The following is a 57,146-nucleotide window of genomic DNA, read 5'->3' on the forward strand; positions in this document are numbered from 1 at the left end:
GAGCCTTTTGCAAAACTCCCCTAGGAATTAGTGTTTTCAGGGTCCATCAAGCCTTTTATGGCAATTTTATAGGTCAAAATAATCAGTCAGTCAAATTTTGTGGGTTTAGCTCACAATTTTTCTGTTTCTAGGCGCGACTATCCTGTTGATCGTTTCTTCGTTTGTGTTTGTAGCTGATCAGTTTACTAATTTGATCAACTGGTCCGCAAAGATCGCAATCACACCAAACATTAAATGAGCTTTTACCTTCAAGGCTCCTCGAACCATAATGTTGTTTGCTCCGAACTCTTCCTTTAAACGACTATTGAACCGCTCCGCCGCTGTTCTTTCTTTATATCTGGCAGCCTCATGAGGAGCCATGAATATCCTTGCCACGAGAGTTCTTGTCTATTATGGGCACATGGCCGAGACTCCTGCTAAGTTCATAAATGAGCCCAGCGTCATAGGCCGAATCCATGACATCATAGAGATATGTTACCCTGGAACTGCTCGTCTTCATGAGCGGTATGGCTACCTGACTGTCGTGTAATGATGCGGAGGTCATAGCGACACTCACTGGCAGACCGTAGTCATTGACATCCGCATGAAACTTATAGCCAATCCAACTTACTTTGTATCCCTTGGAGTTCTTCTTGGTTCCGACATCGCAGGCAACCGGCAATTCCTTTAACGCCTGTTCCGCTGATTGATGAATCTGACGCTCCAATCGTTTTACTTCCTTGGGTTCTGAGTGTTCCCTTTTGGTTCTACGACCTCTTTTTTTCGGAGAAGGTTTTTCCTTCGGTGTTTTCTTTACTGGTTTCTCACGGCCTTCTATGGCCGTATAGTCTCTGGATATATGCCCTATCAGTTCCGTTTTCAAAGATCGTTCAACCAAAGCCTCATGGACCTTATCACCAAGACCACTATCAGCAAACTCGGCAAAAGCCCGGGAGAAAGTGGACTCCGAGGTAATGTCTGAAGCCTTGTCAAAACCACAGATCTTACGCAGACTCGGCGTAGTCTTAAGCGCCTCAATCAACGACCTTGTGAAAGGATATCCATAAACAGACTTAGCGACAAAGGACCGTGCTATCGATTCACGATAGCGAAGTTTTCTTCCGAACGACTGAGTAAAAGAGCTTTTTGGAACAAAAGTCTCAACTTGGATCAACTCCAAGATCGACACAAGTTGCTTCTCTTTTTCGGTTAGAGGATCGCTCCATGACTCCTGCAATTTCGGAAACAGACTGCGTTGCAGTGTCCCCATCAACCATGATATTCTCTTCCTAAGCTTCACTGGCGCCTCCCGTGAAAAAGCGTCTTTTTTGCAAAAACACTATACCACGGGCCTGCCCGTGAAGCTCATTTATTACACATGCTTAAACACCCAAAAAACACTTTTGCAAGTGGCTCATAAGTTAGCTCAAATTTCATTGACTCCATTTGAAGTTCAGGGGTTACCTCGAACGTTCACTAATTATAACCCCTTGAAAATAATATTCTTTGGAAATGTAGCCATAACCGTTAGCCTCAAAACTTCGTTGACAATCTTTGGCCGTTTCGATATACTTACCCCATCACCGTGGCCTTAATTTGTGACTTAACTTATTTTAATGTTTACAACGTGTTGAGAGTCGTCCTTAAAGCTAAGCTTGACAGGACTTAGGGTATGGAAATCACGTGATATCTTCTGCCACGAGGAAAGCTGAAAAAAGTTCCGCAACTAGGTCGTTGGGTCTGGCTGTTCTGAGGATCGGGACCAGGCTCGTTTTGCGCAGCGCCGCCTTGTGTACGTTTCTCAGCTTTTTCACCATTCTTGGAGCATCCGGCGTTTCAGCTCAAACGCAGATCAAACCGGAATCGTACGGGTATTTTGACTTCCCAACGTGCGTGCGTTACGCTTTGGTTCATTCTGACGCTCTGACTCAAAACAGAATTGATATCCAATTAAAATCAATAGACCTTAAAGACGCTCACTCTGAAATTCTACCCACGGTTCAATTAGTTACCCGGTATTATCTAGTCAGAACCGACGACGTCTATTCCAACGGGTCCTCCGGGAGTAGATGGCAAGTTCAATTCAACATGGCAAATTGGAATCCGTATTTGGCTCTTTTGAAGATCAAGAGTCAGGGCATCATGGTAGATATTGCGAAGATTTCCCACTTTGACAAAATTTCAGATACTACGGCTAACATCGCCAGAATCTTCTACAGCATCCATTGTCTTGAAAAATCAATCAGAGGATCCAAGCAAATTCTTGCGCTCGTCCAGGACAAACTCAACTTCGCCAAAAGCAAAAACGATCAGGGCAAGATTGATCCCCTCGAATTTCAGACTATGCAAAACGATAATCGCGCTCAACAAATCAAGGTTAAGTCGCTTGAAAATGATCTTCAGGACAAGACTGGTCAACTTAAGGCACTCATCGGCTATCATCCGGATTATTTTTTGCCTTTGGATACTCGGGACGCGACAAACCAGATTTTGAATGGCTTTAAACCTAACTGGATTACCTTCGCCGACATACAGGGGGGTAACTTACAGTTGAAGATCGCCGCAAAAAAGGAACAAATGCAATCCAACTCTGTGACGGGGGCGTATGTTGCTTTAGCTCCTCAACCGGCTTTTGTATTTCAGGATAACAGCAATACTCCGAATGCCGCGTCGGGCCTCAATCTTGCCTTAGGGTTGGACTATTTTCTATGGGACGGGTTTCGTCGAGTGCGCGACGTAAAGCGCCAAAAACTGTTGGCTCAAAAATATAACCTTGATCGTGAGCAACTTTCCCAGCAGCTATACATGAAGTTCAAAAAGCTTAGAAATGGTATGGGACTTTCTGGCGAACGAGAAAGCCTTTCTCGTGAAAAGGCGAAGTTGGCTGATTTAGCCGAAGAAAAGGCTTTCACTAACTACAAATCCGGACGTATAGAATATAACGATTACATGGATCAGAGGATAAAGAAAACTCAGGCTCACCTGGAAGCAGCGGAAAGTCTTCAGCCGCGGGTTAACGATCTAATTGAATTGGCTACGATTTCTGGAGGTTTGAACAAGTACAATGCCGCAATTCGATATTAAAAGGCTCAGGCCCCGCCTTAGGGTCTTGGGCGTTACACTGGCGAGCTTTGTGGCCTTGGTTTCTTTAGCGCTTTTGGTCGTGACCCATGAACCTAAGAAAGCCGAGTCGAGTCCCCCGCCGGTTAAGGCCGCTATTGTGCCTCAAATTGCAGACGCCAAGTCTGAGGCTGAAATCATTTTTAGGGGCAAGAGTTTTTCTGTATTCCAGAGAAAAATTGTTCTGCCTTACGGTGGAGAGATCGTCTCAATTGACGTTAAAGAAGGACAGCTTATTAGTGAAAATGACACACTGGTTAAATATAAACTTGACCGCCAGTCTATGATCCAGGTTACGGGGACATTGTATCCAGCCAGAGTTCTGGATTTGAAAAAGGCTGTTTATGATCAGAAAATAACCCTTGATAAGCTACGAAACGTTTCTCTCAGGTTAAAAAATATTGATCTGGAGAAATCCAAAAATGACCTGACCGACATTCGTCAGTTGCATGTTAAGAATCTAGCGGAGCTTGAAGCGGTAAAAGACGCCGAGAGAAAATACGAAACAGCGGAAAAGCAGCTTCTAGAAACCAAGGAATCTATTAAACAGGCGCAAGAAGGTTTGGTCCGAGCCCAAGAAGACTTGAAGTTTTTTGAAGATAAGCAACGACGCGACATGGACTTGCTTGAGTACCAAACTAGACGCTCTTATGCGGATTCAAGTATTCCTCAAGATATAGCGTTTCTGAAGGCTCCCATAACAGGTCAGATCTTGTGGCTTTCTCCAGAGCTCCGAGTCGACGCTGAGCAGCCCGCAGGATTTCCAGCCATAACGATAGCCCCGACAAACCCAATGGTGGTTAGATGCAAGGTTCATGAACTCGATTTGGTTAAACTTAAAACCGGAGATAGAGGCGCTGTGATATTTGACGCCATCCCCGACAAGAAATATCCCTGTAGAGTTAGTCGTATCCCTTGGGTAAGCCGCAATCCCGCTCTTGAAGTTCCAGCCGATTACGAAATAGAATGCCTTCTTGAAAATGGCGATGGAAAGATTAAGGATGGCCTTACGTGTAATGTTAGAGTGAGTGTCACTCAATAGGTTTATCTAGACTTATGCGCTGGTCTTCGATTTCTTCATTTACTATGAGGTTTTGGCCTTTATTTATTCTGAATTTTTAACAAGACTTTTCTCCTTTGGCTCCCATTTCGGGCTTTTTTGCCTACCTATCGTGTTTTCGTTAGTTTCGGCTTCGTTGTTGCTTTGGATCGGCATAAGCCGGATAACGAAGGCTCGATCGTCCAGTAGACTTGTCGACTCACAACTTCCTACCCCCCTTATTCAAATACTGGTACCACTAAAAGGGATTACTTCTCATTCAAAAAAAATACTGTCATCACTCCTGACCCAAGATTATCCAAACTATAGAGTAATCTTCATTTTGGAGGATCAACTGGACCCCGTGATTGAACTAGTGAGGAATTTCTGCTCCTCATATCCACATGTTGGAATTTTTTTTAGTGGAAAGAGCTATCACTGCGGCCAGAAGAATTTTGGACTGGCAAGAGCAATATCAGAGTTAGATCCTGATGTAGAAATTTTGGTATTCTGCGATAGCTCAAACTCCGCCGATCCCGGATGGCTGACCAGAATAAGTGAGCCTGTAAGATCGGCCAAATTCGAGGTCTGCACAACATTTCGCTCATTCTCTCCTCAAGACATCAATGTTCCTGGAGTTTGCCAGGCTATTTACGCTACTACAGTCTTTGCCCTTCTCACTGTGACGCCAAAACCATGGGGCGGCGGCACTGTGATCAGAAGAAAAACCTTCGAAAGACTGCAAGTAGTCGACGCTTGGTCAGAGACGGTGGTTGATGATCTGGTTCTGGGAAATATTTTGACAAAAGCGAAGATACAGGTGCATGTCTCGCCCGAAAATTTTCTTTCTACACCTGTAAAAAAGCAGAAATTTAGTGGCCTCCTGGCCTTTCTGGACAGGCAGATTCTTTTCCCAAAATTTACCAACCCCGTGATCTGGGGTTTTACAGTAATTTGGCATATTTCTATTTGCGTGTCCTTGATCATGTCTACATGTGGTTTATTTTTGTACTCTTTAGGATATATTGGACCTGAATACGCTGTCCTTGGCCTAATCTTCTGGATTGGGGTTTTCGCTTTGGTATTAGCGTTACGTTATCTTAACCACCCCAGACTTCCCATTCTCAAGTGGATTTACTCCTTTCCCATTCTCATAATGGTAGCCACTTTTGTGTGTTTTAGATCCATTTTTCTCAAGCATATTGATTGGGCCGGCAAGAGGTATTATTGTGGCCGCGGAGGCCTGGTTACCAAAGTTAAGGATTTGAAGATGTCCTAGATGAGAGATTCCTTACGCCCCTGGGCCTTCTCTGGAAGCATTTCATGACCTGGAAGCAGGAATTCTATAGGTCTAAGGTCTAAAAAGATTTACAGGACAAGTATTTAAATCGTTTCAATGGTCGATGCTCTAGTATTAGCTGCAGGATTATCTACAAGGATGGGCTGTGATAAGATGGCCCTCAAAATTTCTGGGGAAACCATTTTGTCTAGAGTCATTTCTCAGGCTCTTCGTTCGCGATTAAACACCATCGTTGCAGTGACTCGCCATCCTCTGAAAGATGATGAACTCAGCGGGAAGTATCAATTTTGTTATTCCAGATTGGTAAATGTGATTAACGATTCCCCTGAATTGGGAATGTCATATTCCATCAGTCTTGGTTTGGATGTAGTCATACAGAAATCCGTCGCCGTAATGATTATTCTGGCTGATCAGGTTTACCTCAATTTTTCAGTGATCAACACTCTGATTTCAATTAGCTTAGATAATACAAACAAGATTATCGCTCCTGTTGTGAGGGGTAGAAGAACAAATCCCGTAATATTCCCGGCGGAATTTTTTCCGGCATTAAAGGAGATAACAGGAGATATAGGAGGAAGAGAGATCCTTCGTTTGCATAGAACAAGAATCAAAACCGTTGAATTTGGAAAAGAATATGATGACTATGATGTGGACACTGAGGCGGACTACTACAAAGTGTCTCCTCAAGGGGACAAGCTAATTAGGGATTCATGAAAATTAGAATCGCAAAAACCGCCGGATTTTGTATGGGTGTTAGAAGAGCAGTCGATCTCGCTCTTGATTTGAATCGGCAAGAATTACCATTGCCTATAATGACGTATGGCCCGCTGATCCATAATCCCCAGACGTTAAGCCTGCTGGAGACCAGAGGCATAAACAAAACTAATTCAATAGAAAACATAGAAACCGGCACAGTAATAATTAGAGCTCATGGAATTTCACCGGACGAATATAACATTTTGAAATCAAAAGGGGTTAACATTGTTGACGCTACATGTCCACGTGTTACCAGAGTTCAGGCGTTAATTACAAAGCACTCCAAAATAGGGGATTTCTGCGTGATCGTAGGGGACGAAGATCATCCGGAGGTTCGAGGTCTGGTCGGATTCGCCCGTGCTGGAGCCCTCGCAATTTCAGGCCCGGAAATGATAGATAGAGTAGCTTCTATCCCACCGGGCAGATCCTTGCTCGTTGTAGCCCAAACAACTCAAGAGCCTGACAAGTTTGACAAAGTTGTCGAAATATTGAGGAACAAGGGCTTTAAATCAAATATCTACAATACCATTTGCGACTCTACAAGAAAACGGCAGGCCGAGACCAGAGAGCTAGCTAGGGAAGCAGACATGGTAATTGTTGTTGGTGGAAAGGGGTCAGGGAATACCGGAAGACTTGCAAAAGTCGCAGCAGAGAACGGAATCAAGGTACTTCATGTTGAGACTGCCGATGAAATATCCGTCACTGATCTCGAAGGAAGCCACCTGATCGGAGTAACAGCCGGCGCCAGCACTCCAAACTGGCAGATTAGGTCAGTGATCGAAAAGTTGAAGCAAATAGACCTTGATTCGAGGTCCGGAATTTGGCCGAGACTAAGACGCCTTCTGGATATTACGATTATGACTTACATTTGGGCAGCGCTGGGGGGAGCGGGCCTTACCATGGCATGCGCTACGATGCAAGGGGCCCCTATTACTGTTTCTTCTATTGTAGTTTCGGCCATGTTTGTATTCTCTATGCATCTTTCAAATCGCGTTCAGGAACGTTCCGGCGCGCTCCGATTCAACACGCCTGAAATCGCTTCATTTTACTCCAGACATGGCGTTTTATTGGCGGGGTTGGCAGGAATATCGGCTCTTATAGCAATCATAGCCGCTCATTCGATTGGGTTAATTTCCACTTTCCTTCTAGTAGGAATGCTTGTTACAGGGATTCTATACCCTGCTCCAATCTTAGGGCGCCTTAAAATACCCAATCTGAAATGGAAGTCACTCAAAGATATTCCTGGTTCAAAAACTCCCTTGGTAGCTTTGGGCTGGGCCATGGCGGCCGTCATTATTCCCTTTTTTTCCAAAAACGCTACACACGAAGTCTCAGGGCTTATTGTAGCATTTATGACCGCCGCGTTAATGGTATTTTGGAGGACGGCGCTTTCGGATCTTATAGATGTTCAGGGTGATCGGATTGGAGGGCGTGACACAATTCCGATACTTTTCGGCGGCCGGGTTACCGAACAAATTCTTAATATCCTGCTTATTCTCTTGTGTTTTTTACTGTTCATTTCTAGCATGTGGAATTGGACAACGCCTTTTGGATTTGTGTTGCTCATCAATGTATTAGTGTTCAAGGTGTTGTTTGATTTTTACAAGAAAGGTCATCTTGTTGACCGACTTATTTATGAAGGCCTAATTGACGGGAACTTTGTTTTTGCAGGAGTTGTCAGTTTGATTTATCGGGTAGTCGCGTGAAAATACCGACTTTTTTCTTGACACAGGTATTCAATTGGGGTAAAAAAGTTGTTTTTATAGAGGACCCGTTTGCTGGCGTAGCTCAACCGGTAGAGCAGCTGATTTGTAATCAGCAGGTTGCGGGTTCGAGTCCCATCGCCAGCTCCAGTCGTGGAGGGGTTCCCGAGTGGCTAAAGGGGGCAGACTGTAAATCTGTTGGCGACGCCTTCGGAGGTTCGAATCCTCCCCCCTCCACCATCCAATTGCGCGGTCCGTTTTATTGGCGCGGCGGGAATAGCTCAGTTGGTAGAGCGTCAGCCTTCCAAGCTGAACGTCGCGGGTTCGAGTCCCGTTTCCCGCTCCACATTTCTTGAGGCGTTTTAACAATTGGATGTGACGCCTTATTGTAAAATACGTAGGCACGTAGAAATTGAACCTACGAACTTTAATTTTGCCCACGTAGCTCAGTCGGTAGAGCACTTCCTTGGTAAGGAAGAGGTTCACCGGTTCGATCCCGGTCGTGGGCTCCATCAGATTTTGACTCGTAGTGACTACGACCTTTTGCGGAGATTTTGAAGTTATATCTTTTTAAAAATGAATAGAGACTTTACGGTTATTTTCTTTCCGAATATTTAAGGAGGAGCCCATGGGCAAGGCGAAGTTTGAGCGTACGAAGCCACACGTGAACGTAGGGACGATAGGTCACATCGATCACGGCAAGACGACGTTGACAGCGGCAATAACGCGGACGTTGGCTAAGCGGGGATTGGCCTCGTATGTGCCTTTCGAGGAGATCGACAAGGCGCCCGAGGAGAAAGAGCGCGGCATTACGATAGCTACGGCTCACGTGGAGTATCAGACGGACAAAAGGCATTACGCTCATGTGGATTGTCCGGGACACGCCGATTATATCAAGAACATGATCACCGGCGCGGCCCAGATGGATGGAGCTATCCTTGTTGTGGGAGCCAATGATGGTCCTATGCCTCAGACAAGAGAGCATATACTGTTGGCTCGTCAGGTTGGTGTTCCCTATGTAGTGGTTTTTTTGAACAAAGTCGACATGGTTGACGATCCGGAACTCATAGAGTTGGTTGAGTTGGAATTGAGAGAGCTATTGAGTTCTTATGATTTTCCGGGAGACGATATACCGATTATCAGGGGCAGCGCGTTAAAGGCTTTGGAGGCTGGTGATCCCAAGCATCCCGACTGCAAGTGCATACTTGAGTTGATGGAGGCTATAGACACCTATATACCTGTGCCTCAAAGAGACGTAGACAAGCCCTTCCTGATGCCGATAGAGGATGTGTTCAGCATTTCCGGACGAGGCACGGTTGTTACCGGTAGGGTCGAGCGTGGTCAGATCAAGGTTGGGGAAGAAGTTGAGATAGTAGGGATCAAGGACACCCGCAAGACGGTTTGCACTGGTGTTGAGATGTTCCGCAAGGTATTGGATTCCGGTCAGGCCGGAGACAATGTTGGTCTTCTTCTTCGAGGCATCAAGCGAGAAGATGTTGAGAGGGGCCAGGTAGTGGCGTTGCCCGGGTCGATCACTCCCCATACCAAGTTCAAGGCCGAGACATACATTCTGGGTAAAGAGGAAGGTGGACGTCATACTCCATTTTTCAACGGATACAGGCCTCAGTTTTACTTCAGGACTACCGACGTGACAGGCATTATAACGCTTCCTGAGGGAGTCGAGATGGTGATGCCCGGTGATAATGTGGCTCTTGAAGCGCATCTTATCACCCCTATCGCCATGGAAAAAGAACTCCGCTTCGCTATCAGGGAAGGCGGAAGAACCGTTGGCGCCGGCGTCGTCTCTGAAGTTATTGAATAGATTTCAGGTCGGTTTTTGACTCTCTCCGGTTTGCTCCATTCGGGACTTAAACCGGTGGAGGAGGACATAGATGAGAGACATCATTACTTTGGCGTGCGGTGAGTGTAAGCGGAAGAACTACACCACCACGAAAAACAAAAAGACAACCCCCGACAAATTGCAGTTTAAAAAATACTGTCAATTTTGCCGAACTCATACGCTTCACAAGGAAACGAAGTAGCGTGAAGAGCTAAAATCAGTAGGCCAGTAGCTCAACGGCTAGAGCACCGGTCTCCAAAACCGGGGGTTGGGGGTTCGAATCCCTTCTGGCCTGCCACTCCGCATGAAGCTTCAGCGCTTGGGGATTGTTCGGGCAATGGAAAGCATTATGGAAAAAGTAAAAGAGTTTTTCCAAAAGAGCGTCGAATTCTTTAGAGAAGTTAAAATTGAACTTCTGAAGGTCACTTTCCCGACGAGACAGGAAACCCTCGGATCCACTCTTGTAGTGCTCGTACTGACCACCTTGGTGGGCATATATTTAGGATTTAGCGATTGGGCTTTGGCCAGAATCATGAAAGCTCTTCTACAGGTCTGATTTGGTTAGGATTTTGTCTCATTATCGTTTTTCCAGATAGCAGGAGGCCTCTTCGTGGCTTTGCGATGGTACGTTGTACACACATATTCCGGCTATGAAAACAAGGTCAAGACCGCCTTGGAAGAAAAAATAAAGACTTTGGGGTTAGAGGATCGGATTACCGATGTTCTTATACCGTCGGAGTCTGTAGTGGAATTAGTTAAAGGAGAGCGAAAAACCTCCAATCGGAAGTTCTTTCCCGGATACATTCTTGTTCGTATGGAGCTTGATGATACCACGTGGCATCATGTTAAAAGCACCCCTAAAGTCACGGGGTTCATAGGTTCAAGGACGGAACCCGCTATTATTCCAGACGAAGAAGTCAACGGTATCAAGGCGCAGATGGCCGAAGGAAGGGAAAAGCCTAAGCCAAAATATTCATTTGAAAAAGGTGATTCCGTGAGAGTCGTAGACGGACCGTTCATCAATTTTAACGGCACGGTGGAAGAAGTGAGACCAGACAAAGGTAAATTAAAGGTTTTGGTGAGCATCTTCGGTCGGCCCACTCCGGTGGAATTGGATTTTATTCAGGTTACCAAGAATTAATCTTGAGGCCTTTCAGTTTTTAGACACGGAACAGAGTTCGAAACATTGCTTATCATTCGGGACTCTGTTTCTTTGGGAGAGTCTTTATGGCCAAGAAAATTACAGCTTATGTCAAACTTCAGATTCCTGGCGGCGAAGCGAAGCCATCACCTCCTGTAGGCCCTGCATTGGGTCAACACGGTGTTAATATTATGGAGTTCTGCAAATCGTTCAACGCGCAGACCCAGGGACAACAGGGAGTTATTATCCCGGTATTAATAACGATTTATGCTGACAGGTCTTTCACCTTCATACTAAAAACCCCACCAGCGTCCTATTTGCTGAAAAAGGCGGCGGGTCTTGATAAAGGCTCTCCAGAGCCCAACAGAAACAAAGTTGCCCGTCTGACGCTTAAACAGGTGGAAGAGATAGCGAAGATAAAAATGCCTGATCTTAACGCCAAAGATTTGCCAGGCGCTGTTCAGACAATAATGGGAACAGCGCGTAGCCTTGGCATAGAAGTTGAGTAGAGGAACGATATGTCGTCCGTAGCAAAAAAGAAAGTTTCGGCCAGAGAAAACGTAGACCGTTCAAAGAAATATTCTTTGACTGAGGGCTTGCAAACCGTTGTGGGATCAGCCTACGCAAAATTCGATGAATCCGTGGACGTAGCGGTGAAACTTGGTGTAGACCCAAGACATGCCGATCAGATGGTTCGAGGAACGTGTGTCCTTCCCCACGGCACAGGAAAAACTGTACGGGTATTGGCTTTCGCAAAGGCGGAAAAAGAGAAAGAGGCTCGGGACGCCGGGGCGGATTATGTCGGCGCAGAGGATCTCGCCAAGAAAATTCAGGAAGGATGGCTTGATTTCGATAAGGCTGTGGCCACTCCTGACATGATGGGTGTAGTGGGTAGATTGGGAAAGATCCTGGGCCCACGTGGCATGATGCCTAATCCAAAAGTAGGCACGGTAACTTTCGATATCGGTAAAGCAGTTTCCGAACTTAAAGGTGGCAAAGTTGAATTCAGAGTTGAAAAGGCTGGTATTGTCCATTGCCCTATAGGTCGCGTGTCTTTTGGTTTTGACAAGCTCGCTGAGAACTTCAAAGCTCTGATGGAGAGTATTTTTCGATTGAAACCTTCAGCGTCCAAAGGTGTCTACTTACGAGGTATAGCTCTTTCCACGACCATGGGTCCGGGATTGAAGCTTGACCCACAAGAAATGAGAAACTTGGTCAAATAACATAACTTTTACACTTTTTAAGGAGACGCAAGTCAACAAAATCAGGAATTAATTCTATGGTCATGTCGGAGACAGCGGGCGCGCTGATCGTGAGCGCTTAATTGAGGCCAGCCGAGACGGGCCGGAAACGGGTGATCCAAGACTGAATCCTCATATCCGCATAGCCTCGATTCGCTGTAATCCCTCCGATGGAAAGGGGATAGCTTAGATTTGAAGAAAGATGAAAAAGAAAAACAGGTGGCGTGGCTTCGAGATCAGTTTCAGGGAGTCAGGGCGGTTTTTCTCATTGATTTCAAGGGTCTGACCGTCAGCGAAATGAACACCCTACGTTCAGAAGTCAGAACGCGTGGGGGGTCACTTAAGGTCCTAAAGAACACTCTAGTTCGTTTGGCTTACAAGAATACCGATGTGGAGTGCTTGGGCCCTGACCTGGTTGGAACTAGGGCCGCTGTTTGGACGCATTCTGATGACGGCGTCCCGGCTCTGGCCAAGACGCTGGTCGATTTCGCTAAGACTCATCCAAATCTTGGACTGGTCAAGGGAGAACTTCAGGGTCAGGCTTTTGAAGCTTCTGATCTGGAAGGTCTGGCCAAGCTACCATCGAGAGAGGAACTTCTTAGCCGTCTGCTGGGAACCATGGTTGCGCCTATTAGCGCCTTTGTCGGTACACTCGCAGCCGTGCCCAGGTCGTTCCTGACTGTGCTCAAAGCTATCGAGGACAAAAAAGCTGAGTCCGCTCCTGTCGCGGGATAACCCGTAAACGGACTCTAAATGTTTTTTGCTATACAGCGAATGGAGGAAATAATGGCGGAAATTACAAAAGAGGACGTTAAAGAGTTCATAAGAAACATGTCAGTCTTGGAACTCAGTAAGTTAGTAAAAGAATTGGAAGAAGAGTTCGGGGTATCTGCGGCGGCGCCTGTAGCCGTAGCCGCTTTTGGAGCGGCTTCGGCGGCGGGAGATGCAGCCCCGGTTGAGGAGAAAACCGAATTTGACGTGATCCTAAAAGAATTCGGGGACAAGAAAATCCAGGTTATCAAGGTCGTCAGATCTCTGACTGATCTAGGCCTTAAAGAAGCCAAGGATTTAGTGGAAGGTGTGCCGAAACCGGTTAAAGAAGGTGTTTCCAAAGAAGACGCTGAAAAGGCGAAGGCTGCTCTAGAAGAAGTCGGAGCCGTTGTAGAAATCGTCTGAACTCATAAAAAATTTATTTTTTGTTGGCCGCTGACTCGCGTCTACCGCGCGAGCGCGGCCTGAGTAATTGGAACTCCTACCACTGTCCCCACCTGTAAAGATCACCGGATTTTAGAGGGAGAAAATGGGTTCTTTTTCCGTGCACTCTCAGAGGCTCAGGAAGAATTTCGCGCGGATTCCTCAGATAGCTGGAATCCCAAAACTTATCGAGATTCAAAGTCAATCCTACGATCGATTTCTTCAGATGGACAAAGCGCCTGAAGAAAGGGAAGATATTGGTCTGCAGGCAGTATTTCGCTCAGTTTTCCCTATCAAGGACTTCACCGATACAGCGTCGCTTGAATTCATCAAGTACACGCTTGGGGAAGAAAAATACTCAGTGGAAGAATGCCTTCAGAAAGGTGTTACGTATTCTGTTCCGTTAAAGATTACGGTGCAGTTGATTGTTTGGGATGTTGACCCCGACACCAGTTCTCGCACTATTCGTGACGTCAAGGAACAGGAAGTATATTTCGGTGAAATTCCCATTATGACGAGATATGGGACATTTGTAGTCAATGGCACCGAACGGGTAATTGTTTCCCAGCTTCATAGGTCACCAGGCATATTTTTTGATCACGACAAAGGGAAAACACACGCGAGCGGCAAGTTGCTCTACTCGGCTCGAATTATTCCTCTTCGAGGATCGTGGATTGACTTTGAATTCGATTTAAAAGATCGCCTTTATGTGAGAATAGATCGCCGCAGAAAGCTTCCCGTTACTGTGCTACTGAAAGCGCTTGGTTTTTCTAGCGAAACCATTCTCAATTATTTCTATAATAAACAAACAATAATGATCACTCCGGACGGTTTGCGGAGAAAAGTCGACCTCAAATTTCTGGTCGGGACTCATGCGTCCGCCGACATTTTTGTCGAGGGCTCAAGTGAGATCTTGGTCAAAAAGAACAAAAAAATTTCCAGGGCTGCTCTCAAACGTTTGGGAGAAAGGCGCGTCGCTCCTTTGATGATGGAGCCTCATGAACTTGCAGGCAAAGTTGTAGCGCATGACATCATCGATGAGACTACTGGAGAGGTTGTAGCCGCGTGTAACAAGGAAATAGCGCCAGATGAAGTAGAGAGTTTTATTGAAGAGCTTCGGAGTCGAAATATAGATCAGTTTGAGGCGTTGTTCATCGAAGAAAGGATCGCCTCTTCTTCCTTGAGAGACACTTTACTGGAAGACAAGATTGATGACCGCCCCAATAGAGTTACTGAGGAATACAAACGTCTGTTTCCGGATGACTCGACATCAAACGAAACTCTTAACGCTGAGATCGAGATATATCGCAGACTCAGGCCTTCCAATCCCGCGACAGTTGAAATCGCCAAGACATTCTTCAACAACTTGTTTTTTAGGACTGAGTATTATGACCTGTCTCGTGTGGGACGATTAAAACTGAACCGCAAGCTCGGCATTTTAGAGCATGATTCGCCTCTGTCTCTAAGAACCCTAAGACCCAATGACATCATGTTGGCGGTCAAGTACCTTCTGGAATTAAAAGAGGGCAAACCCGGACATGAGATCGATGATATAGACAACATGGGGAATCGAAGGGTCAGATCCGTCGGGGAACTTCTTGAAAATCAATATCGAATCGGTCTGGTCAGAATGGAGCGGGCCATAAAAGAACGGATGAGTCTTCAGGACGTTGAAACATTAATGCCACATGACCTGATTAACGCTAAACCTGTGACGGCGGTGGTAAAGGAATTCTTCGGTTCCTCCCAACTTTCACAGTTTATGGATCAGACTAATCCACTAAGTGAAATCACTCATAAAAGGCGTTTGTCCGCCTTGGGACCTGGCGGCCTCACACGAGAGCGAGCCGGTTTTGAAGTTAGAGACGTCCATCCAACCCATTACGGCCGAATATGCCCGATTGAAACTCCGGAAGGTCCGAACATTGGATTGATCGTTTCACTGTCTACATACGCTAGAGTCAATGAATTTGGTTTCATTGAAACTCCTTACCGCCCTGTCCACGACAGGGTCGTCAGTCGCGAAATAAAGTTCCTGACGGCTTTGGATGAGGAAGAGCATGTAAAAGTTCAGGCTGACGCTCTTATCGACGAAAATGGCAAACTGGTTGAAGATCTTGTGTCTGTTAGAAAAAAAGACGGCGAGTTTGCTATGGGGAGCGGTTCCGAAGCCACTTACATGGACGTATCACCCAATCAATTGGTGTCGGTGGCGGCATCATTAATCCCATTCCTTGAAAATGACGACGCGAACCGTGCGCTTATGGGTTCTAACATGCAGCGTCAGGCTGTGCCGCTACTGACAACGCAGGCTCCTCTGGTGGGCACAGGCATGGAACAGGTCGTCGCTGTTGATTCCGGGGTCACCGTTCTGGCCCGTAGGGACGGAGTAGTGGATTCTGTAGACGCTACAAGACTTGTTGTGAAGGCTACAGAATTTGAAGAGGGTGATTTGGATCCGGGTGTGGACATTTATAACCTTACGAAATACCAAAGATCCAACCAGAACACTTGTATAAACCAACGTCCGATTGTGAAAAAAGGGGATAGGGTCGCTGCAGGCCAAGTCATAGCTGATGGACCTGCGACGGATAAAGGAGAACTTGCTCTAGGTCGTAATGTGCTCGTGGCGTTCATGGCTTGGGGGGGGTACAACTATGAGGACTCCATCCTGGTTAGTGAGAAAATAGTAAAAGAAGATATTTTTACCTCGATTCATATTGAAGAATTTGAGGTCATGGCTCGCGACACAAAATTAGGTAAAGAAGAAATCACCAGAGACATCCCGAATGTTGGTGAAGAAGGCCTAAGAAATCTCGATGAAGCGGGCATTATTCGAATCGGCGCAGAGGTTAAGCCAGGCGACATCCTCGTAGGCAAAATTACTCCAAAAGGCGAAAATCAGCTCAGCCCGGAAGAGAAGCTTCTAAGGGCCATTTTTGGGGAAAAGGCTGGAGATGTTAGGGATACTTCTTTGCGAGTTCCTCCTGGTGTGGAAGGTATAGTTATTGACGCCAGGATTTTTTCCCGAAAAGGAACTGATAAAGATAGCAGAAGCATTTCTATTGAAAATGAGGAAATAGCGAAGTTAACCAAAGATCGGGACGATGAACTAAGGATAGTCGAAGAAGGAGCGAGAGAAAGAATTCGAAATATGCTGGTCGGCAAGGAAGTGGCCGCGGCATTGTCGGATCCCGAAACCGGTGTTTCCTTTCTCAAAAAGAACGAAACGATTACCGGGAACGTGATTGACATTATCCCATTGGAAGCGATTCGAAACGTTTCGTTAAAGAGCTCTGAATCAAGCCTGGAAGATGAAGTTGTAAGAATTATAGAGAGGTTCAGCGACCAGAAACACTTCTGGAAAATGCACTTCGACGAGAAGATAAGCCGGCTAAAAAAGGGCGATGAATTACCGCCAGGTGTCATCAAACTGGTCAAAGTTTACATCGCCATCAAACGAAAGCTCTCGGTCGGGGACAAAATGGCTGGGCGTCACGGTAACAAAGGTGTTCTTTCACGGATTTTGCCGGAAGAGGATATGCCTTATTTTGAAGACGGAACACCGGTAGAAATAGTGTTGAATCCACTCGGTGTGCCTTCCCGAATGAATGTTGGCCAGGTTCTCGAGACACATCTTGGATGGGCGGCGCGTGGCTTGGGAGAAGCTTTAGACAAGCTCCTCAAGGAACAGTGTTCCCCGGACAAACTGCGAGCAAGACTTCTTGAAATTTATGAAGTCAAGGAAGTAGAGCGACGAGAGAAAATCCGTAAGATCATTGAAGAAATGGATGAGGATGAGTTGAGAAAATTTGCGGCTTCTCTCCGCCTTGGTGTGCCAATCGCTACGCCGGTCTTTGACGGAGCTAGAGAGAGCGAAATTAAAGACATCCTTAAAGAGGCGGGAAAACAAACTTCGGGTCAGACGCAACTATACGATGGACGTACGGGAGAACCTTTTGACACGATGGTTACCGTCGGGATCATCTATATGATGAAGCTGCATCATCTTGTTGACGACAAGATACATGCGAGGGCCATAGGGCCTTATTCCCTTGTGACCCAGCAGCCGCTTGGAGGAAAGGCTCAGTTTGGTGGCCAAAGACTCGGAGAAATGGAGGTCTGGGCCATGGAATCATATGGAGCGGCCTACTCTCTTCAAGAATTCCTCACTGTCAAGTCTGACGATGTCACAGGACGCACAAGAATGTATGAAAGCATCGTGAAAGGAACCAATGTGCTCGAGCCGGGCTTGCCCGAATCTTTCAACGTTTTGGTTAAAGAGATCAAATCGCTGGGCCTTGATGTAGAACTTTTGGAAAGCGACCCGGGCACTGCTGCGTAGAAAGGCTAAACGAAGCTCTTTAAGCGTTGATGCAATATAACTTTTGAAAAGTTTGTAAAGTCGATCTCGCTTTGAACAACAAAATACTGGTGAAACGGCCTGACCATTTGTGGCCGTTTCAATCCCTCGAAACCGTTAATGTCGGTTTTCCCAACAACTTGGAGGGAAGCATGGAAGACGTTTATTACAGTTTTTTTGAAAAACCTAAAGATCCTTTAAATTTTTGCGCCGTAAAGATTTCGCTGGCGTCTCCCGAGAAGATCAGGGAGTGGAGTCATGGTGAAGTCAAGAAGCCTGAAACCATAAATTACCGTACTTTTAAGCCTGAACGTGACGGCCTTTTTTGCGCCAAGATTTTTGGTCCAGTCAAGGATTTTGAGTGTAACTGCGGAAAATACAAGAGAATGAAGCATCGTGGCACAATTTGTGAAAAATGTGGCGTTGAAGTCATTCAATCCAAAGTTCGTCGGGAACGGATGGGGCACATTGAACTAGCCACTCCGGTTGCCCATATCTGGTTTCTGAAAAGCTTGCCTAGCAGAATCGGAACTCTTCTGGACCTTACTCTCAAAGAAGTGGAACGAGTTCTCTATTTTGAATCCTATCTGGTGATTTCTGCTGGAAATACGGATCTTCGCCCGGGAGAACTCATCAATGAAGAGCGATACCATCAATTAAGAGAAGAATATGGAAAAGATTTAGGGACATTTGAGGCCCTCATGGGTGGCGAGGCCGTGAGATTGATGCTCGAAAGATTGGATCTCGTTTCGGAAAGCGTCAGAGTTAGGGAAGAAATGAAGGATTCAGCCTCTGAAGCAAAGAGAAAAAAACTTGCCAAGAGATTGCGGGTTCTTGAATCCTTGAAAGGGATAGACCCTGAAATCCTCGTCTCCGAGCTTTCCTCTATGTCGGAATCATTTGATCCTGAAAGCGAAAAGGGCCGATTTGTAGGCGAACTTATTCAAGCTGCTCAAGAAATCCTGGTCAAATGGCGTGAGTCAGAAGATTGGGAGGTTCGAAAGCAGCTTGCGTTCATCGAAATAAAGAATGTAATTGACCGGCTTGGGCGCTCTCGTATCGTGCATCCCGAAAGCCTTGGTAAGTTCAGACAATGGCAGAACCCCGCCTGGATGATACTTACTACTGTTCCGGTCATTCCTCCTGACTTAAGACCTTTGGTCCCGCTGGATGGCGGTCGTTTTGCTACTTCTGATCTGAACGATTTGTACAGAAGGGTTATTAATAGAAACAATCGCCTCAAAAGGCTCAAAGAGCTTAACGCCCCGGAAATCATCCTTCGTAATGAAAAGCGAATGCTCCAGGAAGCCGTTGATGTCCTGTTTGATAACGGTAGACGTGGAAGGTTGATCACCGGTCCAAATAAGAGACCCCTAAAATCGCTATCAGATATGCTCAAAGGCAAACAGGGACGTTTCAGACAGAACTTGTTGGGCAAACGTGTTGATTATTCGGGTCGGTCCGTCATAGTGGTCGGGCCGGATCTCCGTTTGCATCAGTGTGGCCTGCCGAAACGTATGGCTTTGGAATTATTCAAGCCCTTCATATACAACAAACTTGAAGAGCGCGGATATGTCACGACTATAAAAAGCGCCAAAAAACTGGTTGAAAAAGAGACTCCAGAAGTCTGGGATATACTCGAAGACGTCGTCAAAGAATATCCGATCCTGCTAAATCGTGCTCCTACGCTCCACAGACTTGGTATTCAGGCTTTTGAACCCATTCTGGTAGAAGGAAAGGCCATACAGCTTCACCCTCTAGTATGCACAGCGTTTAACGCGGATTTTGACGGGGACCAGATGGCCGTTCATATTCCTTTATCCATAGAAGCCCAGGTTGAAGCCAGGGTACTCATGATGAGCACCAACAACATTCTATCTCCTGCTCATGGAAAGCCGATCATAGTTCCTACGCAGGATATCGTGCTCGGGTTGTACTATCTTACCCGCGAAAAACCCGTAGATCTAGAAACAGAGCCCAAGAAATTCTCAGATTTGGTGGAAGTCAGGGTAGCTCACGACTCGGGGAAGCTGGGGATTCATGACCGAATCCTTGTGCGGGAAAATGGTGAAATGCTTCCAACCACCGCAGGAAGAATTATACTCCGAGAAATCGTTCCTGAGGAAATCCCTTTTGCTTCGATTAACAAGGTCATGAAGAAAAAGGAACTTGCTAACCTTATTGACGAAGCCTACCGAAAATGCGGAGACAAAAAGACGGTCATCCTTGCGGACAGACTCAAAGATCTTGGATATCACTACGCTACCAAGGCTGGGATTTCTATTTGCGTTGACGACATGAGAATCCCCGAATCCAAGAAAGAAATTATAGACAAGGCGCGAAAAGAAGTCCTTGAAATCCAAGATCAGTACAAAGAAGGCCTCATTACCGACGGTGAGAGATACAACAAGGTTATCGATATCTGGGCACGCGCTAATGAAGACATATCAGAACGGATGATGAACGGGCTTCGTTTGGAATCTATAACTCTTCCAGACGGATCAGAGAAACAAGTAGAGAGTTTTAACCCAATCTATATGATGGCGGATTCAGGAGCTAGAGGCAGCACGCAGCAAATTCGCCAGTTGGCCGGGATGCGCGGGCTGATGGCAAAACCTACCGGTGAGATTATTGAAACCCCCATAGAAGCTAATTTCAGGGAAGGACTCACCGTTTTACAATATTTTATTTCGACCCATGGAGCCCGTAAGGGTCTCGCTGACACAGCGCTAAAAACAGCAAACTCCGGTTATCTTACAAGAAGATTGGTCGACGTTGCGCAGGACGCGATAATAAATGAAAAAGATTGTGGAACTCTCGATGGAATCGAAATGGCTTCATTGGAAGAGGGTGGTGAAGTCATCGAGCATGTTGCGGACAGAATCCTTGGTCGAGTGGCGCTTGAAGATATTGAACACCCGTATACCGGTGAGATAATTGTTAAGGCTAATGAAGAAATCAAAGAAGAACATCGTGATCAAATTCAAGACTCAGGAATTGACAGGGTTAGAATCAGGTCGGTTCTGAGCTGTCAGGCCAAAAGGGGAGTGTGTAGCCTTTGTTATGGTCGTGATCTGGCTCACGGCAAAATGGTTAATATAGGTGAAGCTGTCGGCATAATAGCCGCTCAATCCATTGGCGAGCCCGGAACTCAGTTGACAATGAGAACCTTTCACATTGGTGGAACAGCTTCATTGAAAAGAAACATTATTTCGGCCAGGAAAAAAGGCGCCGTCCTCTTGGAAAAAGAAAAGGATAAAACCAAGGCGATAATTGTATATGAAGATTTTTCAGTCCCTAAAAACGAAGTGGATCAATGGTTTATAGAACATGGCCAGACTCTCAGAGAAAACTCCTTTCTTTATAAGGGTAAGAACCATTCTCCGGCCCAAGCTGAAAACCTCGGTGGCAAGATTACTATTTCCGCGGATAAGAAGTCTTTTTCCCTTCAGGATGAAGAAGGAAATAAAAAGAAGTTTCAATTGGCCGATGGCTGTAGATTCGTAGTAAGAACCAACTCACAAATACTACCGCAAAGCTTCATTTTCGATCAAGACATCAAGCAGCCTCGCATGTCCGAGTCGGAAAAAAGAGGTGGGATACTTAAACTTCTTGGTGAGCGGAATGGTGAGTACCTGTATCGATTGTATGAACGATACCCAGTTATGGACTACATGAATGTAAAAGTTCAGGATAAAGATCGAATAGATTCTGAAGGCCAAGTGCTTCTAGAATGGCTCGGGTCTAGTTCATCCCAGCTATTTTCACGAAATGAGGGGAAAATCCAGTTTGTTGATCTCAAGACGGTCGTCAACCGAGATGGAGAACTTGTGGCCATGAACAGGAACGGTTCTCTGGCAATCCTTGACGAAAAAGGTCAAAAACGCGAGCGCAACAAGGTCATCTACGGCGCAAAACTGCGTGTCACAGACGGCGAACATATGAATCGTGAAACTCTCCTTGCAGAATGGGATCCCTATACTATTCCTATTATCACTGAAGTCTCGGGAATCGTCAAATACGGTGACATTATCGAAGGCGTAACTATGAACGAGCAAGTTGATGAAGTTACGGGTTTGTCCAGAAAAGTCATCGTTGAGTACAAAGACCGTGATTCCGAAATACGACCACGGGTATCAATTAAAGATGACCGCGGAAGAACCATCAAGATCGGCGATTCGGAAGCTCGTTACCTTCTTCCGGTAGGCGCGAACATAATGGTTAAAGAAGGGGAACAAGTTCATGCGGGTGACGTGATAGCGAAGATCCCTCGTGAAACCACCAAAACAAAAGATATTACAGGTGGTCTGCCTCGTGTGGCAGAGCTTTTCGAAGCGCGTAAGCCAAAAGAATTTGCGATAATCTCTGAAATTGAAGGACAAATCGAATTCGGCAAAGATACGAAAGGCAAAAGAAAGGTTGTGGTTAGACCTGATGTAGGTGACGCGCGTGAATATCTCATACCCAAAGGCAAGCACATTTCAGTTCATGCCGGAGATTGGGTCGACGCGGGTGACGCCCTGATGGAAGGATCGACTAATCCCCATGACCTCCTCGGTATCAAAGGTGAAAAAGAACTTGCGAGATACCTTGTCGACCAGGTTCAGGAAGTCTATCGACTTCAAGGTGTGAAAATAAATGATAAGCACATAGAAGTGATAGTTCGCCAGATGTTACGAAGAGTTAAAGTTAAAGAAGTCGGCGATACTGATTTTCTCGTCGGAGAGCAGATTGAGAGATCTCTCTTCCAAAAAGAAAATGATAGGGTTATTCAAGCCGGAGGAGTACCGGCGGTTGCGGAACCGTTGCTTCTGGGAATTACCAAGGCTTCTCTTTCTACAGATTCGTTCATAAGCGCGGCGAGTTTTCAAGAGACCACCAAGGTGCTGACAGAGGCTTCTATATCCGGGAAAATCGATTATTTGAGAGGACTAAAAGAAAATGTCATCATGGGACGTCTCATCCCAGCGGGCACTGGTCTGTCCCAGTACAAGAACCTAAGACTGAAGCATAATGAAGGTGATGAATCTATTCAACGAACATCAGTATCTCAGAATCCCGACGCTGACACGGCTAGAGAAATAGCCTAGATTGGAAGCGCGCCGCGCCCCAGCGTTTTTGTTAGAAAAGAACAGTTTTTTTCTTTATGGCTTTAATCAGGATAACCAGCTTGAATCGCTGGCTGTTCACTCTCATGTTGTTGTAGGTCGAAGCGTCGCCTCGACCTACAACAACACAAAATCCCTTGACAAGAATTATACTTCTTGCCCATAATACTTAGATACATGTTTGGAGGTAATGGCGAATGCCCACGATTAATCAGCTGGTCAGAAAAGGACGCAATCGGCCGAGAAGAAAAACATCGGCCCCTGCCCTGACCAACTGCCCCCAACGCCGTGGTGTTTGCGTAAGGGTTTATACAACTACACCGAAGAAACCGAACTCAGCTTTGAGAAAAGTCGCCCGAGTCCGACTTACTAACGGTTATGAGGTCACATCTTACATCCCCGGCATTGGTCACAACCTTCAAGAACACTCCGTGGTCCTTATCCGCGGTGGGCGTGTCAAGGATCTGCCGGGCGTGAGGTATCACATAATCAGAGGAGCCCAGGACGCCTACGGAGTGACGGATCGGAAACAGGGCCGATCCAAGTACGGAACAAAGAGACCAAAATAATCCTCGTTTATGGATCGCACACTGGTCGTAACGAAAGTTGATCGACCTTGCGGTTCCTCAACAACCCATTAGCCATTGTTGGAGGATTGTTTTTACGGGTCCGGATAAACCGCCTGATTCTGGCGGGGCGAGTTTAGAGCTAAGACGTCAAAATCAAACGTGAGATCAATTCACTACGTCTTCTAAACTATGCTGTTCCGGAAAGCGCCCGGTTCAGTTCGTTCTAGACTCTGCCGCTTGAAGCTATGGCGGCGGAACAATTTTTGGGAGATAGCTTGAATGCCTAGAAAAGGGAAAGTTCCTAAAAGAGACGTTTTGCCGGACCCAAAGTTTCACAGTAAGCTCGTGTCCAAGTTCATTCACGGGATAATGTGGGAAGGCAAGAAAGCTGTAGCGGAAGCCATTCTGTACGGCGCGTTCGACGTAATCGCAAGAAAAACTAATGAAGATCCTCTGAAAATGTTCGAGCGAGCTGTTGATAACGTAAAACCCGTGCTTGAAGTGCGATCTAGGCGGGTTGGCGGAAGCACTTATCAGGTACCCGTTGAAATCAGACCGGAACGCCGACAGGCCCTTGCTATACGATGGCTCATTCAATATGCGCGCGGCCGCGGCGAAAAGAGCATGATGGATAAACTCGCAGGCGAGCTTCTCGATGCTTCGGGCAACAAGGGCAGCTCCGTCAAAAAGAAAGAAGATACTCACAAAATGGCCGAAGCCAACAAAGCATTCGCCCATTACAGGTGGTAGTCGTCTGACTGAGATAATTTGATGAATTTAGAATCGATAACTACTACTCGTAACATCGGAATTATGGCCCACATAGACGCGGGAAAGACTACCACGACTGAGAGAATTCTCTATTATACGGGAGTCTCGCATAAGATAGGAGAAGTCCACGACGGGAAAGCTGTCATGGACTGGATGGAACAGGAACAGGAAAGAGGCATTACGATTACTTCCGCAGCTACGACATGTCAGTGGAAAAGCCACCGAATCAATGTCATCGACACACCGGGACACGTTGATTTCACGATAGAAGTTGAACGTTCCCTGCGAGTGTTGGATGGAGCTGTGGCGGTTTTCTGCGGGGTCGGCGGCGTGGAGCCACAGTCGGAAACCGTTTGGAAACAGGCCGATCGTTACAGCATCCCAAGAATTGCTTTTATTAATAAGATGGACAGAGTAGGCGCCGACGAAAAAAGAGTGATGGAGATGATGAAGAGTCGACTACGGACTACTCCACTGGCGCTTCAAATTCCCATCGGCAAGGAAGACAAATTCTCTGGTGTTATTGATCTTGTCAATTTCAAGGCTATAAAATTCGATGAGGCCTCTATGGGTGTCACGTACGCGATCGATGACATCCCTGATGACCTCATGGATGAGGCCCTCGCTGCTCGATCGCAGCTCGTAGAGTCGGTCTGTGAACTTGACGACGGTCTCCTAGAGAAATACCTGGAGGGTGATACTGATATTCCCGCTCAAAAACTGCTGGAAACCATTCGACAGGGCACACTGGATTTAAAAATAACCCCTGTCCTCATGGGCTCAGCGTTCAAAAATAAAGGCATACAGCCCCTGCTGGATGCGGTCATTAACTTCTTACCATCACCGATGGATGTTCCACCGGTGGAAGGCAAAGACACCTCCGGCTCCCCTGTTACGCGTGAAATCGACGGACCCCTAGCAGCTTTGGCTTTTAAGGTCATGAACGACCCCTATACCGGGACCCTGACCTTCATTAGAATCTATTCCGGAAAACTTTCCGCAGGTTCCAGCATCCTCAACGTTAATTCCGGCAAAAAAGAACGGATTGGACGATGTCTCAAGATGCACGCGAATCAACGGGAAGAAATCAAGGATGCCGCCGCCGGTGAAATAATTGCGCTAGTAGGTATGAAAAATACCAAAACCGGTGATTCCCTGACTGATGAAGATCACCCTCTCCTCTTGGAATCTATGGATTTTCCGGAACCGGTCATCTCTGTCTCTTTGGCTCCCAAGTCACGGGATGGCGTCGATAGGCTTTCGAAAAGTCTGGGCAGACTGCTCCGAGAGGATCCCTCACTTCGCGTAAGAACGGACAAGGAAACCGGGCAGACAATACTTTCCGGCATGGGGGAATTGCATCTCGAAATCATTGTTGATCGTCTCCTACGGGAATTTCAGGTTGAGGCGGTGGTTGGTGAACCTGAGGTCGCATTTCGGGAGACGCTTACCAAGGATGTTCGTATTAATTACAGGCATGTAAAACAGACAGGCGGCAAGGGTCAATTCGCTGAAGTGGCAATGGATATCAAGCCTCTTCCCCGCGCCACCGGATTTGAATTTGTCGATAAGATCACGGGTGGAACTATCCCCAAGGAATTTATCAAGCCTGTAGAAGACGGCATTCGATGGGCAATGGAGGCTGGTGTTCTTGCGGGTTATCCAGTGGTCGACATCAGAGTGACCCTTTTTGATGGGAAGTTCCACGAAGTTGATTCGTCGGAAATGGCTTTCAAAATGGCGGGGTTCATGGCCTTCAAAGATGCGTGTAGAAAAGGCGCCTCTGTTCTACTCGAGCCCATTATGGATGTCGAAGTCGTAGCCCCTGGAGAATTTTTGGGTGACGTTTTGGGAGATTTGACCTCAAGACGCGGCAAGATTCTCGGGATGGAAAGCCGACTCGGAGTACAGACTGTTGGAGTTCGAGTGCCTTTGGCGCGTATGTTCGGATACGCAACCGACTTGAGAAGCTTGACGCAAGGCCGCGCCACATTCACTATGAGATTTTCACACTACGAACCGGCGCCGCAATCCGTTACGGAAAAGGTTGTCGCACAATTTAAACAATCTGGAGGAGCCCATGGGCAAGGCGAAGTTTGAGCGTACGAAGCCACACGTGAACGTAGGGACGATAGGTCACATCGATCACGGCAAGACGACGTTGACAGCGGCAATAACGCGGACGTTGGCTAAGCGGGGATTGGCCTCGTATGTGCCTTTCGAGGAGATCGACAAGGCGCCCGAGGAGAAAGAGCGCGGCATTACGATAGCTACGGCTCACGTGGAGTATCAGACGGACAAAAGGCATTACGCTCATGTGGATTGTCCGGGACACGCCGATTATATCAAGAACATGATCACCGGCGCGGCCCAGATGGATGGAGCTATCCTTGTTGTGGGAGCCAATGATGGTCCTATGCCTCAGACAAGAGAGCATATACTGTTGGCTCGTCAGGTTGGTGTTCCCTATGTAGTGGTTTTTTTGAACAAAGTCGACATGGTTGACGATCCGGAACTCATAGAGTTGGTTGAGTTGGAATTGAGAGAGCTATTGAGTTCTTATGATTTTCCGGGAGACGATATACCGATTATCAGGGGCAGCGCGTTAAAGGCTTTGGAGGCTGGTGATCCCAAGCATCCCGACTGCAAGTGCATACTTGAGTTGATGGAGGCTATAGACACCTATATACCTGTGCCTCAAAGAGACGTAGACAAGCCCTTCCTGATGCCGATAGAGGATGTGTTCAGCATTTCCGGACGAGGCACGGTTGTTACCGGTAGGGTCGAGCGTGGTCAGATCAAGGTTGGGGAAGAAGTTGAGATAGTAGGGATCAAGGACACCCGCAAGACGGTTTGCACTGGTGTTGAGATGTTCCGCAAGGTATTGGATTCCGGTCAGGCCGGAGACAATGTTGGTCTTCTTCTTCGAGGCATCAAGCGAGAAGATGTTGAGAGGGGCCAGGTAGTGGCGTTGCCCGGGTCGATCACTCCCCATACCAAGTTCAAGGCCGAGACATACATTCTGGGTAAAGAGGAAGGTGGACGTCATACTCCATTTTTCAACGGATACAGGCCTCAGTTTTACTTCAGGACTACCGACGTGACAGGCATTATAACGCTTCCTGAGGGAGTCGAGATGGTGATGCCCGGTGATAATGTGGCTCTTGAAGCGCATCTTATCACCCCTATCGCCATGGAAAAAGAACTCCGCTTCGCTATCAGGGAAGGCGGAAGAACCGTTGGCGCCGGCGTCGTCTCTGAAGTTATTGAATAGATTTCGAGAAATAGATGAGGAATTTCCATGGATATGCAAGCGCTGAAAATTAGGATCAGGTTAAAAGCCTACGACCATAAACTCTTGGACCAGTCGGCAGCCGAGATCGTCGACACAGCCTGGAGAACGGGAGCAAAGGTGGCGGGCCCAATACCCCTTCCGACTCGGATACATAAGTACTGCGTTCTGCGCTCGCCTCACATAGACAAAAAATCGCGTGAACAATTCGAGATCAGAGTCCACAAGAGATTGATAGACATTTTGGAACCAACACAGCAGACACTGGACGCACTGATGAAGTTGGATTTATCCCCGGGAGTGGATGTCGAAATAAAGGCGTGATGTTTCTGATATTACATTTTCGTCCAGGAGCTTCTAATGGTTAATGGCTTGATAGGTATAAAACTTGGGATGTTACAGATGTTTGATGAATCCGGTCACTCCCTGGGGGTGTCCGTGGTTCAGGCTGGACCATGCAGGGTTGTTCAAAAAAAACCCAACTCCAGAGTTCAGCTCGGATATGGTAGCGCCAAAGAAAGTCGATTGTCCAAACCGGTTTTAGGGCAATTCAACAAATTCGGTGTCCCTCCTTGCCAGGTACTGCGTGATTTCGCAGTGGAGAACGTAGACGAAATCCAAATCGGGCAGGAAGTCGGTCCAGACATTTTCAATCCTGGAGACATAGTTAAGGTCGTCGGCGTGGGTAAAGGCAAAGGATTTGCTGGTGTTGTCAAAAAGTGGAATTTTGGTGGCGGCCGCGCAACCCACGGGTCTCGTTCGCATCGTATTCCAGGATCAGTTGGACAATGCGCCTGGCCCTCCCGAATCTTCAAGGGCAAAAAGATGCCTGGTCGAATGGGTGGAAAGAGCGTAACCGCTCCAACCGTTCAGGTCGTAGAGGTCCGGTCCGACGAGAACTTACTTTTCCTCAGGGGCCCCATACCCGGACCCCGTGGCTCGATTGTGTTGATAAGGAAACGATAATGGCTCTAGTAGACGTGATTAACCAAAACGGAGAAAAGGTCGATTCAATAGAGCTTGAGGACCATATTTTCAAGGCCGAGATTCGTGACAGTTTGGTTCAACAGGTTGTCGTTTGGCAATTAGCCAAGCGTCGGTCCGGCTCCGCTTCTACGAAAACGCGCGGACAGGTGCGCGGCGGCGGAAAGAAGCCTTGGCGTCAAAAAGGCACGGGGCGCGCCAGAGCAGGTACGAGCAGGTCTCCTGTGTGGGCTGGCGGTGGAACAGTATTCGGACCACATCCACGGTCATACGCGTTTTCCCTTCCAAAGAAGGTCCGGAAGGCGGCTCTTTGCTCTGTTTTGAGCGCTAAACTGCGGGACGATAAGCTTACCGTCTTGGACAAGATCGAGATGGAGGCCCCTAAAACCAAGCTATTTGCGGAAATTCTCAAAAAGCTCGGAACACAGGATCAGAAAACTCTCTTTCTAGTGCCGGAGAAAAATCCGGATCTGACACGGGCGTCCAGAAACCTTTACCGGGCCTTGGTCCTACCAACAGAGGGTATGAACGTATATGACCTTCTCAGGTTTGAACGTCTCACCATATTGAAAGACGCTCTCCCCAGATTATCAGAGAGGTTGGGCTAATGTTTGAGGAATTTAAAATTGTTCGGCGGCCCATAGTGACTGAGAAGGGTTCTACACTTAAGGAAGACAACAACCAGGTGATTTTCGAGGTTGATAGACATTCCAACAAACCCGAAATCAAGAAGGCGATAGAAAAACTCTTCAAGGTCACGGTACTCGCTATTCAAACTCAGAATAGGAAGGGTAAGCCTAAGAGGGTTGGACGCTTCCTCGGTCGCCGGAAGCATTGGAAGAAAGCGATTGTGACGTTGAAACAAGGGGATCGGGTGGATTTCTTCGAAGGCGTCTAGTCCGGCTTGCCTGTGACATGCCGCCTATGCAGCGCCGTCCGAGTCTTTGAGAAAACTTCGTAAGGATTCGTTTTATGTCAATAAAGAAATACAAACCAACTTCGCCGGGCATTAGGTTCCAGACCGGTCACTCATTTGACGAGATCACTGCCGACGAACCTTTGAAGTCTCTAGTCAGAGGTAAAATTAGCGGAAGTGGTCGAAACAATAATGGGCGGATAACGGTCAGGAGACGAGGCGGTGGGCACAAGAAACTGTTTCGCCTGGTGGATTTCAAGCGAAACAAGATCGATATTCCCGCCGTGGTCACGACTGTTGAATATGATCCGAACCGGAGCGCTAGAATAGCGCTGGTAACTTACGCAGACGGCGCTAAGGCTTATATTCTGTATGCCAACGGACTAAAAGTCGGCGACTCTGTCCTGGCTGGTGATAAAGTCGATATCAAACCGGGAAACTGCTTGCCCCTCAAGAATATACCGCTAGGGACCATGGTTCATAATGTTGAGATGAAGATTGGCAAGGGCGGGCAGATCATCAGGGCTGCTGGGACTTACGCTCAGTTGATGGCCAAAGAAAAGGGATATGTTCAGCTCAAGCTGCCCTCCGGCGAGGTTCGTATGGTATTGGACCGTTGTCGCGCCTCGGTCGGGCAAGTTGGAAATCTGGAACACGAAAAAATTTCTCTCGGTAAGGCTGGCCGGGCCAGATATCTTGGCCGTCGCCCAAAAGTCAGAGGCGTTGTCATGAATCCGGTCGATCATCCGCACGGTGGTGGCGAAGGCAAGACCTCCGGCGGTCGTCATCCGGTCACCCCATGGGGCGTGCCTACTAAAGGTTTCAAGACACGCAAGGGTAAAAAACCATCCGATCAATTTATCGTTAAACGGAGGAAGTGATTCTGATGCCTCGTTCAGTCAGTAAAGGGCCTTTCGTGGATGAACATCTTTTGAATAAAGTCGTCCAGGCCAAGGACACATCGTCAAGAAAAGTCATTCAGACTTGGTCTCGCAGGTCAACGATAATTCCTGACATGGTGGGGATCACATTCGCCGTGCATAATGGGAAGAAATTCATACCCGTGTTCGTAACCGAGAACATGGTCGGACATAAGTTGGGCGAATTCTCCCCTACCCGAACCTTTCACGGGCATGCTGGAGACAGAAAAGCCAAGAAAGGAAGAAAGTGATGGAATGGGAGTCCCGGTTATCGCATGCGCACATATCAGCGCAAAAGGCTAGACTCGTGGCCGATCTTGTAAGAGGAATGCCTGTCGGAGCGGCGTTAAGCGCACTGCAATTTACTCCGAAGAAGGCCGCCGAGATCATAAGAAAGGCCTTACAGTCAGCATTGGATAACGCTTCTAAGTCCAGTGGGGTGAATGAGGACAACCTCTACATCAGCAGAATAATGGTCGATGAAGGCCCCACTGCAAAAAGATGGATGCCCAGGGCTATGGGTAGAGCTACTCGTATTAGAAAACGAACTAGTCATATTTCGATTGCCCTGCAGGAAAAATGATCGACGCATAAATGAATTCTTGAGCTGAACTTCAGCTTAATGAATGGTCAGAGTGTAACGCGGACAAATTGATTCACCCCCAGGAGGGTTATTTTGGGACAAAAAGTTCATCCTCACGGTTTTCGATTGGGTGTCACCAGGACATGGGATTCGAGGTGGTTTTCCCAAAGGGAATACGGGACTTTTCTGATTGAAGACCTCAAGCTCAGGCAATTCGTAAAGAAGAAACTGGCCCAGGCGAGCGTATCCAAGATGGAAATTGAAAGAGCGGCTGGTAAAATCAGAATGATAATACACACCGCCCGGCCAGGAGTGGTGATCGGCCCCAAGGGAGCTGAGATTGAAAAGCTCAGAAGGCAAATTCTTCGGGTCACCAACAAGGACGTCATCGTCGATGTCAAGGAAATCCGGAAACCAGAGGTGGACGCCCAGCTTGTAGCTGAGAACGTGGCCCAGCAACTCGAAAGAAGAATCGCTTTTAGGAGAGCTATGAAAAAATCAGTCTCCAGCGCTCTTAAGTCTGGCGCCAAAGGAATTCGTATCGCCACCGCCGGAAGGTTGGGCGGCGCGGAAATGGCCAGACGTGAATGGTATCGGGAGGGTCGAGTTCCGCTACATACACTTAGGGCCGATATCGACTATGGATTCGCTCGGGCTTCTACGACGTACGGAGTTATTGGCGTCAAAGTCTGGATCTTTAAGGGCGAGTTGATCAAAAGCTCTGTTGGAGAAAGATAAAATGCTTGCGCCCAAAAAAGTCAAATATCGTAAGAGACAAAAGGGTAGAATGACGGGCACGCCACTCAGAGGAACGCAAGTGTCTTTCGGCGAGTATGGTTTGATGGCGCTTGAACCGATATGGGTTACTTCCAGGCAAATCGAAGCTGGTCGTATCGCCATGACACGCCACGTAAAAAGAGGCGGCAAGATCTGGATCAGGGTTTTCCCGGATAAGCCGATAACCAAAAAGCCCGCCGAGACCCGTATGGGTAAAGGAAAGGGCGCTCCGGAAGAATGGGTGGCAGTGGTCAAACCTGGCATCATTATGTATGAGATGGAAGGCGTTCCCATTGAAGTGGCCCGTGAGGCTTTCCGACTCGCAGCCCGAAAACTGCCATTAAAAACTCGTTTTGTTATTCGTGAGGAGTTGACATGAAGCCCCGAGAATTGCGGGATCTTTCTGTTGAAGAATTGACCGTCAAAGAGAAAGAGTTTCGAGAAGAGGAATTTAAACTCCGCTTCAAGAAGGCCACCGGTCAGTTGGAAAAAACCGCCCGGCTCGGCATCCTTAGGAAGGAAATAGCTCGGGTTCAAACTATAATTCGAGAGAAGAGGGGGTCTGCATGATTAGCTCCTCTAATGAACGTAATCAGCGCAAGGTACGTACCGGTGTTGTAATTAGTGACAAGATGGACAAAACCGTCGTTGTGGAAGTAAGCCGTACGGTTTTGCATCCGGTCTACAAAAAATTCGTTCGTCGTAGAAAGCGTTTCATGGCTCATGATGAGGAAAATCGGTGCCGTATCGGCGATGAGGTCATGATCGTGGAGACTAGGCCGCTGAGCCGCCACAAGAACTGGCGTGTCCAGAGAATAGTCAGGGAAGCGGCCTTGCCGGGAGGCTCCGCATGATTCAGCAACAAACTCGGATGGATGTCGCGGACAATTCAGGCGCGAAAGAACTTTTTTGTGTCAAGATTCTCGGCGGCACCCGTAGAAAATACGCCAGTGTGGGAGATGTTGTCATTGTTTCAGTAAAGCAGGCCATCCCTAACTCTAAAGTTAAAAAGGGAGAAGTCCATAAAGCCGTCGTTGTGCGGACTAAAAGGGCTGTCCGGCGCGCTGATGGTTCCTATATCCGATTTGATGACAACTCAGCGGTTCTTATTAACAATCAGCTCGAGCCTATCGGCACCCGTATCTTCGGACCGGTCGCCAGAGAACTCAGAGCCAAAAAATTTATGAAGATCGTGTCTCTCGCTCCGGAGGTTCTTTAATCATGTCCAAGATTAAGAAGGATGATCGAGTGAGGGTGCTTTCCGGCAAAAACGCCGGTCGAGAAGGAAGAGTCCTGAAGATTTTTACGGAAAAAGACTCGGCTTTGGTTGAGAGAATCAATATGGTCAAGCGGCACACCAAGGCTGGTGGCAAAGTGGGTCAACAGGGTGGAATCATCGAAAAAGAGGCGCCCATCAAATTGGCTAAACTGATGCTGATTTGTTCTAAGTGTTCGAAACCAACTCGCGTCGGTATTCGTAAAGTCGACGGAGAGCGTGCTCGATATTGCAAGAAATGCCAAGAGCAGTTGGAAAACTAGAAGGAATTTTCTGATGGCGTCTCGACTTAAAGATTATTACCTCAAGACGGTTGTGCCCGCGTTGAGAGAGCAGTTCAAATATAAGAACGCTATGCAGGTTCCGGTCCTGAACAAAATAGTCCTCAATATGGGACTGGGCGAAGCAATTCAAAACGCCAAGGCATTGGAAAGCGCTCAGCAGGAAATGGCGGCCATATCAGGTCAGCGGCCTGTTATGCGCAAGGCCCGAAAGTCAATCGCCACGTTTAAGCTTAGAGAGGGCATGACAATTGGTTGTAAGGTGACCCTTAGAAGAGACAATATGTTTCATTTTCTCGATAAGCTGATCAATGTGGCTCTTCCTCGAGTTAGGGATTTTAGAGGCATTAATCCCAAGGGCTTCGATGGGCGTGGAAATTTTTCGATGGGAATCAAGGAACAGATCATTTTCCCTGAAATTAACTATGACAGGATAGAAAAGATTCGTGGCATGAACATAACTTTGGTTACTTCGGCCCGGACGGATGAGGAAGCCAAACAGCTTCTTGAGCAACTAGGAATGCCTTTCAGGAAATAGACATTGTCTCCTTATAAGGAGGAACCGTGGCAAAGTTATCTATGGTAGTGAAGGCCGCTAGGCCCCAAAAATTTTCAGTGAGGGCATATAATCGTTGCCAGATTTGTGGACGACCTCGAGCATATTATCGCAAGTTCCAGCTATGTCGTATATGCCTCCGGGAACAGGCCCTCAGGGGAAACATTCCCGGCATGATTAAATCGAGCTGGTAGGGAGATTATTCTCATGTGTATGACCGATCCGATAGCTGATATGCTGACACGAATCCGCAACGCCAGGCAGGCGAGAAAGGATCAAGTGACCATCCCCGCCTCTAACCTCAAAATAGGTGTAGTGCAAATCCTAAAAGAGGAGGGGTACATAAAGAAGTATAAGGTCATACGGTCAGCCAAAAATAAACAGGGTGTATTGAAATTGACATTGAGGTTTGATGACGAAACCTTATGCACAATTGAAGGCTTATCCAGAATGTCCTCTCCTGGAAGGCGGCTATATGTCGGCAAAGAGCATAACCTCAAAAGTCATGGCGGCGTAGGGATCTTTATTCTTTCAACGTCCCAGGGGGTTATGACCGACAAGGAAGCGCAGCGCAGGGGAATCGGTGGTGAAGTGCTCTGCAGCGTCTGGTAGCCTGTATGTTTTATAGGAGCGTAAGTAATGTCTAGAATCGGCAAGGCCCCGATACCTATTCCGGATACTGTAAAAGTCGCTTTCGATGTCCCGACCGTTAGCGTTGAAGGACCGAAGGGATCCCTTCAGTTGAATTTGAGGGATCTTGTGGGTCTTAATGTGGAACCGGCAGTGATCAATGTGATAGCTTTGGGACAGGACAGAAAATCCAGAGCTATGCACGGCTTGTTTCGAAGCCTTATCTATAACATGGTAACCGGCGTGACGACCGGGTTCACCAAATCATTGGAAATTGTCGGAGTCGGCTACAAAGCTGAAGCTGACAAGCTGAAGCTGACCTTAAATGTAGGTTATTCCAATCCGGTGGTTATGCCCATTCCCGAAGGCCTGACAGTTGAGGTCGAGAAGAATACTGTAATCCATGTAAGAGGGATCGACAAACAACAGGTCGGAGAAATGGCCGCTAAAATTAGAAGAGTCCGCAAACCCGAGCCCTACAGGGGCAAAGGTATAAGGTATTTGGGTGAATTGATAAGACGAAAAGTTGGAAAAGCGGGCTCCAAGTAGCTTATTCTTTAAGAGTTTATCGAGTTAAGAAGGATCCGAAATGAGCAAGAATTCGGAAAAAACTGAGTCCAAAAAAAAGAGAACTCAACGCGTGCGATTCAGAATCGCCGGGAATGCTGAAAGAAGACGTCTGACTGTTTTTCGATCCAATCGAAACATATTTGCGCAAATCATAGACGATGACGCCGGATCTACTCTGGCTCAGGCGTCCTCCCTCGACAAGGGCTTCAGACGGCAGACCGGACAACCTTTTAACAGGGATCTTGCCAGAGAAGTTGGAAAACGAATCGCAGCCAAAGCGTTGGCGTTAAACATCAGCAAGGTGGTTTTCGACCGAGGTCCTTACCTGTACCATGGTAAGGTAAAGGCTTTGGCCGATGGCGCCAGAGAAGCTGGATTAGACTTTTAATGCTGGTTGAAGGAGGAATTGCCCCTTGCTGAGTAGATCAGAGATGTCTACCGAAGGCGAACTTAAGGACCGAGTGGTCCATTTAAGTCGCGTCGCCAAAGTCGTAAAAGGCGGAAGAAGATTTTCTTTTAGCGCAGTGGTCGTCGTTGGCGACGGTCGAGGCCGTGTAGGCTTCGGCTTGGGCAAAGCGAATGAAGTTCCCGAGGCTATTCGCAAAGGCGTGGAACGAGCCAAGGCGTATATGGTTGAAGTTCCAATCGTTAACGGCACTGTGCCTCACGAAATCATTGGTCGATATGGGGCGGCAAAGGTTTTGCTTAAACCGGCCGGTTCTGGAACCGGTGTTATAGCGGGAGGCGCCGTAAGAGCCGTCATGGAAGCTGTTGGCATCCGTGACATTCTCACAAAGTGTATTGGAACCAACAACCCTCATAACGTAGTTAAGGCCACATTTGAAGGGTTGAAAGGCCTCAGAACGCCTCTTCAAATCGCCAGGAGACTTGGCAAAGTAGGTCAAGCAGAGGAAGAAAATGAAAGAGGAGAGGAAAACTTGGCCAATGCTTAAAGTGACCCTCAAAAAGAGCAGGATTAAAGCGACCAAGAGTCAGAGAGAAACAATTCGTGGACTGGGTTTGACCAGAATAAATTCTTCCCGAATACTGGAAGACACGCCGGCGACTCGAGGTATGGCGAACAAGATTTGTCACCTTGTGGCTTTGGAGAATATTGATCAATAGGTCACACCTGGTTAGGAACGGAGTTGTTCATGGATTTGTCAAATTTACAACGACCTGCAAGAACGGGAAAAAGCAAAAGGCTCGGCCGAGGAGAATCGTCGGGCTTGGGCAAAACCTGTGGAAAAGGTCATAAAGGTCAAAAGTCGCGGTCAGGTGGAAAGGTAGGGAGAGGCTTTGAAGGCGGGCAGATGCCGTTGCAAAGGCGACTTCCTAAGGTCGGTTTCCACAATATTTTTAGAACGGAATACAATGTCGTTTCCTTAGAAACGATTTCAAGGCTTGATCCATCTGAACCCGTAACTGGCGATCTACTTCGGGAAAAGAATATCGTGAAGAGAGTCGGCCCGATCAAGCTGCTTTCCGACGGAGAGATTTCCGCCGCGTATGTCATAAGACTGGAAGCAGTAAGCGAAAACGCTCGCCGCAAGATCGTAGACGCTGGCGGGACCATTGAATAACGGATAGCCTCGGTTGGAATTTTTTGGAGGCTTGATCCCTAGAGAAGCCAAATAGACTCGTTATTTGTAGGAGACCTTTCTTGATAGGTTCCATCGCCAACATAGCCAAGATTCCGGAATTGAAGCGTAGGGTGATTTTCACGCTCCTTATGCTTCTCGTTTATCGATTGGGCGTTCACGTTCCAACACCGGGAATTAACACTGTAGCGTTGAAAGAGTTTTTCGGCCGCTATTCGCAGACTCTTTTTGGTGTTATCGACATGTTTACAGGTGGCGCTCTGGAAAACTTCTCCGTATTTTCTTTGGGCATTATGCCATATATCAGCGCCTCCATTATTCTCCAACTTCTTACGGTGGTGGTGCCCCATCTTGAAAGGCTTTCCAAAGAAGGAGAAGCTGGTAGAAAGAAGATCACGCAGTACACCCGATACGGAACAGTGGTTTTGTCTCTCATCCAGAGTATGGGTATAAGTATCGGGCTGGCTAAAACCGAGAACCTTGTTTATATGCCCCCACTAGCGTTTGTTCTCTTGTCCATGGTTACGTTAACAGCCGGCACGGCTTTTATAATGTGGTTAGGAGAACAAATTACTGAACGTGGCATAGGCAACGGTATCTCACTAATAATTTTTGCTGGCATTGTAGCCAGAATGCCGTCCGCCCTCGGAAGCACTGTTCAATTGGTTCAGACGGGTGATCTAGGTTTTCTCGTTTTACTTCTATTGATAGCCATCATGATCGCAGTAATCGGCACTATTGTCTTTGTGGAACGTGGACAACGCCGCATACCCGTGCAATACGCAAAGAGGGTCGTAGGCAGAAGGATTTACGGTGGGCAGACTACTCATCTGCCTTTGAAGGTAAATACCGCCGGTGTTATACCGCCTATTTTCGCTTCGTCGCTGATTATTTTTCCTGCAACGATCGCGCAATTCCTGAATGTTCCGATAATTACCTCAATAACTGATTGGCTTCGACCAGGAACGTTTGTCTATGAACTTGTATACGTAGCTTTGATCGTATTCTTTTGTTATTTTTATACGGCGGTTACGTTTAACCCCGTCGACGTAGCTGACAATATGAAAAAATACGGCGGTTATATTCCTGGAATAAGGCCCGGAAAGAAAACGGCTCAGTATATAGACAAGGTTTTGACCAGGATTACTCTTGGAGGCGCCATATACATCTCAGTGGTGTGTGTGCTGCCGTCTATATTGATCAGCCGCTTTAACGCTCCTTTTTATTTTGGTGGGACTTCATTGTTGATTGTTGTTGGCGTTGCGCTGGATACATTGTCTCAGATAGAGACTCATTTGATCCAAAGACACTATGAAGGTTTTATCCGTACGGGCCGTATTAAGGGACGACGCTAGAGAAGTTTTAGGTCAAGGAGGGAAATATGAGGATCATATTGTTGGGAGGACCGGGTTCCGGCAAAGGCACTCAAGCTAAAATGTTGGTTGAAAAACTTGCTATTCCCCAGATTTCTACCGGCGATATTTTTAGGGCCGCTCTAAAAGAAGGCACTCCGATGGGCCTGAAAGCAAAAACCTATATGGATAAGGGCGAGTTGGTGCCTGATGACGTCGTCATCGGAGTCGTCGAGGAAAGACTTGCCAAACCGGATCTGGATAAAGGTTACATGCTTGACGGATTTCCAAGGACGTTGGCCCAGGCTAAAGCCCTGGATAAGATCCTTGAAACTCAGGGGAAATCTATTTCTCACGCGGTTTTGGTTGATGTCCCTGATGAAGAACTAGTGAAAAGACTCTCTGGAAGGCGCACGTGCAAAAATTCCGCGTGCGGCGCAATGTTTCATGTGATGTTCAATCCACCTAAAAAATCCGGCATTTGCGATGTGTGCGGAACGGAACTTTACCAGAGAGATGATGATAATGAGACGACAATACGTGAGAGGCTTGGCGTTTACAACAACCAAACCGCTCCTCTCATTGACTATTACAATCAAAAAAGCCTTCTCAGAAAAGTAGAAGGCGTAGGACCCATTGAAGAGATCTTTTCCCGGATCGAAAAGGCCATAGGGTAACCGGCCTTGTCTTCCGTCGGAGAATTAAGGAGGCGCTCATGAAAGTGAGAGCATCAGTCAAACGTATTTGTGACAAATGTAAGATAATTAAACGTAAGGGAATAGTCAGAGTTATCTGCGAAAATCCCAAACACAAGCAAAGACAGGGTTGAGCCCTGTGATCGCAAGGCTATAACGCCTGGAGGAATATCGTGGCGCGTATTGCGGGGATCGACCTTCCCAAAAATAAAAGAATGGAAATTGCTCTAACCTACATTTATGGCATAGGTAGAGTTACTGCTCTGAAGATTTTAGAAGAATCCGGTCTCGATCCGGGAATGAACTCCGATAAGTTAACCGAGGTTGATGTAGCGAAAATCCGCGAGGCTATTGATCGCTCGTACAAGGTTGAGGGTGATCTGCGCCGCGACATTAGCATGAACATCAAAAGGCTTATGGATCTTGGTTGCTATCGCGGGCTGCGTCATCGGAGAGGGTTGCCTGTTAGAGGCCAGAGAACGCACACCAATGCTAGGACTCGAAAGGGCCCCAGAAAAACGCAGATAGGAAAGAAGAAATAGTGATGTTCTTTAACGTTTCGGCTTTTGGTATGAGGCGGGTCTTATGGATTCCAAAACGTTCAGGATCTGAGTTAGGTCCTATAACAACTTTAATAGCATAATTACTGATATTTGGTTTGTAACGGAGTGATCAATGCCGAGAAGGCGGATAGTTAGGAAAAAGAAAGAACGACGAAATGTTCCGAGAGGGGTCGCGCACATACAATCGACCTTCAATAACACTATTGTCACAATAACGGATCTTGAAGGAAATGTACTGGCGTGGTCTTCCGCCGGAACTCAAGGGTTCAAAGGCTCCAGAAAATCTACACCTTTTGCGGCGCAATTGGCGGCTGAAGACGCAGCTCGCAAGGCCATGGAAAATGGCATGCGCAGCGTTGAAGTGTTGATTAATGGACCAGGAGCAGGCCGAGAGGCGGCATTGCGGTCCCTACAGGCCGCGGGTTTTCAGATTACGTTAATTAAAGATGTTACACCTATACCACACAACGGTTGTAGACCACCCAAGAGAAGACGTGTTTAGTGTGGCTATTTAGGAATTTCCGCTCTCGAATAAAGGAGTCTTAGCTTGGCGCGTTATCGAGATTCAGTTTGCAGATTCTGCCGGCGGGAAACAACCAAGTTGTTTCTTAAAGGTGACCGGTGTTATTCAGACAAATGTTCTGTTGAGAGACGAAATTATCCCCCCGGCCAACACGGCCAGGGGCGAGCGAAGTATACAGATTACGGTGTTCAGCTCAGAGAAAAACAGAAAGTTCGACGCATATATGGGCTACTCGAGAAACAGTTCAGAAATTATGCGCATCTCGCTGAACAGCGGCGAGGAGTGACAGGCGAGAACCTGTTGCTGTTGCTCGAATCCAGACTGGACAATATTGTTTACAGGATGGGGTTTGCTTCTTCCCGATCAGAGGCCAGGCAGCTTATAAATCATGGGCATTTTATGGTCAATGGAAGAAAAGTCGATATCGCATCTTATCTGACTAAGCCCGGTATGGTTGTCGAAGTCAAGGAAAAGAGCAAGAAACTTAGGTCTATCGAAGATTCTATGTCCGCTGTTGGGCGCAGACCGGTTCCCGCATGGTTGGAAGTAGAAGTCGAAAATTGTAAGGGAACTATCAAAGGTATTCCGACGCGTGAGGAATTGCCTCCGACGATCAAAGAACAGCTTATCGTCGAGTTTTATTCCAAATAACAACTCGCGCGCTTTGTATTTGACGCGTGCGAGTAAGGATCGGCCGTTTGCCCGGAAGCAGGCATACGGAAACGGCTTTTTACTCTGCAATGTCTTGATTTGTCAACCAAAAGCCGCTTGTTGAGGCTCAGATCGGCGACGGCGCAGATTACGAGAGGAAAGCCATGAGTGATACAGGGCAAACCCTGATGAACCGTCCCTGGACCAATCTTGATCCTGCTCGATTAGAGATTGATGGGGATGAAACATTTGAATATGGTAAATATGTAATTGGTCCTCTTGAGAGAGGATTCGGCATTACTTTAGGCAATTCGTTAAGAAGAGTACTCTTGTCGTCTTTACCCGGGGCCTCGATTACAAAGGCCAGAATCGATGGCGTGTTGCATGAGTTTTCTACCATTCCCGGCGTTAAAGAGGACGTTACGGATTTGCTGCTCAATCTGAAGCAGGTTCGTCTGAAACTTTATACAGACGGCCCTGAAACAATCAAACTGGAGTCAATAGGAGAGGGAGAAGCCCTCGCCGGCGACATTCAGACCTCTCACGCGGTCGAAATAATCAACCCCGAGTTGGTTCTGGCAACCTTATCCAAGGAAGGGCGCCTGTCTATTGACCTAACCGTAGAATGGGGTAAAGGATACGCCCCCGCCGAAGAGACTGAAGACGCTATTGGAACGCTCGCTTTGGACGCCGTTTTCTCTCCCATCCGCAAGGTTAGTTACAAAGTAACTGATACTCGAGTTGGCCAGAGAACGGATTACGACAAATTGACTATTGAAATATGGACTAACGGTTCTGTTAAGCCCAGAGAGGCTTTACATCGCGCTTCATCGATTCTTCGTGAACAATTTAAGGTATACCTCCTGAGTCCGGAAATTGAAGAGCCTATGCTGGTAGATGAGAAAACTCAACCTGAACCTCAGGTCAATGAGAATCTTCATAGGAGTGTCGCAGAACTGGAGTTAAGTGTCAGGTCGGCCAATTGTCTTAAAAATGCGGACATACGCTATATCGGTGAGCTTGTTCAAAAATCTGAGCAGGAAATGCTCAAAACCAAGAATTTCGGAAGAAAATCACTTAATGAAATTAAGGAGATTTTGTCCGACATGGGTCTACAGCTTGGGATGACGGTTCCCAACTTTCCGTCTAGGGAAGAACTCGATAGCTTGAGAAAAGAAAGAGAAAACGCCATTAGCGATTGATTTGGAGATTATTTTTATGAGACATCGAAAAGCCAATAACAAATTAGGCATGAGAACTTCCCACCGTGTTGCAATGCTCAGAAACATGGTCACCTCGTTACTTGAGCATGAATCTATAGTCACCACTGATGCCCGAGCCAAAGCCCTGCGAATTCTGGCGGACAAAATGATAACCCTCGGAAAGCGTGGCGATCTTCACGCGAGACGTCAGGCGTTGGCTGTAATTAGATCCAAGCAGGTAACCTACGATCTGTTCAGCGACATAGCGCCCAGGTTCGCCGACCGTGAGGGTGGATACACACGAATTATCAAGAAGGGTTTTAGGCCTGGGGATGGAGCCGCAGTATCTATTATCGAGTTAGTGGACAAAAAACCAAAAGAAGTGGGCGGGACGGGCTCCAAAGGCGCAGCTTCTAAACCCAAAGGGCTGAAAGATAGACTTCTGGACAAACTAAAATCAAAGTAATCAGGTTGATTTAGCTTCCACGCGGTGTGATCGTCCTTAGATTGAAAAGCCGAGATTAAGTCTCGGCTTTTTTGTGTCTGACGAGGCAATATTTTCGGGGTTTATCGTGACCAAATGATTAATCTAAACAATGTGTCGTTTAAATATCCTACGGGACGGTTGATCTTCTCCGAGTTCAGTTTGACGATTCAGAGTCAATCATGGACCGTCATTGCTGGACCAGAGGGGGCAGGTAAATCTACCCTCGCTAAACTCATCAAGGGAATCCTTATCCCATCTGGGGGCTTTATTTCGTTTAACCATAATCACCCCTTTAAAAATGAAGAAATCGGTTACATTTGTGGGGACGCATCCAATGTGATAGTCGGGATTACTGTTCTCGACGACATCTGTTTTGGAATGGAAAATCTGCAAATACCCCGTATCGAGATGAAAACACGGCTCCGTAGTGTCTTGAACTGGACTGGATTGAAAGGATCGGAGCATAGACTTACCAACACATTGTCTGGAGGAGAGAGACAAAAGCTGGCATTGGCGGGAATTTTGGCAATTGGCGCCAAGATATTGATTCTTGATGAATCGTTTTCGATGTTGGATAGTCTGTCAAGGCGCAACATCCGAAACGTCATCGAACATTTAAGGCAAAAGATGAACCTTACTGTGATCGAAATCGCCAATAGGGCTGAGGATATAGCTGTATCGGACGGAGTCGTTTTTTTGGGCCATGGGGGAAGACTGGAATTCCATGGCCCACCCCAACAATTTTTTTCTAGTTCTTTGGGCAGAAAGTGGCTTTCCCCATTGGGAGGAACTTGCGCTCTCTTAAGTTTATTCTCAGGCGAAGATGTCGACATTGTAGAGCGTCTGTTAAAGTCGTTAGACCTCTGGCGGGTTTGAGACCTGAATCTCTCATTATTATTTTTGCCTTGATACTTATCCTTATATCAATTATAGATATGACAATTTTATACTGTTTTAGCTTATCTAATTGCGCCACATAGCTGATTAACAGGACTGTAATGGGTTTTTACTAAAATGCGGATGCTTAAAATCAGCGCTGTCATTGGGATTATTTTTGTATGTTTCCTTTATCTCCAGGAACATGGGAATGTCCAAAAATATGCCCTTCAATCAAAGATAAATGATCTCAAACAAGAAAACGCCGAACTTGAACACAACATAGCATTCTTGGAACAAAAAATCTCAAAGCTACGCTCAGACCCAAAGACTTTGGAAAAGGTAGCCAAGCGCAAGTTGGGCATGGTTCGGACAGACGAAACCATCTATATTTTTGAAACCGATGACAAAAAAAAATAGGCTCTTAGCTACCCGAAGCAACCGAGCTGGCAAGACTGGATTTTAATATTTAAATCATTTAATAGTTGACCCATTTGTTTTTTGGAAATACCTATTTCCTCAGCTATATTAAAAGCTTCTCGACAAGTCATTTTCTTGTTGGGGGCTTTCTTCAAAATTATTTCTTTGGCTTCGGATTCATTCATCGTTAGACTCCGTTTTCGATTATGTATAATATCTGATACTAGAGCAAGTTCTTGCTTTTTGGAAACATCTTCAAAAAGTCTTCAGAATTTAAGGCGTATAATTTGAAGAAGTTCAGATTAAAGGGGTTTGATTCATGCAGGGTACAACAGTTTTGAGTATCGAAGACAAGTCCTTATTTGACGATTTTATACACAGCGACCCTCCGCAGGCGTCGGAATATACATTTACAAATCTTTTCATGTGGCGACGAAAATATCATCCAAGATGGATGATAACTCACGAATGCCTGATCATAATCATGGACCCTATCGGAGACCCTCCATTCGCCCTATTCCCGATTGGTCTAGGAAATAAGCGGGCCGCTCTTAAAGTCCTGAACGAAATGATGCTAGAAAATTTAGAGGGGTCACGAATATTCAGGGTAGAATCCCGGATGCTTCAGGAATTTGTTGACACTTCTGAATTCGAAATTGAATTTGACCGAGATAATTGTGACTATGTCTATCTGTCGGATGACTTGATACGGCTTCCGGGTAACAAGTATCACAAGAAAAAAAATCATTTAAACAGATTTAAAAAGAAATGGGATTTTGAATATCGGGATTTTGATATCGGCTTGATCGATCGGGTCTTGCAGCTTCAGGAGGATTGGTGCGAGATCAAAGATTGTGGGGAAAGCCCCGACCTTGTGTATGAAGACCAAGCGGTTTATGAGGCGCTCAAAAACTATGAAGCTCTTGGATTCAAAGGAGGAGCCATTTTAATCAATGATAAAGTTGAGGCTTTCTCATTTGGTGAGCCTTTGAATACGGACACAGCGGTAATCCACATAGAAAAAGCCAATCCTGAGATTCCAGAACTCTACACGGTAGTAAATCAGATGTTTGCAATGAACGCCTGGTCCGACCTGAAATATATAAATAGAGAGCAGGATTTAGGTTTGGCGGGTTTGAGAAAAGCAAAGGAGTCTTATTATCCTGATCATCTGGTTGAAAAATACACCTTAAAGACCCGAATTTAGGACTAGAGAGTCAATGATTAAAAATATATCTTGACACTGGAATTTCCCATCTAATATGGTCTCAGGTATCGTGCCCTAACAGAAACGTTTCTAGAAAACCTAATTGGTTTGGTTAAAGCACTCTGAAGTCGCTTTGACCAGACCGCCGCGTGGATTTCGAATTTTTCAGGAATTCGATGATCGGATGTTTGAAAATGTTCGATAGGCTCTTTCATCGCGAGATGTCATTCATTTTTTTCCGAAACAACAAAGTTATTTTAGAAGCATGCATGGGGGTTCGTTATGAACGCGATTTATGTGTTGATCATAGGATTCGTGGTAGCTGTTCTGGGCTATCGGGTTTATGCGAAATACATAGACTCCAAGGTCATACAAGCTGACCCGAAACGGATGACTCCGGCAAAAATGTACATGGACGGTGTGGAGTTCATGCCCACATCCAGAAATATCCTCTACGGATATCAGTTCAAGTCGATTGCCGGCGCCGGACCCATCATTGGACCCATCATTGCTATTCAGTGGGGTTGGTTACCAGCCGTAGTGTGGATCCTGGCCGGAACATTCTTTATCGGCTGGGTGCATGATTATTCCAGCGCAATGATATCTATGAGAAATGATGGGGCTTCGTTCGGGGGATTAAGCCATAGGCTCATTTCTCCCAGGGCTCGTATAATTCTTTTGTCATTTATTTATTTCTATCTTCTTTTGATCGTCGGCGCATTTGGGGCTGTTGTAGTAAATACCGCCGTGGCTCTCAAGGGATCACCGATGGCGTGGTTGTTCCTGACTATAGCCGGGGTGTTGGCCGGCCAGATGATTTATCGTTGGAAGGTCGATATAATCCTTACCACTGTTATTACCGTGCTTATTGCCATGCTTGGAATCTATCTGGGAACCAAAGCCCCTTCCAACGCTGTTCTTGGTGAATGGCTTTCTAATAGTAGGTGGCTATGGGCAATTGCAGCATTTGTCTTTTGTTATTTCGCTTCTGTGCTTCCAATATGGCGTTTTTCGTTACCCATAAATTACGTAGCGGCTTATATTGTTTTCTTGGGATTGTTTTTCGGGGTTATAGGGATTTTTATAATCCGTCCCGAGTTCACTTTGCCGGCTTTTACGAGTTTTGAGATTCCAATTGGGCCTATCTGGCCAATCATGTTCGTAACAATCGCGTGTGGAGCCGTCTCGGGTTGGCATAGCATCGTTTCAAGTTCAGGAACGGCCAGGCAGCTTGAGAGTGAAATGGACGCAAGGCCAGTAGGGGCCGGTGTTATGTTCCTAGAAATGATGTTAGCTTTATTTGCTCTAATTATTGCAGGAACCATTTATGCTTCCGCTTCTGAGTATGCATTGGCCGTGGCTAAAGGACCTGGAGGGGTATTCGCCGCAGGTGTCGGCAAGTTCCTCAATGCTGTTGGTTTACCTCTTGACTACGGAAGGTCTTACGGGAGCGTAATGATGATAGTTTTGGCTATCACGATTATGCAGCTAGTTGTTCGGTTTATGCGTGTTGCGACGGCAGAACTTTTGAGTGATGTTAGTCCCATCTTCAAAAACGTTCATATTGGGACCCTCGTCGCTAGCGCCCTTGGCATGGTCTTGGTCATAACCGGTTGGTGGCAGTATCTGTGGGTGCTTTTCGGGGGCGCTAACCAGCTAATGGCGTCTCTGGCCTTGATGCTCGTTTCAGCGTGGCTAGTCTCTGAAGGGAAGCCGGCCGCATGGGCCATGATTCCTATGATTTTCATGTTTGTGACTACCATCGCCGCTTTGATCTACACTTCTTACAATTTGCTGATAGTAAAGGTTCTGAGTGGGGCTCTAAAGGGTGAAGCTTTGATCGGAAACACACTCATGGGCTTGACGGCGATTTTCTTAGTCGTAGCCGCAATTATTTTGGCGGTTGAAGGGTTTAAAGCATTTCGTCGTTTTAGGTCGCTGCGTGGGCAGACAGAACCGTCTAGAGCATAAAGTCATAATTTTCGGGGGGCGAACACACGGACGTGGATCGCCCTTTTTTCTATCAATCTTGGAGTATTTATAATGGCAGAAAATGAAAAGAAAAAGGGCGGCTTTTTTCAATCAATCAGAGAATTTGTATACGGTGTCGCTGCGCATGATTCAGCTCGATTCGCGCTGAAGACTCGCGCAAGCATGGAACATTTGTTCATACTCATTACCATGGGGGACATGTTGGGAGTTCCTATTCTTCCCCCCTATTATTCCTTGCGTTTGCTCCCGTATGTCGTGCCCCAGATTTCTACCTGGAAGCGACGCATGCTTAGAGAAAAGGACTTAACCGACGGCCTTGCCTAATGAGCCGCTATTTCCTCAGAAACATTAAGTCCTGAATTACGGCAATAGAGTATTTTACAACCCGTCTCCACGTGAAACGGAAAATTCTTAGGGGCGAACCTGATGTCATTAGCAAAGATATTCGAGCAGTATCCAGACAGAAGATACATCATGTTTGGAGGCAAGGGAGGCCTTGGCAAGACTACTTTTTCTGCTGCTACATCGTATTATTTGGCAAAAAAGGGCAAAAAAGTGCTCGTTTTTTCGGTCGATCCTCAAGCTTCACTCACTGATATTTTCCAAAAAGACATATTTGGTAAAGGTCCAACTGAGATCATGCCAAATCTCTACGCTCAGGAAATTGACGCAGATAAACGCGTGAAGGAGTATCAGCAGGAGATCAGACAGAAAATTATTGACATGTATGGAATGGAGAAGATTCCCGAGGAAATTGAGAGCTACATTCAGGCCGCCGCGGCTGAGCCGGCCATGGAGGAAAGCGCGATTTTTGATGAAGTCGTGGACATAGTGGTAACAGGGGGCTACGACTACTACATCTATGACCTGGTTCCTCTGGGGCACGCTCTATACTATCTGAGTATGGCTTCGGTATATGACGCATGGATAGACAAGATTACCAAGTTACGTGAGCAGATGCGTGAGTACGATCAAGTGGCGGCTGTAATGCAAAGGGAAAAAGAACTTGAAGAAGACGCCATTCTGAACGAACTCCTGTTTATTAAGGACCGGATAAACAAATCATCCAGTATATTGACAGACAAGGCCAAAACAGCTTTCTTTTTTGTCCTTACCGCGGAGCAAATGGTTATCAAGGATACGCAGAAAGCAGCCGAATTGTTTGCCAAATTTGATGTTCCTCTAAGTGGATACATAATTAACAGGGTATTACCAGCGGAACTTAAATCTGGCAATATCCCTGAATATCTAAAAAATAGATTCCAGATGCAGGAACATTACCTTGAGGTTATAGATAAAGAGTTTCGGAACCAGATCCTGGCATCTGTTCCGGAGATGGAGCGAGATGTGACCGGTTTACCAATGATCGAAAAATTGGCAAAAGCCATGTTCGGCGATTTCTAAGGGACAGGGGGTGCAATTGTGAATCACATCGTTACGAGTATGCAACAATATTTCGACCAAAAACCCCGTCTCAAATACATTTTTTTCGGTGGCAAAGGAGGAGTCGGGAAAACCGCTCTGGCGGGAGCCGCAGCGTTATGGTCCGCAAAACAGGGACGTAAAACCCTACTCGCGTCTACTAATCCAGTACATAGCCTTTCCAATCTCTTCGAGCAAAATGTTTTCGGACGTCCTGTCGTTGTTTGTGACGAAGTCAATTGTCATGCCTTTGAAATAGACACCAGAGACACCATCGAAAGATCAAAAAAAGAGATTCGGGAGAAAATTAACTGGTTTCTCAAATTCGCGGATATTACCACCAAAGCTGAAGATTTTATCGAATCGGCTACGATGAACCCCGCTTTTGAAGAATCGGCAATGTTCGAGAACATGATGGACCTTATGTTTAAGGACGAGTATGACTTCTATGTTTTCGATACGGCTCCTACAGCAAATGCCCGACGTCTCCTCGGGATGTCAAAAGTGTACGGGCTTTGGGTGGAAAAAATGCTCAAGAGTCGGGAAGAGGCTAAGTCACTTCGGGAGATGCTGTCTTTTTCCAAAAAAAAAGAAAAAGACCCTTTGCTTGATTACCTGCTTGGTTTTAAAGACCGCATGGCTCACGCCAAGGACTTGCTCACTGATGACGCTTTAACGGCTTTCTTTTTCGTTACTCTTCCTGAAAGCCTTCCTATAGCGGTCATAACAAGATTTATTAACTGGTTTTATGAATTTGGCATCCCGGTCGGCGGCGTTGTGGTTAACGGATTGATCCCCAAGGAACAGGTAAGCGAAGATTCGGCGGAATTTGTAAAAAACAGGGTTAAAATGCAGGACGAGCATATGGAACAAATATGGAAAATATTTGATGACAAAGTAAGATGTGTAATTCCGCTATTCGAGACGGAGGTCAAGGGACCCGTAATGCTTAATAGAATGGTTGACTATCTAATGCCCAAATGAGCTTCCGGAGATACAAGTCTGAACCAAAAGCCGTGAACCATTTTAGTTCCGGCTTTTTTATTTTGTAGACCGATTGACGACACTTCTACATTGAAAATGCTCTTCAGATTTCCTTTTTAATTCGTTCATCGATAAGAGATTCCAGTTTCTCTCTTTCCCATCCAACACAAATGGATTTCCTGTCTACGATGAATACGGGAAGTTTTGATGGTCGATGAATCAATTGCTTCCAAAGACCGACAGGAGATTGCGCGTCAATAATTCTGAAATGAATTCTATGTTTGTAAAGATCTTTAAGTTGTCTTATGAAATCAACCAACCTTGAATTTTCCTGTTTCCATTCCTCAGGATAATCATTGTGGCAATCCCTAACGTAGTCCTTATGAACCTTGAGTTGATGGGTAACCAGAGAGCAGGTTTTGCATTCGAAGCTAAGGGATGTGAGGGTTGGAATGATGACGTCGACCTGTATTGGATTCATAGCTTTGATCCTCTACAAAGTTTTAAAACATCGATTTTGAGACTCCGATTTTTACTTTGTCATATTTATTAATTCTTGACCTGGGATAAGACAAGAGCAGATCAAGCTTAAATGTGGTCCAGCAAGAGAACATTGAGGAACCCGGTTAAATAACGATGGATAATAATGAATTCCTGAAAACGCGAATCTTCAGGCATGTAGATGACTAGTCATTCATTGCGGTTGGATTATTGGAATTTGGGCTAGGTAAACATCGTGAAGGATAATAATTTTGCAACACCTTATTGACCGTATCCTTCAGCGCGTCAATATCATTTCCTCGTTTCTCCAGGAACGCCGCAGCCTTTTTAATTGCCTTGTGGTTGGCGTGTTCAGTCAACAGGGTGTAAACCACAATCGGTAGCATCGGTAAGGCGTCTGCCAGTTTTTCTAAACTGTCCGGCCCATCGGAATAAGGAATTTCCAAATCGCAAATAAGTAAATCGGGCGTAGGGTCTTCTATGCTTAATGCGACCATTTCTCGATCGTCTTTCGCCAATTTTACATCGTAGCCGTCCGCTACGAATTCTCGGCGCAGAAATTCTCTAACATTTTTGTTTTTGTCGGCAATGAGAATTGTGAATATACTAGGCATGGCCTTCCAATCCTTAAATGCTGACATTCATGAGAGCAATGGCCGTGCCAACGAGAACTGACTGGGTGAGGAGAACAATTGAGGGAGTAATTCTGACGTGGAAGGTTTCTTGAATCTTCTAACTACTTGGTCGTGCTGTAAATATTTCTGACAGATCGTAAAGACTTGGTTAGAGGAATACCTGTTCACATCTCAAAGAGAGGACACAAGGATTTTGCTATGTTATCCGGTGGAATTTCGCGAATAATCCTGGATCAGAGCTATCTTCAAAAACTTCCGTTGAAACGTAGCGGTCCCTTCCATCGAACCTTATGTACATTATCTCTTCTTCTGAAGCCCCTTTTCTCTTGTGGTGCAATTCGTGGCCGGATAAGCGCCAAGTTCCTTCTTCCACTGTTTCTTTTTCGCCTATTCTAGCCACTCTCTTGAAAGTCCCATCGCCATGGTATTCGAGGATCAGGGTGAACGCGTTCACTCCTTTGGCCACAAAAGGCCGACCTTTATATGATGGTAAATAGGGCTTCCCGGGCTCCTTGGTCTCATAGATTTCCCAGCGGCCTATCAATTGTGTGGAATCTTTATCCAGAACCAACTTGGAAGGGGGCTTTTCCTCTTGCGCGTAAATCGGAGGGAAAAGAATACTCATGAAGACAGCTAATAGCGCTGTCAATAGTAGGCGTACTACGGTCACCTTCTGATTCCTCTTAATTTGTTAGCCTGTAAATTTTTGAAATGAATTTCCGAGGACTACCATACCCAAAAATGTTATCACACCCCTTGGTTCCACGGCAACATGATCTTTTATCGAAGCTAAAATATCGGCTTCTGTGGTGAATCACTGGAATCTAACTTTTTGTGTTAATTTATTTGTCTGTGATAGATTTCCGTGTGTACTTTTGTATTTTCTGATTTGGGTCTTTTCTACCGTCGGGCATCTACAGGAGCTTAATTTTGATTGAGAAACCTCATTTTTGGGAGAATAGGTTCTTGGTATTGGGGGCCATATATATTTGTATGGGTTCTTCCGTTTTGTTCCTGGCAATTTCCAAGATCTGGGAATTGGCCGTTTTTTTCATAACTTATTTGCCAATTTCCGTCCCGCCAGACGTGTTGGATCGTGTTTTGAATTCAGCGCCTTCTGTTTTTACGACTTTTGTGGCTTTCGTATCTTCCCTGGCTGGTTTATTGTTTGGCGTCCAGTGGATTTTTTCCGGCCTGTCAGAGATCCTCCGAGCAAGATCGCAGACGTACCCCCCAGGAGAATTGAGCGACAAAAAATTCATTCTGGGCGCCTTAATGTCCGACGGAGGGCCATCGCTGAAGAAAATCCCTCGGATGGGAAGTTTTTGGCGGAGAAAGATTTTGGCCGGATGGTTTCCGCTCGGCGCTCATGAGGCCATCAATCTGGCGCTGCGATCTACTTTAAAAGTAGCCTTCTTTATGGGCTTGCTATGGTTGATTACAGCGCTTTTCGCTGTTGTCCCCCTTTGGGTAAACAGGACTTTTGGAGTAAAAGCGCTCCTTATAATCCCTAATATGAGCAATTTATGGATTTTGCTCAGTGCCTGGATGGTCATTAATCTCATTATAGCCTCTGGCTTTATTTCATTTTCTCGAATCAATTTAACTAGTGATAGGCGTGAATTTACGGTGTCCGGCCAGGGCGCTGTCACTTTGTTTTTGGCTTTTCTCGAAGAATTGTGCTCGCTCGCTAATCCTTCAAACGTTTCTCCGGAATCGCCTTCCCGATTTCAAGCCAAAGGAAATGCTAACGGGTATTCATTGGCCACTCTCTTTGAGAGCTATCCCAAAAAGATTAATAGGGTGTCAAATTTACTGGTTTATTTGCTGATTCCTGTTGTTATTCTTAGTATTATCGGGGCGTTTTACAAATTGATAAATATCACAGCTTTGCCGGTGAACGATTACCCCCTGTTTCTTAGCCGTCATCTACCAGAGATGGTGATAGGTATAGCGTTTTCATGTTTGCTGATATTCGGTTCTTTGCATTTCATCAGATTGATTCGAACCATTTTTGAAATAAGTCGATTTGAGTCTAACTTGATCTCTTGCCGATGTAATATTCCGGCGCCCGTTGACCTGGAAAGTTCGGGGCACGATGATGGTGTTGCGTCAAGACATGGCGCCGTTTCAGTTTTCAGCGGTTGGTCGGATTTGTCGGGACCGGAACAGGACCTAATTCGCTGGGTTAAACAACCTGAGGGGATTCGTGAGTTTACCGCTAAAATTTCTTGGGCGCGATCCCTTTCCGAATCGCCTTCTCCCTCGGGTCCCCGGTTTATGACATCGATGCGAGGAAACGACGAGTTCAACATCTTGATCGCCAAAATCCTCAATGCCCTTTCTACTGTCAGCTTTGAAATCAAGGAAAACTTGGACTCGTAAAGCGGTGGGGTGTTTATCTGATATTGAGTGAAAATCAAAAGGCAGCGTAATAGCGCTGCCTTTTAAATGATTCCTGGAAGTTGACTCTCGTTTGGAGTTAACGCCCTAATGAACTAAAGTTCAAGCCATGAATGTGAATACAAGGAATGACCCAACAATAGCTTGGCTGTTTTCACATAATCGAGTTCCTTTTTGTTCAGACCACTAGTGTCTACTTCTTCTCCATCAACAATCCTGCCAACCAGATTTTCCAGATCCATGGTTTTATCATGCGCCAGATCTACGATGACATCATCAAAACCGTCCATAATAGCTGAAGTGATTCCACATTTTTTGAGAATGCAAAGGTAGACTTGGTTCAAAATGTCTCGTAACTCGTCGGGCGATCCATTCGAGCAATTTGACAAACCGCATGTTGACTGCGAGCCCGGAGCGAGATCCGGCAACCATTGCATGAACGTTGTGCAACCCTGGAGTTCTTGTTGCTGTGAAGATACCGGGACTACAATCGGATCAAACCAGATTTTTTCAAGTCCTATCCCCTCTTCAGCAGTCTTGGTCATCATACTGTCCAGTAGTACGGCCCTTTCATTTTCGTCTCTGGGAATACCTTGCGGTCCCCACATAAGCCCAACCATTTCGCAATCGTACTTGTTTACAAGCGGCAGTTGCAGAGCCATTCGTTCCGGAGTAGCCATGATTGAATTAATGACAGCTCGCCCTTTCAACTGCTTGTACACCTGGAGACCGGCTTCTACGGCGTCATTGTTGGTGGTGTCCAGAAACAGGGGTAAGTCTGTGACTTCCTGTACAGTTCTTACAAGCCATTGCATCATTTCTGAACCGCCTTTACGTGCAGGTCCAAGATTCAGATCCAGCAGGTCCACTCCCCTTTCGGTGAGTTTGACAGCCCATTCCTGTATGGGCTTTGGATCTCTTTCCCGCATGGCGTTGCCCGTATACTTCGACATAATGTTGATGTTCTCAGCCACCACCTTTATCATCGAACGAGTACCTCCTAATTTATCTCCTGTTCCGTGGGGGAACTATAGTTCTAAAAATAGAAAATTAGCATATCCAGCAAGAATATCAAAGAAGTTCTTGTTTTTTAGCGCAATTATCTGACGTTAGACCTGACTGGAGGGAGTTTCCTCCAGTCGGGTCGGGACATGAAAGGCTAGAAAACTAAGCGAAGTTTTGCCTTAAATAGGCGGGAATGTGGGCGCCCTCACGCGGGCCGATTGCGATTTCCCAGTCCGAAAGCTCTTCTTCGAGATCACCGCTGATGATCGCCGCTGCTCCAGGTATAATAAGTTTTTTCAGTTTGCTTTTTTCTTCGATTCCACATTTCTTTACAAAAGGCCCTATTATATCACCAACGAATTTTCCGGCGGCCCATGCGGTCAAAACGGACAATCCGTCTGTGTTTAAAACCAAAAGCCATGCAGGGACCCTGCTAGATTCAATTTCACCTGAAACGATGAAGTAGGTCAGAGAGAAATTGCTGGTAATAAGAACGGGCGACTTTTCGTCAGGATTATTGACCGGGTAGATTCCCTGTTCAGTTGTCATGGGTCTCTGAGGATCAGTGTAGATGTTAAGCCTCTGTAACAACAGAGGAAACAGCACTTCCCCTTTAAACTCACTCAGAATTTCAATACCCGCGTACTTTGATATAAACGTCCCGGCGACAATAGTTTCGTCAATAGCGTTGTCGGACATCGCGCATGGGAAAACAATAGTTGGAAAGCCGAGTGGCCGATAGAGATTATCCAGCGCCAGTCTTCTCATCATAACCTGATCTCTGAGCTGTTCAGCCAGACTCAGGTTATCGGTTGAAAGTACTATATCTTTGTGGCCCTTGGCGACAAGTTTCGCTGCAAGTTTGGCTACTTCGCCTACCTTGCCGGCCTTCACCGCCAACGGGCAGTCGTATTCTGTGGCCAGCGCCGACATTGCGTCAAGATTAGCCTCGGTCGCTGCGAAGATTAGTGGCTTATTCTTCCCTACTACGGCTAAAGCGCCTTTCAGCGTATCCAAATTGTCACTCATCAAAATAATCGCAGCGCCGGCTTCATTGGCCTTTTTAGCCAAGACTGCGAAACGATCGGCGGCTCCATCGTCCTTTATCGCCACCAGTTCAGGTTTGAGGGTCAATCCGACTCGCTCATACCTAAGTTCTTTGAAAGCTTTAAGCTTCGCGTCGACTGAGTCGTCTGATTCCGATACGGAAATAAGGCAACCCAGACCGGTTGGATTATTAAAAGTTTTTTCATGTCTGAAGAGAACGGTCTCTCCTCCGACTTTGACCGCAGCAGCGTCCACTCCGATTTGGACAGTCCTAATTGGGGGGGCTGAAGCTGAAGCCAGTTTTTCCTTGGCGTCTTCGGAGACGTAAGGACAAAGGGCTAACTCAGCTTTTCCAGCGGCCAGATTCATTGCGAAAGCCAAACATGTGGGAACACCGCATTCTCCACAGTTCTTCTTCGGCATCATTTTAAAGATCTGAATTCCAGAAAGCGCCATCGATAAAAACCTCCCTCTCGAGGCAAAATCCCCTGTCAAAAAAGTGACGATTCCTAAGAAAATATAACTTAAGCAGGGGGTCTTTCTACATTAACCCCCTGCCTTCGGAAGGGTCAAATGAAAAATTGAATTTGACTAAGAATTATTACCCTACGATCGAATCCATCGACACTGCAGGGTGTTCCTTTTCCTGAAGGAACGGCAAAATTTCATCCTCAGTCACTCCGACTGTTTCGTCCGCGATTCGGTCCGCCATATTGGAGATGCCCATCTTTTCACCTTGAGCGTTTATTTTGTCTCTAAGCATTTCCTTCAGGCCCTTGGGTAACCAGACCATTCGTTTGATCCCACCTTCGGCGGAAATGAATTTGTCGGAAACTATATAAAGTTTGCTGTGGCCAACAAAGCCCGGGGTGACATTTCCGCCACCTGCGCTACCGGCAAGGGTCGTGAACTTCATGCCGCATGGAGTCATTCCCTTGTAATCACGGTCAACACTCATAATCCCATTAGCCACTGGAAGCACTGCAGCAATACACTCAAAGCAGCCACAAGATGTCATGGGACTTTCCATGATTGAGTACGCGCTGCACCCGACAACTTTTCCACGCGACGCTTTACTCACAAAATCATTAACGCCTTCCCACTGACCCAATCTTTCGTCCAGAACCTTACCTTTTTCAATGGGCTGATTAGGCCCAGTCGGGTTAATTTCGTTGGACGCTTTGCAATCAAGCCAGTTATATGCGCCGCAGAGACCTGCTCTCTCTGGCGTAACGACACAAACGTGGGTGGGAGCAAAACTCTGACAAAGAGTACATGAATAATATGTATTTTCGTCTTCGTCTTTCATACCCTGAACCCTTGAGTCTCTGACTGCATAGGATTCACGGGCTTTTTTTAGCAGTTCGTCGCATTTTCCCTGGTCAGTAAAAATTGTAACTTTGACCTTGTCAAGAACCGCTCCAAAATCCTGATGGTATTTAGCATGTAAAATAGATCCAATATGTTTTAAAGAAAATCCTTTTTCCACCGCGCCTTTTCCGATACGAACCCAGGCGATATCGCGCTGTCCGATGTGCATCAAGCCTTGCGCGTAGTTGATCAAGTGGTGAATCTGACGTTCAAGAATTGGTTCGAAGTCAGACTGCATTTTCCGGCCGGCGACTTCCACATAAATACCGATCGGCAACCTGGTTCCTGGCTTAATGTCTTTTAGGTCAGGTCCTACGAGGTCAACTTGACCATCTTCGATCTCATTCATGTCTTTCATCACGGTCAGCTCTACGCCAGTGGTCTTTCCGCCACCAGCTTCCATGTAGATATCATCGCCTCTGATTCTTTCACCTTCAAACGCCGGACCGTAAGCGACAGGGACCGGAACCTCAGTAACCGTGACCTTGAGGCCTCGAACTTCAATCGCCTTTGCGACGATGTCTTTATGGGCAATATTTGAAACGACGTGTTCATACGTGCAGACGCCGGTTGGAAGAATCTGCGGAATCGGTGTGTCTGCGATTGTCGGGAACCCGTAGTTAATGGCGCCGGCCGCCGCCGCGTACCATTCGTCGGAAACATCACCAAGGGCCAACACGAAAGCGAAAACGCGGTCCTTGTTATAGATCAGGACTTTTCTGAAATCACCAGGCTGAATTCCTCCGAAGCTCAGGGCTGCTCTTGTTGCAAACCCAACTGCGAAAATAGCCGACGAAATGTCCGGACCGAATGGAACAAGTCGTGTCGGCCATCCAACCTGTACGCCGGCTTCTTTCAACTGCTGGCTGAAAGTTGTTCCGTTGTGGCTTGCGGCCATAAACACATACAGGTTCTTTTTTTGCAATTCGAGAGCCATGTCGGCGGCAATTTCTTTCGTCGGGGCTGAACCTACGATTGCTGCAAATCCGGGGGCTGTGCCATCAACGAATTCAACGCCTCTTTTTCTCAGGATGATATCATCCGCCGCTCCCAGCCAAAGTTTGTCATCAGTAGGATCTTCTGCGGGCAAATAAAAATCGGGATCTTCAAGATATCTTATGGCTTCAAGAATTTCAAAATTAAAAAGGGTGGCCATTCCCGCGTCCAAAACCGGCCCTAAGTACGGTAAGTGCGTTTTTTCACGGACTAGCGGGGGAATTAATTCTTCAGATCTAGTAAGAACTTGCCCCGCGTCGCCCAGATTTTTTACTGGGAAGCCCAAAATGCCATAAATGACCGG

The 57,146-nt window shown here is 46.5% G+C and carries 65 protein-coding genes and 5 tRNA genes (1 of these 70 running past the window's edge); 61 read left to right on the forward strand and 9 right to left on the reverse strand.

Annotated elements, in window-relative coordinates; translation table 11 throughout:
- Positions 1-177 precede the first annotated feature (177 nt).
- Together WC647_16530 and WC647_16535 are read right to left on the reverse strand one after the other, a co-directional pair.
- Positions 178-360, reverse strand: coding sequence for a hypothetical protein (locus tag WC647_16530; GenBank protein MFA6223914.1), 183 nt, complete (start codon positions 358-360; stop codon positions 178-180).
- Positions 347-1,279 carry a transposase gene (locus tag WC647_16535; protein MFA6223915.1) on the reverse strand — a complete coding sequence of 311 codons (933 nt, stop codon included), beginning with the start codon at positions 1,277-1,279 and terminating at the stop codon, positions 347-349. Before WC647_16535 ends, WC647_16530 begins: the two co-directional genes overlap by 14 nt.
- Before the next feature lie 383 nt (positions 1,280-1,662).
- On the opposite strand from WC647_16535, the gene WC647_16540 reads away from it, so the two are divergent.
- The 55 genes from WC647_16540 (at position 1,663) to WC647_16810 (ending at position 43,279) form a co-directional block, all read left to right on the forward strand.
- Positions 1,663-3,063, forward strand: a complete 1,401-nt coding sequence (locus WC647_16540; GenBank protein MFA6223916.1) for a TolC family protein — start codon at positions 1,663-1,665, stop codon at positions 3,061-3,063.
- Positions 3,044-4,141: an HlyD family efflux transporter periplasmic adaptor subunit gene (locus tag WC647_16545; protein MFA6223917.1), complete on the forward strand. Its 1,098-nt coding sequence runs from the start codon at positions 3,044-3,046 to the stop codon at positions 4,139-4,141. Before WC647_16540 ends, WC647_16545 begins: the two co-directional genes overlap by 20 nt.
- 130 nt (positions 4,142-4,271) lie before the next feature.
- The gene (locus WC647_16550; protein ID MFA6223918.1) at positions 4,272-5,417 is read left to right on the forward strand and encodes a glycosyltransferase family 2 protein; all 1,146 of its coding nucleotides are present in this window, start codon (positions 4,272-4,274) and stop codon (positions 5,415-5,417) included.
- A 117-nt stretch (positions 5,418-5,534) separates the two neighbouring features.
- The gene (locus WC647_16555) at positions 5,535-6,152 is read left to right on the forward strand and encodes a nucleotidyltransferase family protein (protein ID MFA6223919.1); all 618 of its coding nucleotides are present in this window, start codon (positions 5,535-5,537) and stop codon (positions 6,150-6,152) included.
- The gene (gene ispH / locus WC647_16560; protein ID MFA6223920.1) at positions 6,149-7,900 is read left to right on the forward strand and encodes a 4-hydroxy-3-methylbut-2-enyl diphosphate reductase; all 1,752 of its coding nucleotides are present in this window, start codon (positions 6,149-6,151) and stop codon (positions 7,898-7,900) included. The genes WC647_16555 and ispH overlap by 4 nt, the downstream gene beginning before the upstream one ends.
- 71 nt (positions 7,901-7,971) lie before the next feature.
- A tRNA-Thr gene (locus tag WC647_16565) sits at positions 7,972-8,047 on the forward strand.
- Positions 8,048-8,052: 5 nt separating this feature from the next.
- Positions 8,053-8,137, forward strand: a tRNA-Tyr gene (locus WC647_16570).
- A gap of 30 nt (positions 8,138-8,167) precedes the next feature.
- A tRNA-Gly gene (locus WC647_16575) sits at positions 8,168-8,243 on the forward strand.
- Between the two features lie 89 nt (positions 8,244-8,332).
- Positions 8,333-8,409: transfer RNA gene (locus WC647_16580), tRNA-Thr, on the forward strand.
- Between the two features lie 116 nt (positions 8,410-8,525).
- Entirely contained in the window at positions 8,526-9,719 is a 1,194-nt protein-coding gene (gene tuf, locus WC647_16585) for an elongation factor Tu (GenBank protein MFA6223921.1), read from the forward strand.
- A gap of 70 nt (positions 9,720-9,789) precedes the next feature.
- Positions 9,790-9,939: a 50S ribosomal protein L33 gene (gene rpmG, locus WC647_16590; protein ID MFA6223922.1), complete on the forward strand. Its 150-nt coding sequence runs from the start codon at positions 9,790-9,792 to the stop codon at positions 9,937-9,939.
- A gap of 20 nt (positions 9,940-9,959) precedes the next feature.
- Positions 9,960-10,035, forward strand: a tRNA-Trp gene (locus tag WC647_16595).
- Positions 10,036-10,086: 51 nt separating this feature from the next.
- Positions 10,087-10,293 carry a preprotein translocase subunit SecE gene (gene secE, locus WC647_16600; protein ID MFA6223923.1) on the forward strand — a complete coding sequence of 69 codons (207 nt, stop codon included), beginning with the start codon at positions 10,087-10,089 and terminating at the stop codon, positions 10,291-10,293.
- 54 nt (positions 10,294-10,347) lie between these two features.
- Complete coding sequence (nusG, locus tag WC647_16605; protein ID MFA6223924.1) at positions 10,348-10,878, forward strand: transcription termination/antitermination protein NusG; 531 nt, start codon at positions 10,348-10,350, stop codon at positions 10,876-10,878.
- An 86-nt stretch (positions 10,879-10,964) separates the two neighbouring features.
- On the forward strand, positions 10,965-11,387 hold the full coding sequence (gene rplK / locus WC647_16610) for a 50S ribosomal protein L11 (GenBank protein MFA6223925.1): 423 nt from the start codon (positions 10,965-10,967) through the stop codon (positions 11,385-11,387).
- A 9-nt stretch (positions 11,388-11,396) separates the two neighbouring features.
- A complete protein-coding gene (rplA, locus tag WC647_16615) occupies positions 11,397-12,101 on the forward strand; it encodes a 50S ribosomal protein L1 (protein ID MFA6223926.1) in 705 nt (234 codons plus the stop codon).
- Positions 12,102-12,311: 210 nt separating this feature from the next.
- Positions 12,312-12,854, forward strand: a complete 543-nt coding sequence (gene rplJ / locus WC647_16620) for a 50S ribosomal protein L10 (protein MFA6223927.1) — start codon at positions 12,312-12,314, stop codon at positions 12,852-12,854.
- Between the two features lie 51 nt (positions 12,855-12,905).
- A complete protein-coding gene (gene rplL, locus WC647_16625; GenBank protein MFA6223928.1) occupies positions 12,906-13,295 on the forward strand; it encodes a 50S ribosomal protein L7/L12 in 390 nt (129 codons plus the stop codon).
- A gap of 124 nt (positions 13,296-13,419) precedes the next feature.
- Positions 13,420-17,658, forward strand: coding sequence for a DNA-directed RNA polymerase subunit beta (rpoB, locus tag WC647_16630; protein MFA6223929.1), 4,239 nt, complete (start codon positions 13,420-13,422; stop codon positions 17,656-17,658).
- 170 nt (positions 17,659-17,828) lie between these two features.
- Positions 17,829-22,766: a DNA-directed RNA polymerase subunit beta' gene (gene rpoC / locus WC647_16635; protein MFA6223930.1), complete on the forward strand. Its 4,938-nt coding sequence runs from the start codon at positions 17,829-17,831 to the stop codon at positions 22,764-22,766.
- A gap of 215 nt (positions 22,767-22,981) precedes the next feature.
- A complete protein-coding gene (gene rpsL / locus WC647_16640) occupies positions 22,982-23,353 on the forward strand; it encodes a 30S ribosomal protein S12 (protein MFA6223931.1) in 372 nt (123 codons plus the stop codon).
- A gap of 279 nt (positions 23,354-23,632) precedes the next feature.
- Entirely contained in the window at positions 23,633-24,103 is a 471-nt protein-coding gene (gene rpsG, locus WC647_16645; GenBank protein ID MFA6223932.1) for a 30S ribosomal protein S7, read from the forward strand.
- A gap of 21 nt (positions 24,104-24,124) precedes the next feature.
- Positions 24,125-26,224, forward strand: coding sequence for an elongation factor G (gene fusA / locus WC647_16650; GenBank protein MFA6223933.1), 2,100 nt, complete (start codon positions 24,125-24,127; stop codon positions 26,222-26,224).
- On the forward strand, positions 26,205-27,398 hold the full coding sequence (gene tuf / locus WC647_16655) for an elongation factor Tu (protein ID MFA6223934.1): 1,194 nt from the start codon (positions 26,205-26,207) through the stop codon (positions 27,396-27,398). Before fusA ends, tuf (WC647_16655) begins: the two co-directional genes overlap by 20 nt.
- 33 nt (positions 27,399-27,431) lie before the next feature.
- On the forward strand, positions 27,432-27,740 hold the full coding sequence (gene rpsJ, locus WC647_16660; protein MFA6223935.1) for a 30S ribosomal protein S10: 309 nt from the start codon (positions 27,432-27,434) through the stop codon (positions 27,738-27,740).
- A 36-nt stretch (positions 27,741-27,776) separates the two neighbouring features.
- Positions 27,777-28,382, forward strand: a complete 606-nt coding sequence (gene rplC, locus WC647_16665) for a 50S ribosomal protein L3 (protein ID MFA6223936.1) — start codon at positions 27,777-27,779, stop codon at positions 28,380-28,382.
- On the forward strand, positions 28,382-29,008 hold the full coding sequence (gene rplD / locus WC647_16670; GenBank protein MFA6223937.1) for a 50S ribosomal protein L4: 627 nt from the start codon (positions 28,382-28,384) through the stop codon (positions 29,006-29,008). The genes rplC and rplD overlap by 1 nt, the downstream gene beginning before the upstream one ends.
- Positions 28,987-29,298 (forward strand): 50S ribosomal protein L23, encoded by a 312-nt coding sequence (locus WC647_16675; protein ID MFA6223938.1) that lies wholly within the window; start codon positions 28,987-28,989, stop codon positions 29,296-29,298. Before rplD ends, WC647_16675 begins: the two co-directional genes overlap by 22 nt.
- Before the next feature lie 74 nt (positions 29,299-29,372).
- A complete protein-coding gene (gene rplB / locus WC647_16680) occupies positions 29,373-30,197 on the forward strand; it encodes a 50S ribosomal protein L2 (GenBank protein ID MFA6223939.1) in 825 nt (274 codons plus the stop codon).
- Positions 30,198-30,202: 5 nt separating this feature from the next.
- The gene (rpsS, locus tag WC647_16685; GenBank protein ID MFA6223940.1) at positions 30,203-30,487 is read left to right on the forward strand and encodes a 30S ribosomal protein S19; all 285 of its coding nucleotides are present in this window, start codon (positions 30,203-30,205) and stop codon (positions 30,485-30,487) included.
- Positions 30,487-30,819: a 50S ribosomal protein L22 gene (rplV, locus tag WC647_16690; GenBank protein MFA6223941.1), complete on the forward strand. Its 333-nt coding sequence runs from the start codon at positions 30,487-30,489 to the stop codon at positions 30,817-30,819. Before rpsS ends, rplV begins: the two co-directional genes overlap by 1 nt.
- A gap of 93 nt (positions 30,820-30,912) precedes the next feature.
- Positions 30,913-31,557, forward strand: coding sequence for a 30S ribosomal protein S3 (gene rpsC, locus WC647_16695; protein MFA6223942.1), 645 nt, complete (start codon positions 30,913-30,915; stop codon positions 31,555-31,557).
- A gap of 1 nt (position 31,558) precedes the next feature.
- Positions 31,559-31,975 (forward strand): 50S ribosomal protein L16, encoded by a 417-nt coding sequence (rplP, locus tag WC647_16700; protein MFA6223943.1) that lies wholly within the window; start codon positions 31,559-31,561, stop codon positions 31,973-31,975.
- Positions 31,972-32,166, forward strand: a complete 195-nt coding sequence (gene rpmC / locus WC647_16705) for a 50S ribosomal protein L29 (protein ID MFA6223944.1) — start codon at positions 31,972-31,974, stop codon at positions 32,164-32,166. Before rplP ends, rpmC begins: the two co-directional genes overlap by 4 nt.
- Positions 32,163-32,450, forward strand: a complete 288-nt coding sequence (gene rpsQ, locus WC647_16710) for a 30S ribosomal protein S17 (GenBank protein ID MFA6223945.1) — start codon at positions 32,163-32,165, stop codon at positions 32,448-32,450. Before rpmC ends, rpsQ begins: the two co-directional genes overlap by 4 nt.
- Positions 32,447-32,815: a 50S ribosomal protein L14 gene (gene rplN, locus WC647_16715; protein ID MFA6223946.1), complete on the forward strand. Its 369-nt coding sequence runs from the start codon at positions 32,447-32,449 to the stop codon at positions 32,813-32,815. Before rpsQ ends, rplN begins: the two co-directional genes overlap by 4 nt.
- A gap of 2 nt (positions 32,816-32,817) precedes the next feature.
- Entirely contained in the window at positions 32,818-33,135 is a 318-nt protein-coding gene (rplX, locus tag WC647_16720; protein ID MFA6223947.1) for a 50S ribosomal protein L24, read from the forward strand.
- Between the two features lie 13 nt (positions 33,136-33,148).
- The gene (gene rplE / locus WC647_16725; GenBank protein MFA6223948.1) at positions 33,149-33,691 is read left to right on the forward strand and encodes a 50S ribosomal protein L5; all 543 of its coding nucleotides are present in this window, start codon (positions 33,149-33,151) and stop codon (positions 33,689-33,691) included.
- Positions 33,692-33,717: 26 nt separating this feature from the next.
- Entirely contained in the window at positions 33,718-33,903 is a 186-nt protein-coding gene (locus WC647_16730; protein MFA6223949.1) for a type Z 30S ribosomal protein S14, read from the forward strand.
- A 19-nt stretch (positions 33,904-33,922) separates the two neighbouring features.
- Positions 33,923-34,321, forward strand: a complete 399-nt coding sequence (gene rpsH, locus WC647_16735) for a 30S ribosomal protein S8 (protein ID MFA6223950.1) — start codon at positions 33,923-33,925, stop codon at positions 34,319-34,321.
- A 27-nt stretch (positions 34,322-34,348) separates the two neighbouring features.
- Positions 34,349-34,888: a 50S ribosomal protein L6 gene (rplF, locus tag WC647_16740; protein ID MFA6223951.1), complete on the forward strand. Its 540-nt coding sequence runs from the start codon at positions 34,349-34,351 to the stop codon at positions 34,886-34,888.
- 40 nt (positions 34,889-34,928) lie between these two features.
- Positions 34,929-35,297 (forward strand): 50S ribosomal protein L18, encoded by a 369-nt coding sequence (gene rplR, locus WC647_16745; protein ID MFA6223952.1) that lies wholly within the window; start codon positions 34,929-34,931, stop codon positions 35,295-35,297.
- Between the two features lie 43 nt (positions 35,298-35,340).
- Positions 35,341-35,862 carry a 30S ribosomal protein S5 gene (gene rpsE, locus WC647_16750; protein ID MFA6223953.1) on the forward strand — a complete coding sequence of 174 codons (522 nt, stop codon included), beginning with the start codon at positions 35,341-35,343 and terminating at the stop codon, positions 35,860-35,862.
- A complete protein-coding gene (gene rpmD, locus WC647_16755; protein MFA6223954.1) occupies positions 35,855-36,034 on the forward strand; it encodes a 50S ribosomal protein L30 in 180 nt (59 codons plus the stop codon). The genes rpsE and rpmD overlap by 8 nt, the downstream gene beginning before the upstream one ends.
- A gap of 29 nt (positions 36,035-36,063) precedes the next feature.
- Positions 36,064-36,492: a 50S ribosomal protein L15 gene (rplO, locus tag WC647_16760; GenBank protein MFA6223955.1), complete on the forward strand. Its 429-nt coding sequence runs from the start codon at positions 36,064-36,066 to the stop codon at positions 36,490-36,492.
- An 80-nt stretch (positions 36,493-36,572) separates the two neighbouring features.
- Positions 36,573-37,865 (forward strand): preprotein translocase subunit SecY, encoded by a 1,293-nt coding sequence (gene secY / locus WC647_16765; protein ID MFA6223956.1) that lies wholly within the window; start codon positions 36,573-36,575, stop codon positions 37,863-37,865.
- Between the two features lie 26 nt (positions 37,866-37,891).
- Positions 37,892-38,539 carry an adenylate kinase gene (locus WC647_16770; protein ID MFA6223957.1) on the forward strand — a complete coding sequence of 216 codons (648 nt, stop codon included), beginning with the start codon at positions 37,892-37,894 and terminating at the stop codon, positions 38,537-38,539.
- A 38-nt stretch (positions 38,540-38,577) separates the two neighbouring features.
- Entirely contained in the window at positions 38,578-38,691 is a 114-nt protein-coding gene (rpmJ, locus tag WC647_16775) for a 50S ribosomal protein L36 (GenBank protein ID MFA6223958.1), read from the forward strand.
- A gap of 39 nt (positions 38,692-38,730) precedes the next feature.
- Positions 38,731-39,099 (forward strand): 30S ribosomal protein S13, encoded by a 369-nt coding sequence (gene rpsM / locus WC647_16780; protein MFA6223959.1) that lies wholly within the window; start codon positions 38,731-38,733, stop codon positions 39,097-39,099.
- 133 nt (positions 39,100-39,232) lie between these two features.
- Complete coding sequence (gene rpsK / locus WC647_16785) at positions 39,233-39,622, forward strand: 30S ribosomal protein S11 (GenBank protein MFA6223960.1); 390 nt, start codon at positions 39,233-39,235, stop codon at positions 39,620-39,622.
- 45 nt (positions 39,623-39,667) lie between these two features.
- On the forward strand, positions 39,668-40,294 hold the full coding sequence (gene rpsD, locus WC647_16790) for a 30S ribosomal protein S4 (protein MFA6223961.1): 627 nt from the start codon (positions 39,668-39,670) through the stop codon (positions 40,292-40,294).
- 164 nt (positions 40,295-40,458) lie between these two features.
- Positions 40,459-41,496 (forward strand): DNA-directed RNA polymerase subunit alpha, encoded by a 1,038-nt coding sequence (locus tag WC647_16795; protein ID MFA6223962.1) that lies wholly within the window; start codon positions 40,459-40,461, stop codon positions 41,494-41,496.
- Positions 41,497-41,512: 16 nt separating this feature from the next.
- Positions 41,513-41,962, forward strand: a complete 450-nt coding sequence (gene rplQ, locus WC647_16800; protein MFA6223963.1) for a 50S ribosomal protein L17 — start codon at positions 41,513-41,515, stop codon at positions 41,960-41,962.
- 114 nt (positions 41,963-42,076) lie between these two features.
- Positions 42,077-42,859: an energy-coupling factor ABC transporter ATP-binding protein gene (locus tag WC647_16805; GenBank protein ID MFA6223964.1), complete on the forward strand. Its 783-nt coding sequence runs from the start codon at positions 42,077-42,079 to the stop codon at positions 42,857-42,859.
- Between the two features lie 138 nt (positions 42,860-42,997).
- Positions 42,998-43,279: a septum formation initiator family protein gene (locus tag WC647_16810; protein ID MFA6223965.1), complete on the forward strand. Its 282-nt coding sequence runs from the start codon at positions 42,998-43,000 to the stop codon at positions 43,277-43,279.
- 8 nt (positions 43,280-43,287) lie between these two features.
- Here the strand turns inward: WC647_16810 and WC647_16815 are convergent, their stop codons facing one another.
- A complete protein-coding gene (locus WC647_16815) occupies positions 43,288-43,464 on the reverse strand; it encodes a hypothetical protein (GenBank protein MFA6223966.1) in 177 nt (58 codons plus the stop codon).
- A gap of 134 nt (positions 43,465-43,598) precedes the next feature.
- On the opposite strand from WC647_16815, the gene WC647_16820 reads away from it, so the two are divergent.
- From WC647_16820 to WC647_16840, 5 genes are all read left to right on the forward strand, one after another.
- Positions 43,599-44,486: a phosphatidylglycerol lysyltransferase domain-containing protein gene (locus tag WC647_16820; protein MFA6223967.1), complete on the forward strand. Its 888-nt coding sequence runs from the start codon at positions 43,599-43,601 to the stop codon at positions 44,484-44,486.
- 282 nt (positions 44,487-44,768) lie between these two features.
- The gene (locus WC647_16825) at positions 44,769-46,457 is read left to right on the forward strand and encodes a carbon starvation CstA family protein (protein ID MFA6223968.1); all 1,689 of its coding nucleotides are present in this window, start codon (positions 44,769-44,771) and stop codon (positions 46,455-46,457) included.
- 72 nt (positions 46,458-46,529) lie between these two features.
- Entirely contained in the window at positions 46,530-46,802 is a 273-nt protein-coding gene (locus WC647_16830) for a hypothetical protein (protein MFA6223969.1), read from the forward strand.
- Between the two features lie 102 nt (positions 46,803-46,904).
- Positions 46,905-47,882: a TRC40/GET3/ArsA family transport-energizing ATPase gene (locus tag WC647_16835; GenBank protein MFA6223970.1), complete on the forward strand. Its 978-nt coding sequence runs from the start codon at positions 46,905-46,907 to the stop codon at positions 47,880-47,882.
- Between the two features lie 18 nt (positions 47,883-47,900).
- Entirely contained in the window at positions 47,901-48,884 is a 984-nt protein-coding gene (locus WC647_16840; protein ID MFA6223971.1) for an ArsA family ATPase, read from the forward strand.
- A 103-nt stretch (positions 48,885-48,987) separates the two neighbouring features.
- Here WC647_16840 and WC647_16845 read toward each other — a convergent pair whose 3' ends face one another.
- The 3 genes from WC647_16845 to WC647_16855 all read right to left on the reverse strand — a co-directional run bounded on the left by WC647_16845 (position 48,988) and on the right by WC647_16855 (position 50,690).
- Positions 48,988-49,365, reverse strand: a complete 378-nt coding sequence (locus WC647_16845; GenBank protein MFA6223972.1) for a hypothetical protein — start codon at positions 49,363-49,365, stop codon at positions 48,988-48,990.
- A gap of 205 nt (positions 49,366-49,570) precedes the next feature.
- Complete coding sequence (locus WC647_16850; protein ID MFA6223973.1) at positions 49,571-49,999, reverse strand: response regulator; 429 nt, start codon at positions 49,997-49,999, stop codon at positions 49,571-49,573.
- Positions 50,000-50,216: 217 nt separating this feature from the next.
- Entirely contained in the window at positions 50,217-50,690 is a 474-nt protein-coding gene (locus WC647_16855; protein ID MFA6223974.1) for a hypothetical protein, read from the reverse strand.
- Between the two features lie 323 nt (positions 50,691-51,013).
- Here WC647_16855 and WC647_16860 point away from each other — a divergent pair, with 323 nt between their 5' ends.
- Complete coding sequence (locus tag WC647_16860) at positions 51,014-52,405, forward strand: hypothetical protein (GenBank protein MFA6223975.1); 1,392 nt, start codon at positions 51,014-51,016, stop codon at positions 52,403-52,405.
- 113 nt (positions 52,406-52,518) lie between these two features.
- Here the strand turns inward: WC647_16860 and WC647_16865 are convergent, their stop codons facing one another.
- The 3 genes from WC647_16865 to acsB form a co-directional block, all read right to left on the reverse strand.
- The gene (locus WC647_16865) at positions 52,519-53,409 is read right to left on the reverse strand and encodes a dihydropteroate synthase (GenBank protein MFA6223976.1); all 891 of its coding nucleotides are present in this window, start codon (positions 53,407-53,409) and stop codon (positions 52,519-52,521) included.
- A 181-nt stretch (positions 53,410-53,590) separates the two neighbouring features.
- On the reverse strand, positions 53,591-54,931 hold the full coding sequence (gene acsC / locus WC647_16870; GenBank protein ID MFA6223977.1) for an acetyl-CoA decarbonylase/synthase complex subunit gamma: 1,341 nt from the start codon (positions 54,929-54,931) through the stop codon (positions 53,591-53,593).
- A 145-nt stretch (positions 54,932-55,076) separates the two neighbouring features.
- Positions 55,077-57,146: the 3' portion of an acetyl-CoA decarbonylase/synthase complex subunit alpha/beta gene (gene acsB, locus WC647_16875; GenBank protein ID MFA6223978.1), read on the reverse strand. Its footprint extends 138 nt past the window's final position; the window shows 2,070 of its 2,208 coding nt (coding positions 139-2,208); its start codon lies off the right edge, out of view; the stop codon is at positions 55,077-55,079.

Source organism: Desulfomonilaceae bacterium (genome assembly GCA_041662605.1).
Lineage (GTDB): Bacteria > Desulfobacterota > Desulfomonilia > Desulfomonilales > Desulfomonilaceae > CAJBEZ01.

Bases quoted from the DNA above. Each gene is read 5' to 3' on its own strand.
- WC647_16530 (MFA6223914.1), bottom strand. From the start codon at position 360: ATGGCTCCTCATGAGGCTGCCAGATATAAAGAAAGAACAGCGGCGGAG.
- WC647_16545 (MFA6223917.1), top strand. From the start codon at position 3,044: ATGCCGCAATTCGATATTAAAAGGCTCAGGCCCCGCCTTAGGGTCTTG.
- WC647_16555 (MFA6223919.1), top strand. From the start codon at position 5,535: ATGGTCGATGCTCTAGTATTAGCTGCAGGATTATCTACAAGGATGGGC.
- ispH (MFA6223920.1), top strand. From the start codon at position 6,149: ATGAAAATTAGAATCGCAAAAACCGCCGGATTTTGTATGGGTGTTAGA.
- tuf (MFA6223921.1), top strand. From the start codon at position 8,526: ATGGGCAAGGCGAAGTTTGAGCGTACGAAGCCACACGTGAACGTAGGG.
- rpmG (MFA6223922.1), top strand. From the start codon at position 9,790: ATGAGAGACATCATTACTTTGGCGTGCGGTGAGTGTAAGCGGAAGAAC.
- secE (MFA6223923.1), top strand. From the start codon at position 10,087: ATGGAAAAAGTAAAAGAGTTTTTCCAAAAGAGCGTCGAATTCTTTAGA.
- rplK (MFA6223925.1), top strand. From the start codon at position 10,965: ATGGCCAAGAAAATTACAGCTTATGTCAAACTTCAGATTCCTGGCGGC.
- rplA (MFA6223926.1), top strand. From the start codon at position 11,397: ATGTCGTCCGTAGCAAAAAAGAAAGTTTCGGCCAGAGAAAACGTAGAC.
- rplL (MFA6223928.1), top strand. From the start codon at position 12,906: ATGGCGGAAATTACAAAAGAGGACGTTAAAGAGTTCATAAGAAACATG.
- rpoB (MFA6223929.1), top strand. From the start codon at position 13,420: ATGGGTTCTTTTTCCGTGCACTCTCAGAGGCTCAGGAAGAATTTCGCG.
- rpoC (MFA6223930.1), top strand. From the start codon at position 17,829: ATGGAAGACGTTTATTACAGTTTTTTTGAAAAACCTAAAGATCCTTTA.
- rpsL (MFA6223931.1), top strand. From the start codon at position 22,982: ATGCCCACGATTAATCAGCTGGTCAGAAAAGGACGCAATCGGCCGAGA.
- rpsG (MFA6223932.1), top strand. From the start codon at position 23,633: ATGCCTAGAAAAGGGAAAGTTCCTAAAAGAGACGTTTTGCCGGACCCA.
- fusA (MFA6223933.1), top strand. From the start codon at position 24,125: ATGAATTTAGAATCGATAACTACTACTCGTAACATCGGAATTATGGCC.
- tuf (MFA6223934.1), top strand. From the start codon at position 26,205: ATGGGCAAGGCGAAGTTTGAGCGTACGAAGCCACACGTGAACGTAGGG.
- rpsJ (MFA6223935.1), top strand. From the start codon at position 27,432: ATGCAAGCGCTGAAAATTAGGATCAGGTTAAAAGCCTACGACCATAAA.
- rplC (MFA6223936.1), top strand. From the start codon at position 27,777: ATGGTTAATGGCTTGATAGGTATAAAACTTGGGATGTTACAGATGTTT.
- rplD (MFA6223937.1), top strand. From the start codon at position 28,382: ATGGCTCTAGTAGACGTGATTAACCAAAACGGAGAAAAGGTCGATTCA.
- rplB (MFA6223939.1), top strand. From the start codon at position 29,373: ATGTCAATAAAGAAATACAAACCAACTTCGCCGGGCATTAGGTTCCAG.
- rpsS (MFA6223940.1), top strand. From the start codon at position 30,203: ATGCCTCGTTCAGTCAGTAAAGGGCCTTTCGTGGATGAACATCTTTTG.
- rplV (MFA6223941.1), top strand. From the start codon at position 30,487: ATGGAATGGGAGTCCCGGTTATCGCATGCGCACATATCAGCGCAAAAG.
- rplP (MFA6223943.1), top strand. From the start codon at position 31,559: ATGCTTGCGCCCAAAAAAGTCAAATATCGTAAGAGACAAAAGGGTAGA.
- rpmC (MFA6223944.1), top strand. From the start codon at position 31,972: ATGAAGCCCCGAGAATTGCGGGATCTTTCTGTTGAAGAATTGACCGTC.
- rpsQ (MFA6223945.1), top strand. From the start codon at position 32,163: ATGATTAGCTCCTCTAATGAACGTAATCAGCGCAAGGTACGTACCGGT.
- rplN (MFA6223946.1), top strand. From the start codon at position 32,447: ATGATTCAGCAACAAACTCGGATGGATGTCGCGGACAATTCAGGCGCG.
- rplX (MFA6223947.1), top strand. From the start codon at position 32,818: ATGTCCAAGATTAAGAAGGATGATCGAGTGAGGGTGCTTTCCGGCAAA.
- rplE (MFA6223948.1), top strand. From the start codon at position 33,149: ATGGCGTCTCGACTTAAAGATTATTACCTCAAGACGGTTGTGCCCGCG.
- rpsH (MFA6223950.1), top strand. From the start codon at position 33,923: ATGACCGATCCGATAGCTGATATGCTGACACGAATCCGCAACGCCAGG.
- rplF (MFA6223951.1), top strand. From the start codon at position 34,349: ATGTCTAGAATCGGCAAGGCCCCGATACCTATTCCGGATACTGTAAAA.
- rplR (MFA6223952.1), top strand. From the start codon at position 34,929: ATGAGCAAGAATTCGGAAAAAACTGAGTCCAAAAAAAAGAGAACTCAA.
- rpsE (MFA6223953.1), top strand. From the start codon at position 35,341: ATGTCTACCGAAGGCGAACTTAAGGACCGAGTGGTCCATTTAAGTCGC.
- rpmD (MFA6223954.1), top strand. From the start codon at position 35,855: ATGCTTAAAGTGACCCTCAAAAAGAGCAGGATTAAAGCGACCAAGAGT.
- rplO (MFA6223955.1), top strand. From the start codon at position 36,064: ATGGATTTGTCAAATTTACAACGACCTGCAAGAACGGGAAAAAGCAAA.
- WC647_16770 (MFA6223957.1), top strand. From the start codon at position 37,892: ATGAGGATCATATTGTTGGGAGGACCGGGTTCCGGCAAAGGCACTCAA.
- rpmJ (MFA6223958.1), top strand. From the start codon at position 38,578: ATGAAAGTGAGAGCATCAGTCAAACGTATTTGTGACAAATGTAAGATA.
- rpsK (MFA6223960.1), top strand. From the start codon at position 39,233: ATGCCGAGAAGGCGGATAGTTAGGAAAAAGAAAGAACGACGAAATGTT.
- WC647_16795 (MFA6223962.1), top strand. From the start codon at position 40,459: ATGAGTGATACAGGGCAAACCCTGATGAACCGTCCCTGGACCAATCTT.
- rplQ (MFA6223963.1), top strand. From the start codon at position 41,513: ATGAGACATCGAAAAGCCAATAACAAATTAGGCATGAGAACTTCCCAC.
- WC647_16805 (MFA6223964.1), top strand. From the start codon at position 42,077: ATGATTAATCTAAACAATGTGTCGTTTAAATATCCTACGGGACGGTTG.
- WC647_16810 (MFA6223965.1), top strand. From the start codon at position 42,998: ATGCGGATGCTTAAAATCAGCGCTGTCATTGGGATTATTTTTGTATGT.
- WC647_16815 (MFA6223966.1), bottom strand. From the start codon at position 43,464: ATGAATGAATCCGAAGCCAAAGAAATAATTTTGAAGAAAGCCCCCAAC.
- WC647_16820 (MFA6223967.1), top strand. From the start codon at position 43,599: ATGCAGGGTACAACAGTTTTGAGTATCGAAGACAAGTCCTTATTTGAC.
- WC647_16825 (MFA6223968.1), top strand. From the start codon at position 44,769: ATGAACGCGATTTATGTGTTGATCATAGGATTCGTGGTAGCTGTTCTG.
- WC647_16830 (MFA6223969.1), top strand. From the start codon at position 46,530: ATGGCAGAAAATGAAAAGAAAAAGGGCGGCTTTTTTCAATCAATCAGA.
- WC647_16835 (MFA6223970.1), top strand. From the start codon at position 46,905: ATGTCATTAGCAAAGATATTCGAGCAGTATCCAGACAGAAGATACATC.
- WC647_16845 (MFA6223972.1), bottom strand. From the start codon at position 49,365: ATGAATCCAATACAGGTCGACGTCATCATTCCAACCCTCACATCCCTT.
- WC647_16850 (MFA6223973.1), bottom strand. From the start codon at position 49,999: ATGCCTAGTATATTCACAATTCTCATTGCCGACAAAAACAAAAATGTT.
- WC647_16860 (MFA6223975.1), top strand. From the start codon at position 51,014: ATGGGTTCTTCCGTTTTGTTCCTGGCAATTTCCAAGATCTGGGAATTG.
- WC647_16865 (MFA6223976.1), bottom strand. From the start codon at position 53,409: ATGATAAAGGTGGTGGCTGAGAACATCAACATTATGTCGAAGTATACG.
- acsC (MFA6223977.1), bottom strand. From the start codon at position 54,931: ATGGCGCTTTCTGGAATTCAGATCTTTAAAATGATGCCGAAGAAGAAC.